The sequence below is a fragment of the Mesorhizobium tianshanense genome (assembly GCF_007830515.1).
GTDB classification, from domain to species: domain Bacteria; phylum Pseudomonadota; class Alphaproteobacteria; order Rhizobiales; family Rhizobiaceae; genus Mesorhizobium; species Mesorhizobium tianshanense.
The window spans coordinates 56543-111131 of sequence record NZ_VLKT01000017.1 but is presented as its reverse complement, the minus strand read 5'-3'; the positions used below and the strand labels follow the sequence as shown (position 1 = coordinate 111131).

At 63.8% G+C, this 54589-nt stretch carries 58 protein-coding genes and 2 pseudogenes (2 of these 60 cut by a window edge); 37 read left to right on the top strand and 23 right to left on the bottom strand.

The features are described from left to right. A protein-coding gene (locus IQ26_RS15530) for a GGDEF domain-containing protein (RefSeq protein ID WP_145718676.1) crosses the window boundary here: on the top strand, positions 1–1166 show its 3' portion. The gene continues 31 nt to the left of window position 1, outside the view; 1166 of the gene's 1197 nt are visible here — the last part of the coding sequence; the start codon falls outside the window, past its left edge; it ends in the stop codon at positions 1164–1166. A gap of 76 nt (positions 1167–1242) precedes the next feature. Beyond that, positions 1243–2448, top strand: coding sequence for a GGDEF domain-containing protein (locus tag IQ26_RS15525; RefSeq protein ID WP_145718674.1), 1206 nt, complete (start codon positions 1243–1245; stop codon positions 2446–2448). Here IQ26_RS15525 and IQ26_RS15520 read toward each other — a convergent pair. Continuing rightward, positions 2432–2785: a hypothetical protein gene (locus IQ26_RS15520; protein ID WP_145718672.1), complete on the bottom strand. Its 354-nt coding sequence runs from the start codon at positions 2783–2785 to the stop codon at positions 2432–2434. The genes IQ26_RS15525 and IQ26_RS15520 overlap by 17 nt on opposite strands. Positions 2786–3004: 219 nt before the next feature. On the opposite strand from IQ26_RS15520, the gene IQ26_RS15515 reads away from it, so the two are divergent. From IQ26_RS15515 to IQ26_RS15485, 7 genes and pseudogenes are all read left to right on the top strand, one after another. Continuing rightward, complete coding sequence (locus IQ26_RS15515; RefSeq protein WP_145718670.1) at positions 3005–3358, top strand: hypothetical protein; 354 nt, start codon at positions 3005–3007, stop codon at positions 3356–3358. 230 nt (positions 3359–3588) lie between these two features. Continuing rightward, the gene (gene sdhC, locus IQ26_RS15510) at positions 3589–4008 is read left to right on the top strand and encodes a succinate dehydrogenase, cytochrome b556 subunit (protein WP_145718668.1); all 420 of its coding nucleotides are present in this window, start codon (positions 3589–3591) and stop codon (positions 4006–4008) included. Position 4009: 1 nt separating this feature from the next. After that, a complete protein-coding gene (sdhD, locus tag IQ26_RS15505; RefSeq protein WP_145718666.1) occupies positions 4010–4405 on the top strand; it encodes a succinate dehydrogenase, hydrophobic membrane anchor protein in 396 nt (131 codons plus the stop codon). A 4-nt stretch (positions 4406–4409) separates the two neighbouring features. Beyond that, positions 4410–6248, top strand: a complete 1839-nt coding sequence (gene sdhA, locus IQ26_RS15500) for a succinate dehydrogenase flavoprotein subunit (protein ID WP_145718664.1) — start codon at positions 4410–4412, stop codon at positions 6246–6248. An 11-nt stretch (positions 6249–6259) separates the two neighbouring features. After that, positions 6260–6367: pseudogene (locus IQ26_RS15495) on the top strand (DUF3052 domain-containing protein); the annotation flags it as partial. Continuing rightward, the gene (locus tag IQ26_RS15490) at positions 6367–7146 is read left to right on the top strand and encodes a succinate dehydrogenase iron-sulfur subunit (protein ID WP_145718662.1); all 780 of its coding nucleotides are present in this window, start codon (positions 6367–6369) and stop codon (positions 7144–7146) included. The pseudogene IQ26_RS15495 and the gene IQ26_RS15490, both read left to right, overlap by 1 nt. Before the next feature lie 71 nt (positions 7147–7217). Next, on the top strand, positions 7218–7853 hold the full coding sequence (locus IQ26_RS15485) for a YceH family protein (RefSeq protein WP_145718660.1): 636 nt from the start codon (positions 7218–7220) through the stop codon (positions 7851–7853). Positions 7854–7869: 16 nt separating this feature from the next. Here IQ26_RS15485 and IQ26_RS15480 read toward each other — a convergent pair whose 3' ends face one another. Together IQ26_RS15480 and IQ26_RS15475 are read right to left on the bottom strand one after the other, a co-directional pair. Next, positions 7870–8241: a nuclear transport factor 2 family protein gene (locus tag IQ26_RS15480; protein ID WP_145718658.1), complete on the bottom strand. Its 372-nt coding sequence runs from the start codon at positions 8239–8241 to the stop codon at positions 7870–7872. Between the two features lie 140 nt (positions 8242–8381). After that, positions 8382–8807, bottom strand: a complete 426-nt coding sequence (locus IQ26_RS15475) for an OsmC family protein (protein ID WP_145718657.1) — start codon at positions 8805–8807, stop codon at positions 8382–8384. Between the two features lie 191 nt (positions 8808–8998). Here IQ26_RS15475 and IQ26_RS15470 point away from each other — a divergent pair, with 191 nt between their 5' ends. From IQ26_RS15470 to IQ26_RS15460, 3 genes are all read left to right on the top strand, one after another. Continuing rightward, positions 8999–9217, top strand: coding sequence for a hypothetical protein (locus tag IQ26_RS15470; RefSeq protein WP_145718655.1), 219 nt, complete (start codon positions 8999–9001; stop codon positions 9215–9217). Between the two features lie 2 nt (positions 9218–9219). Next, positions 9220–9576 (top strand): YciI family protein, encoded by a 357-nt coding sequence (locus tag IQ26_RS15465; protein WP_145718654.1) that lies wholly within the window; start codon positions 9220–9222, stop codon positions 9574–9576. A 219-nt stretch (positions 9577–9795) separates the two neighbouring features. After that, a complete protein-coding gene (locus IQ26_RS15460; protein WP_145718652.1) occupies positions 9796–10323 on the top strand; it encodes a hypothetical protein in 528 nt (175 codons plus the stop codon). Between the two features lie 161 nt (positions 10324–10484). Here the strand turns inward: IQ26_RS15460 and IQ26_RS15455 are convergent, their stop codons facing one another. After that, positions 10485–11747 (bottom strand): ubiquinone biosynthesis hydroxylase, encoded by a 1263-nt coding sequence (locus IQ26_RS15455; RefSeq protein WP_145718650.1) that lies wholly within the window; start codon positions 11745–11747, stop codon positions 10485–10487. Between the two features lie 80 nt (positions 11748–11827). Between IQ26_RS15455 and tesB the strand changes: the two genes are divergently transcribed. The 6 genes from tesB (at position 11828) to IQ26_RS15425 (ending at position 19826) form a co-directional block, all read left to right on the top strand. Next, positions 11828–12703 carry an acyl-CoA thioesterase II gene (gene tesB, locus IQ26_RS15450; protein ID WP_145718648.1) on the top strand — a complete coding sequence of 292 codons (876 nt, stop codon included), beginning with the start codon at positions 11828–11830 and terminating at the stop codon, positions 12701–12703. A gap of 220 nt (positions 12704–12923) precedes the next feature. Further along, positions 12924–13262, top strand: coding sequence for a P-II family nitrogen regulator (locus tag IQ26_RS15445; RefSeq protein WP_023800571.1), 339 nt, complete (start codon positions 12924–12926; stop codon positions 13260–13262). A 31-nt stretch (positions 13263–13293) separates the two neighbouring features. After that, positions 13294–14724, top strand: coding sequence for an ammonium transporter (locus tag IQ26_RS15440; protein WP_145718646.1), 1431 nt, complete (start codon positions 13294–13296; stop codon positions 14722–14724). A gap of 462 nt (positions 14725–15186) precedes the next feature. Then, positions 15187–17811, top strand: a complete 2625-nt coding sequence (locus IQ26_RS15435) for an FtsK/SpoIIIE family DNA translocase (protein ID WP_145718644.1) — start codon at positions 15187–15189, stop codon at positions 17809–17811. Positions 17812–17981: 170 nt separating this feature from the next. Further along, positions 17982–18665 carry an outer membrane lipoprotein carrier protein LolA gene (locus IQ26_RS15430; RefSeq protein ID WP_145718642.1) on the top strand — a complete coding sequence of 228 codons (684 nt, stop codon included), beginning with the start codon at positions 17982–17984 and terminating at the stop codon, positions 18663–18665. 354 nt (positions 18666–19019) lie between these two features. After that, positions 19020–19826 carry an exodeoxyribonuclease III gene (locus tag IQ26_RS15425; RefSeq protein WP_145718640.1) on the top strand — a complete coding sequence of 269 codons (807 nt, stop codon included), beginning with the start codon at positions 19020–19022 and terminating at the stop codon, positions 19824–19826. Positions 19827–20000: 174 nt separating this feature from the next. On the opposite strand, the gene IQ26_RS15420 is transcribed toward IQ26_RS15425, so the two are convergent. Both IQ26_RS15420 and IQ26_RS15415 read right to left on the bottom strand, forming a co-directional pair. Further along, complete coding sequence (locus tag IQ26_RS15420; RefSeq protein ID WP_145718638.1) at positions 20001–20456, bottom strand: cyclic nucleotide-binding domain-containing protein; 456 nt, start codon at positions 20454–20456, stop codon at positions 20001–20003. 221 nt (positions 20457–20677) lie between these two features. Continuing rightward, positions 20678–21361 (bottom strand): response regulator transcription factor, encoded by a 684-nt coding sequence (locus IQ26_RS15415; RefSeq protein ID WP_126035911.1) that lies wholly within the window; start codon positions 21359–21361, stop codon positions 20678–20680. Positions 21362–21508: 147 nt separating this feature from the next. Here IQ26_RS15415 and IQ26_RS15410 point away from each other — a divergent pair, with 147 nt between their 5' ends. After that, the gene (locus IQ26_RS15410; RefSeq protein ID WP_407660308.1) at positions 21509–22042 is read left to right on the top strand and encodes a L,D-transpeptidase family protein; all 534 of its coding nucleotides are present in this window, start codon (positions 21509–21511) and stop codon (positions 22040–22042) included. Between the two features lie 96 nt (positions 22043–22138). Here IQ26_RS15410 and IQ26_RS15405 read toward each other — a convergent pair whose 3' ends face one another. After that, complete coding sequence (locus IQ26_RS15405) at positions 22139–22384, bottom strand: hypothetical protein (RefSeq protein ID WP_145718634.1); 246 nt, start codon at positions 22382–22384, stop codon at positions 22139–22141. 164 nt (positions 22385–22548) lie between these two features. On the opposite strand from IQ26_RS15405, the gene gcvA reads away from it, so the two are divergent. Then, on the top strand, positions 22549–23469 hold the full coding sequence (gene gcvA / locus IQ26_RS15400) for a transcriptional regulator GcvA (RefSeq protein ID WP_145718632.1): 921 nt from the start codon (positions 22549–22551) through the stop codon (positions 23467–23469). Positions 23470–23527: 58 nt separating this feature from the next. Here the strand turns inward: gcvA and IQ26_RS15395 are convergent, their stop codons facing one another. The 6 genes from IQ26_RS15395 to tsaD all read right to left on the bottom strand — a co-directional run bounded on the left by IQ26_RS15395 (position 23528) and on the right by tsaD (position 27577). Beyond that, the gene (locus IQ26_RS15395) at positions 23528–23944 is read right to left on the bottom strand and encodes a DUF1761 domain-containing protein (protein WP_145718630.1); all 417 of its coding nucleotides are present in this window, start codon (positions 23942–23944) and stop codon (positions 23528–23530) included. Between the two features lie 110 nt (positions 23945–24054). After that, a complete protein-coding gene (locus tag IQ26_RS15390) occupies positions 24055–24753 on the bottom strand; it encodes a class I SAM-dependent methyltransferase (protein ID WP_208760164.1) in 699 nt (232 codons plus the stop codon). Beyond that, the gene (locus IQ26_RS15385; RefSeq protein ID WP_145718628.1) at positions 24708–25133 is read right to left on the bottom strand and encodes an EVE domain-containing protein; all 426 of its coding nucleotides are present in this window, start codon (positions 25131–25133) and stop codon (positions 24708–24710) included. Before IQ26_RS15385 ends, IQ26_RS15390 begins: the two co-directional genes overlap by 46 nt. A 26-nt stretch (positions 25134–25159) precedes the next feature. Continuing rightward, positions 25160–25456, bottom strand: a complete 297-nt coding sequence (locus IQ26_RS15380) for a YciI-like protein (protein WP_145718626.1) — start codon at positions 25454–25456, stop codon at positions 25160–25162. Positions 25457–25481: 25 nt separating this feature from the next. After that, the gene (locus tag IQ26_RS15375) at positions 25482–26495 is read right to left on the bottom strand and encodes an NAD(P)H-dependent glycerol-3-phosphate dehydrogenase (protein WP_145718624.1); all 1014 of its coding nucleotides are present in this window, start codon (positions 26493–26495) and stop codon (positions 25482–25484) included. Continuing rightward, complete coding sequence (gene tsaD, locus IQ26_RS15370; RefSeq protein ID WP_208760165.1) at positions 26492–27577, bottom strand: tRNA (adenosine(37)-N6)-threonylcarbamoyltransferase complex transferase subunit TsaD; 1086 nt, start codon at positions 27575–27577, stop codon at positions 26492–26494. The genes IQ26_RS15375 and tsaD overlap by 4 nt, the downstream gene beginning before the upstream one ends. Positions 27578–27682: 105 nt before the next feature. Between tsaD and hemC the strand changes: the two genes are divergently transcribed. The 6 genes from hemC to IQ26_RS15340 all read left to right on the top strand — a co-directional run bounded on the left by hemC (position 27683) and on the right by IQ26_RS15340 (position 34000). Next, positions 27683–28609 carry a hydroxymethylbilane synthase gene (gene hemC, locus IQ26_RS15365; RefSeq protein WP_145718619.1) on the top strand — a complete coding sequence of 309 codons (927 nt, stop codon included), beginning with the start codon at positions 27683–27685 and terminating at the stop codon, positions 28607–28609. A 1-nt stretch (position 28610) separates the two neighbouring features. After that, entirely contained in the window at positions 28611–29327 is a 717-nt protein-coding gene (locus IQ26_RS15360; protein WP_145718618.1) for a uroporphyrinogen-III synthase, read from the top strand. A gap of 295 nt (positions 29328–29622) precedes the next feature. Next, complete coding sequence (locus tag IQ26_RS15355; protein ID WP_145718615.1) at positions 29623–31140, top strand: COG4223 family protein; 1518 nt, start codon at positions 29623–29625, stop codon at positions 31138–31140. Between the two features lie 13 nt (positions 31141–31153). Further along, positions 31154–32749, top strand: coding sequence for a heme biosynthesis protein HemY (locus tag IQ26_RS15350; protein WP_145718613.1), 1596 nt, complete (start codon positions 31154–31156; stop codon positions 32747–32749). 43 nt (positions 32750–32792) lie between these two features. Continuing rightward, positions 32793–33272, top strand: coding sequence for a tellurite resistance TerB family protein (locus IQ26_RS15345; protein ID WP_145718611.1), 480 nt, complete (start codon positions 32793–32795; stop codon positions 33270–33272). An 11-nt stretch (positions 33273–33283) separates the two neighbouring features. Further along, positions 33284–34000: a glutamine amidotransferase gene (locus IQ26_RS15340; RefSeq protein WP_145718609.1), complete on the top strand. Its 717-nt coding sequence runs from the start codon at positions 33284–33286 to the stop codon at positions 33998–34000. On the opposite strand, the gene IQ26_RS15335 is transcribed toward IQ26_RS15340, so the two are convergent. After that, entirely contained in the window at positions 33997–34632 is a 636-nt protein-coding gene (locus IQ26_RS15335) for a TetR/AcrR family transcriptional regulator (RefSeq protein ID WP_145718606.1), read from the bottom strand. The genes IQ26_RS15340 and IQ26_RS15335 overlap by 4 nt on opposite strands. Before the next feature lie 79 nt (positions 34633–34711). Between IQ26_RS15335 and IQ26_RS15330 the strand changes: the two genes are divergently transcribed. After that, positions 34712–35326, top strand: a complete 615-nt coding sequence (locus tag IQ26_RS15330) for an NAD(P)H-dependent oxidoreductase (RefSeq protein WP_145718603.1) — start codon at positions 34712–34714, stop codon at positions 35324–35326. Positions 35327–35425: 99 nt separating this feature from the next. On the opposite strand, the gene IQ26_RS15325 is transcribed toward IQ26_RS15330, so the two are convergent. The 5 genes and pseudogenes from IQ26_RS15325 to gnd form a co-directional block, all read right to left on the bottom strand. Continuing rightward, positions 35426–36667, bottom strand: coding sequence for an MFS transporter (locus tag IQ26_RS15325; protein WP_145718601.1), 1242 nt, complete (start codon positions 36665–36667; stop codon positions 35426–35428). A gap of 184 nt (positions 36668–36851) precedes the next feature. Further along, entirely contained in the window at positions 36852–37313 is a 462-nt protein-coding gene (locus IQ26_RS15320; RefSeq protein ID WP_145718599.1) for a Ros/MucR family transcriptional regulator, read from the bottom strand. Between the two features lie 137 nt (positions 37314–37450). Then, positions 37451–37564: pseudogene (locus tag IQ26_RS15315) on the bottom strand (ROK family protein); the annotation flags it as partial. A gap of 11 nt (positions 37565–37575) precedes the next feature. Next, positions 37576–38952 carry a glucose-6-phosphate dehydrogenase gene (zwf, locus tag IQ26_RS15310; protein ID WP_145718597.1) on the bottom strand — a complete coding sequence of 459 codons (1377 nt, stop codon included), beginning with the start codon at positions 38950–38952 and terminating at the stop codon, positions 37576–37578. Between the two features lie 16 nt (positions 38953–38968). Beyond that, positions 38969–39985: a phosphogluconate dehydrogenase (NAD(+)-dependent, decarboxylating) gene (gene gnd / locus IQ26_RS15305; RefSeq protein ID WP_145718595.1), complete on the bottom strand. Its 1017-nt coding sequence runs from the start codon at positions 39983–39985 to the stop codon at positions 38969–38971. A gap of 263 nt (positions 39986–40248) precedes the next feature. Between gnd and IQ26_RS15300 the strand changes: the two genes are divergently transcribed. The 5 genes from IQ26_RS15300 to IQ26_RS15280 all read left to right on the top strand — a co-directional run bounded on the left by IQ26_RS15300 (position 40249) and on the right by IQ26_RS15280 (position 46914). Further along, positions 40249–41262 (top strand): substrate-binding domain-containing protein, encoded by a 1014-nt coding sequence (locus IQ26_RS15300; protein ID WP_145718593.1) that lies wholly within the window; start codon positions 40249–40251, stop codon positions 41260–41262. 62 nt (positions 41263–41324) lie between these two features. Continuing rightward, positions 41325–42794 (top strand): sugar ABC transporter ATP-binding protein, encoded by a 1470-nt coding sequence (locus IQ26_RS15295; protein WP_145718591.1) that lies wholly within the window; start codon positions 41325–41327, stop codon positions 42792–42794. A 1-nt stretch (position 42795) separates the two neighbouring features. Next, complete coding sequence (locus tag IQ26_RS15290; RefSeq protein ID WP_145718589.1) at positions 42796–43776, top strand: ABC transporter permease; 981 nt, start codon at positions 42796–42798, stop codon at positions 43774–43776. 3 nt (positions 43777–43779) lie between these two features. Continuing rightward, entirely contained in the window at positions 43780–44727 is a 948-nt protein-coding gene (locus IQ26_RS15285; protein ID WP_145718587.1) for an ABC transporter permease, read from the top strand. A gap of 117 nt (positions 44728–44844) precedes the next feature. Beyond that, complete coding sequence (locus IQ26_RS15280) at positions 44845–46914, top strand: 3-hydroxyacyl-CoA dehydrogenase NAD-binding domain-containing protein (RefSeq protein ID WP_145718585.1); 2070 nt, start codon at positions 44845–44847, stop codon at positions 46912–46914. Positions 46915–46946: 32 nt separating this feature from the next. Here IQ26_RS15280 and IQ26_RS15275 read toward each other — a convergent pair whose 3' ends face one another. After that, the gene (locus IQ26_RS15275) at positions 46947–47759 is read right to left on the bottom strand and encodes a response regulator transcription factor (protein WP_145718583.1); all 813 of its coding nucleotides are present in this window, start codon (positions 47757–47759) and stop codon (positions 46947–46949) included. 114 nt (positions 47760–47873) lie between these two features. Between IQ26_RS15275 and IQ26_RS15270 the strand changes: the two genes are divergently transcribed. From IQ26_RS15270 to IQ26_RS15250, 5 genes are all read left to right on the top strand, one after another. After that, positions 47874–49010, top strand: coding sequence for an ABC transporter ATP-binding protein (locus IQ26_RS15270; protein WP_145718581.1), 1137 nt, complete (start codon positions 47874–47876; stop codon positions 49008–49010). Beyond that, positions 48991–50154 (top strand): ABC transporter substrate-binding protein, encoded by a 1164-nt coding sequence (locus IQ26_RS15265; RefSeq protein ID WP_145718579.1) that lies wholly within the window; start codon positions 48991–48993, stop codon positions 50152–50154. The genes IQ26_RS15270 and IQ26_RS15265 overlap by 20 nt, the downstream gene beginning before the upstream one ends. A 73-nt stretch (positions 50155–50227) precedes the next feature. Further along, positions 50228–51091, top strand: a complete 864-nt coding sequence (locus tag IQ26_RS15260; protein WP_145718577.1) for an ABC transporter permease — start codon at positions 50228–50230, stop codon at positions 51089–51091. Beyond that, positions 51091–51903, top strand: coding sequence for an ABC transporter permease (locus IQ26_RS15255; RefSeq protein ID WP_145718575.1), 813 nt, complete (start codon positions 51091–51093; stop codon positions 51901–51903). The genes IQ26_RS15260 and IQ26_RS15255 overlap by 1 nt, the downstream gene beginning before the upstream one ends. Before the next feature lie 10 nt (positions 51904–51913). Continuing rightward, positions 51914–52675, top strand: a complete 762-nt coding sequence (locus IQ26_RS15250; RefSeq protein WP_145718573.1) for an SDR family NAD(P)-dependent oxidoreductase — start codon at positions 51914–51916, stop codon at positions 52673–52675. Positions 52676–52680: 5 nt separating this feature from the next. On the opposite strand, the gene IQ26_RS15245 is transcribed toward IQ26_RS15250, so the two are convergent. The 3 genes in view from IQ26_RS15245 to IQ26_RS15235 are tightly spaced (at most 22 nt apart) and all read right to left on the bottom strand, a layout consistent with a single transcriptional unit that may run on beyond the window. Then, positions 52681–54189, bottom strand: coding sequence for an aldehyde dehydrogenase family protein (locus IQ26_RS15245; protein ID WP_145718571.1), 1509 nt, complete (start codon positions 54187–54189; stop codon positions 52681–52683). A gap of 19 nt (positions 54190–54208) precedes the next feature. Then, positions 54209–54553, bottom strand: a complete 345-nt coding sequence (locus IQ26_RS15240; RefSeq protein ID WP_145718569.1) for a cupin domain-containing protein — start codon at positions 54551–54553, stop codon at positions 54209–54211. A 22-nt stretch (positions 54554–54575) separates the two neighbouring features. Beyond that, a protein-coding gene (locus IQ26_RS15235; RefSeq protein WP_145718567.1) for a cupin domain-containing protein crosses the window boundary here: on the bottom strand, positions 54576–54589 show its 3' portion. 337 nt of this gene lie beyond the right edge of the window; only the last 14 of its 351 coding nucleotides appear in the window; the start codon falls outside the window, past its right edge; its stop codon occupies positions 54576–54578.

The window sequence follows — 54589 nt, the reverse complement described above, 5'->3', positions numbered from 1 at the left end:
ATCCGACGATCGCACTTGCGCTCGGCGCGGTGTTTCTCGTGCTATGGTTCTATCAACGTCACCGCCCCTATCTGGCCGTGCTGGCCGCCAGCTACTGGCTTTCGGCGGCCGGTTTCCTGTTGCAGCATTTCACCCTGCCCATCGGCATGGCGCCGACCAAGCTGATCTCCAACATATGCTTTACCATCGCCGCCTGTGGTCTCGCCGGCGCGATCGTGACGCGTTATGGACGGCGCGTGCCCTTTGTCGCGATCGGTATTCTGGCGGCCGGCGGCCTGGCCGCTTTCTGCTGGTTCATGTTCATCCAGCCCGATCTCACCTGGCGTGTCCTGGCGATGAATTTCGCTTTCGGCGGCCTCAGCCTGGTTGTCGCCGCCGAACTGCGCGTGGTGCGCGACAGAGGCCCGACGGAAATGATCCTGTTCGTGCTGTCGCTGCTTTCCGGACTGAACTTCTTCGTGCGCACGCTCGCCGTCGTCATCGCGCACGGACCTTATCAAAGCTATGACGGGTTCTATGCCTCTTCCTACTGGACGACGGCGCTGCTGTCGCATGCGCTGCTGTCACTGCTCATCGCGCTTTGCCTGTTCTGCGCGGCTGCGCTCGACGTGATGAAAGCGCTGAAGGCGGAAGCGTATACCGATCCGCTGTCGGGCCTGCTGAACCGCCGCGGCTTCGAGGAGCGCGCGACACTTCTCCTGCAGCACTGCGCCACGGCCAAGCTGCCGGTCGCGCTGGTGCTAGCAGACCTTGATCATTTCAAGGCGCTCAACGATCTGCACGGGCATGCGGCGGGCGATCGCGTGATCGCCGACTTTGCCGCCAAGCTTCGATCGGCTGTCGGCACCAGCGGCGTCGCAGGGCGCATCGGTGGCGAGGAGTTCGCCGTGTTTTTGCCGCTGAGCGACCTTGGGGCGGCAAGGCTGTTCGCCGAAACCATCCGCATGCTCTATTCGGCGGGCAGCGTCGACGGGCTTCCACACGGTACAAGGGTGACGGCGAGCTTCGGCGTGGCGGCCCGCACAGGCGAGGAGGGGCTGGAGCCGCTGATGCGCCGCGCCGACGAGGCGCTTTACAAGGCCAAAAGGAACGGTCGCGACAGCGTGCACTTGTCCTACGAACGGTCGGAAACGGTGTTCGTTCTGGAACCGCTCAAAGCCGGCTGATCTTCCGTGCCTGGGCTCACGTTAACGTCTTTTTCGCCCGTCCGTGATTTGTTGTCGCAAGGAGTGCGAAAACCACATGGGCGGCGCAGAATTTATCCTGGCAATCAACCTGCTCGTCGCCGGCTTACTGGCGGCAGCCTTCATGACTGTTTCGTTCTACGATGTGGGGCGCGCGTCGGCTCGCTGGCTGGTCTTCGGTTATCTGCTCGGGATGGTCTATTTCGCCGTCGAGTTCGCCATTCCGGTCTTCGACAATGCGCGGCCCGCGGTCGTCGCGGGTTTTGCCGTTTTCCTTGGCGCCACTATCGCCTTCAATGGCGGGCTTGCCCATAAATACGGTGTGGCACCGCCCTGGGTGCCAATGCTCGTCTTCCTGTTTGCGGCCATCGCGGCCGTGTATTTCGCAGAGGATCTGCCGCGCCAGTCGCTTGCCCGCATGATGGCCTACCAGCTTCCCTATGCCGCCATGCAGTTCGTCGGCGTTGGCATCGTCTGGTCGTCCAGGCAAAGACGCGACCGGCTCGACCATCTGCTGATGGCCGTTCTGGCGGCCAGCGCCCTGCAATTCGTGAGCAAGCCGTTCATCGCCCATGCGTTGGGTGGCTGGGGTGCCAATCCACAGGCCTACCTGCAGAGCAACTACGCTCTGGTGTCGCAGTCGCTCGGCACTGTCTTCGGTATGGCAATCGCGCTTCTCATACTGGTCATTCTGGTCCGTGACGTGCTCGCCGAGGTGACGTTGAAGTCGGAGACGGACACGCTTTCAAGGCTGCTCAACCGAGGCGGCTTCGAACGTCACGCCGAGATCGCGATGCGTGACGCCGTGCGCAAGGGTATTCCGGTCGCCCTGGTCATCGCCGACCTCGATCATTTCAAGAGCATCAACGACAGTTTCGGTCACGCATCCGGCGACCGGGTCATCGAGGCCTTTGCCGGCTTCCTGCGTGATGCGGCCGCCGACCATCACGTCGCCGGCCGCATCGGTGGTGAGGAATTCGCCATCATCCTGCCGGGCACCAACCTCGCCGCCGCGCGGCTCTTCGCCGAAGGCGCGCGCAGCGCTTTCGGGGCCTTGCCGATAGACTGTCTGCCGGCGGACCATCGCTGCACCGCCAGCTTCGGCGTTGCCGAGCTTCGCCTAGCGGAAGGTTTCATCGATCTGATGCGGCGTGCGGACGAGGCGCTCTACCAGGCCAAGGGCAGCGGACGCGATCGCGTGCGCATCTCCATGGGGTCGAAGGCGGGGGTGGCAACGCCGGATCGAATCAGCGGCAGGGGCTGAGTTCGGGCATCTCGCCGTCGGAAAGACCGTACATATAGCTGCGGCCCTTTACGAAAACCGGCGGCCTGTAGCAGTCGCGACCGCTGACATCGTCCGCTTCGTTTTCATAGATGACTTTGGGTTGGTCGGCGCCGACGTAGTTGGACAATTCCTTGGCCAATTTGCCCTCCCCGACGAGGATGCGCTTGTAGCCGGCGGCGCTTTCTATGACGAGATTGCCGAAGGAATCGGCGTAGACGCGGTCGCGTGTCCCGGCGCGTGCCGGTGCCGCCAAGCCGATGACCGCAGCCGCCAGGACGAGCGCCGGGAGGCGCGATCTGCCTGAATTCGAACGCATGGCGTCCTCCATTGTCAGAGGCGAACCTCCTCTGACTCAGAAATTAACCTTTTCTTAACCTTTGTTAAGAGGCTAACTTTGCAGGCTGCCAGGTCTTGGCAAACATGGTTAACGGACGGCCGCGGCCATCTTTCGGCCATGCTTGCCCGCACCATCGCGGCCGGCGCGGGGGATCTTGGCATAGCATCGCGGTTGGATCGATGCGTGAGGAGACAGCATATGGCGTTACGCCGGACGTTTCGGGTGACGCTCGCCCTTTTGCCATTGCTGACCGCGGCTGCCTGCGTGTCGCAGACTAAGGCCGGGAATCAGGCTGCTGCCAGCGCGACCGATTTGACGGCACCGCAGCCGCGCACCGCGACCTACAAGTGTGCCGATGGCGGCACGATGACCATCGAAAATCTCGGCACGTCGGTGCGCGTGCTTGGTCCCGACGGCGTCAGCCAGGATCTGCCGGCTTCGCCCGCCAATCAGAACAGCCGCTTCGGCGAGGCGCATGACGCAATCGTGATCGACGGCCGCGACGCGCTGGTGATGAAGGGTGGGAAGACGCCGCTGACCTGCACCCGCTGATTCGGTCAGCGGACCCGCCCGTATACCGCACTGCAGCGACGATGCGCCTGGCTAATCGATTGAAGCCGAAATCCCCTTCTTTCTTCAGACTAAATTACGTTTCCAAAACGATTTTCCGGCTTTGACGCGGTGCAAAAAGAGCATTAGAAACCGGCTGTCCGAAGTCGCATCCGGAAGCGGTCACGCCGCATTTCCACCTGGGGCTCCAGAGACGCCGAACTGGGGGAGCCATGAGCAAATCACCAGCCACCCGCGAATTTGCCAGACGTGAACGGCCGCTTTCGCCGCATCTGACCGTCTATCGACCGCCGATCACGATGACGATGTCGATCATCCATCGCATCACCGGCGGGGCGCTCTATTTCGGCACGCTGCTGGTCGCCCTGTGGCTGATGGCGGCGGCAAGCTCGCAATCCACCTTCGATGCCGTCAACTGGGGCTTCGGCTCGTGGCTGGGGCGGCTGGTGCTGTTCGGCTACACCTGGGCGCTGATGCACCATATGCTGGGCGGTGTGCGCCATCTGATCTGGGACACCGGGGCAGGTCTTGAAAAGGACACGGCCTCGAGGATCGCCTGGGCGACGCTGGCCGGCTCGATTGTGCTGACGCTGCTGATCTGGATCGCCGGCTACATGGCGCGGGGAGCCTGACATGAGCGCCAACAATACCGACATGCGCACGCCGCTGGCGAAGGTTCGCGGCCTCGGCTCGGCCCGCGAGGGCACTGAGCATTTCTGGCGCCAGCGCCTGACGGCGATCGCCAACATCCCGCTGATCCTGTTCTTCGTCGGCTTTCTGATTGCGCTCAACGGCGCCGGCTATGCGGAGGTGCGCGCCGCACTTGCCAATCCGTTCGTGGCTGTGGTGCTGGCCCTGGTGCTCTTGTCCGGGCTTTATCACATGCGGCTCGGCATGCAGGCGATCATCGAGGACTATGTGCATGGCGAGGGCATGAGGCTGGCGTTGCTCGCCCTCAACACATTCTTTCCCGTAGTAATCGGCGTCGCCTCGATCTTCGCCCTGCTCAAACTGGCATTTGGAGGCTGACGTTTTGGCCAAGGACGCGAAAAACGCCAACACGGCTTCCGCCTACACCTATGTCGATCACAAATTCGACGTGGTGGTCGTCGGCGCCGGCGGAGCCGGCCTGCGCGCCACGCTCGGCATGGCCGAACAGGGCCTGCGCACAGCCTGCATCACCAAGGTTTTCCCGACGCGGTCGCACACGGTGGCGGCGCAGGGCGGCATCGCCGCCTCGCTCGCCAATATGGGTCCCGACAACTGGCAGTGGCATCTCTTCGACACGGTCAAGGGTTCGGATTGGCTCGGTGACACCGACGCACAAGAATACATGGTGCGCGAGGCGCCGGCGGCGGTCTACGAGCTTGAGCATTACGGCGTTCCCTTCAGCCGTACCGAGGACGGGAAAATCTATCAGCGGCCGTTCGGCGGCATGATGATGAATTTCGGCGAGGGGCCGCCGGTGCAGCGCACGTGTGCCGCCGCCGACCGCACCGGCCACGCCATGCTGCACACGCTCTACGGCCAGTCGCTGAAGCACAATGCGCAGTTCTTCATCGAGTATTTCGCGCTCGACCTGATTATGGAGCCGGACGGCACCTGCACTGGCGTCGTCGCTTGGAACCTCGACGACGGCACCATCCATCGTTTTTCGGCAAAGATGGTGGTGCTGGCGACCGGCGGCTATGGCCGCGCCTATTTCTCGGCCACCTCGGCGCACACCTGCACCGGCGACGGCGGCGGCATGGCGGCACGTGCCGGGCTGGCGCTGCAGGACATGGAGTTCGTGCAGTTCCACCCGACCGGCATCTACGGCGCCGGCTGCCTGATCACCGAGGGCGCGCGCGGCGAGGGCGGCTATCTCGTCAATTCCGAGGGCGAGCGCTTCATGGAGCGCTACGCGCCATCGGCCAAGGACCTTGCCTCGCGCGACGTGGTCTCGCGCTGCATGACGCTGGAGATCCGCGAAGGGCGGGGCGTCGGACCGAAGAAGGACCATATTTTTCTCCACCTCGACCACCTTGATCCGGCCGTTTTGCACGAAAGGCTGCCGGGTATTTCAGAATCGGCAAAAATCTTTGCCGGCGTCGACCTGACCAAGGAGCCGATCCCGGTGCTGCCGACGGTCCACTACAATATGGGCGGCGTGCCGACGAATTACTGGGGCGAGGTGCTCAACCCGACCGCCTTGAACCCGGACCAGGTGTCGCCTGGGCTGATGGCGGTCGGCGAAGCCGGCTGCGCCTCCGTCCATGGCGCCAACCGGCTCGGCTCGAACTCGCTGATCGATCTGGTGGTGTTCGGCCGCGCGGCGGCGATCAGGGCCGGCCAGGTGATCGACCGCAACGCCGCGATCCCGCCGCCCAACGAGGCGTCGATCGAGAAGATCATGGATCGCTTCGACCGGCTGCGCCATGCCAACGGCTCGACGCCGACCGCTGTGCTGCGTGAGAAGATGCAGAAGGCGATGCAGGAGGATGCGGCGGTGTTCCGCACCCAGGAATCGCTGGAAAGCGGCTGCAAGCGCGTTTCGCAGATCTGGGGCGAGCTCAAGGACGTAAAAGTGTTCGACCGCTCGATGATCTGGAACTCCGATCTGGTCGAGACGCTGGAGCTGGAAAACCTGATGGCCAACGCCATCACCACCGTCCATGGCGCCGAGGCGCGCAAGGAGAGCCGTGGCGCGCACGCGCGGGAAGATTTTTCGGCGCGCGACGACGCGAACTGGCGCAAGCATACGCTGGCCCGGCTCAGCGAGGCCGGCGAGGTGACGCTGACCTACCGGCCGGTGCACACCGAGACGTTGCTCAGGGAAGCAGACGGCGGCATCAACCCGGCCAAGATCGCGCCGAAGGCCAGGGTGTACTAGCGATGGCGGCTATCATCCGCGCGCAAGCGCTGAAGCTCGACCTCGTCGACGTCGAGGTCGCCGCCGTGAATGGGATCTGGTCCGGGCTGAAGCTCGTCATCCGAAAGGACCTGAGGTAATGGTCGAACTCACGCTTCCGAAAAAGTCGAAGATCAAGCAGGGCAAAACCTGGCCGAAGCCGGAGGGTGCGACGAATCTGCGGGAATATCGCATCTACCGCTGGTCGCCGGATGATGACGAGAACCCGCGCATGGACACCTATTTCGTCGACATGGATGATTGCGGGCCGATGGTGCTCGACGCGCTGCTCTGGATCAAGAACAAGATCGACCCGACGCTGACGCTGCGCCGCTCCTGCCGCGAGGGCATTTGCGGCTCCTGCGCCATGAACATCGACGGGTCCAACACGCTGGCCTGCACCAAGGGCTGCGACGACATTTCCGGTGCGATCAAGGTCTATCCGCTGCCGCACATGCCGGTGGTCAAGGATCTGGTGCCCGATCTCACCAATTTCTACGCCCAGCACGCCTCGATCGAGCCGTGGCTGAAGACGGTGTCGCCCGAGCCGGCCAAGGAATGGCTGCAGAGCCATGAGGACCGCGAAAAACTCGACGGCCTCTATGAATGCATCTTGTGCGCCTGCTGCTCGACCTCCTGCCCGAGTTACTGGTGGAACGGCGACCGCTACCTCGGCCCGGCGACGCTGCTGCAGGCCTATCGCTGGCTGATCGATTCCAGGGACGAGGCCAAGGGCGAACGGCTCGACAATCTCGAAGACCCTTTCCGGCTCTATCGCTGCCACACCATCATGAACTGCGCCCAAACCTGCCCCAAGGGGCTCAACCCGGCCAAGGCGATCGCCGAGATCAAGAAGATGATGGTGGAGAGAAGGGTATAGCTTCGGACGGGTTGCCGCCGGGATCGTCCGCAGCGATCCTTCGCGCCGACTTCAAAAGGATAGCCGATCCTATGACTGACACCGAACTGCCGATCCTATCCCCCATCGAAGCGCGCGTGCTCGGTTGCCTGATCGAAAAGAAGGAACTGACACCCGATGTCTACCCGCTGACGCTCAATGCGGCACTTGCCGCCGCGAACCAGAAGACGGCGCGCGAGCCGGTGATGTCGGTCGAGCTTGCCGAGGTAAGACGAGCGCTTGGCCAGCTTGAGCACAAGGGCCTGGTCAGGCAGGTCTTTGCCTCGCGCGTCGAACGCTATGAGCATATCGTCGCGCAGCGCTTTTCCCTGACCTCGGCGCAATTCGTGCTGCTTGGCCTGCTGTTGCTGCGCGGCCCGCAGACGGCTCATGAATTGCTGGCGCGAAGCGAACGCATGGCGCGCTTCCCGTCCATCGACGAGCTTCGCGGCAATCTCGACCTGTTGATCGGCCGCAAGCCGCCGCTCGTTCAGCAGATCGATCGCGGTCCCGGCCAGCGCGAGGAACGCTATGTGCATCTCCTGTGCGGGCATGTGCAGGCGCCAGTGGCTGCAACGCCCCTGCAATCGCCTTCGCCGGCTTCGGATATCGAAGCGCGCGTGCAAGCTCTCGAGCAAGAGGTTGCCGCGCTGCGCGCCCGCCTCGACGCGCTGGCCGGCGAAGGCTAGCCAGAGCGGTGGACGCCTACTCCACGATTTTCCAGTATGAGTCCTTGCGGATCACCTTGCCGTCGCGAAACGTGTAGAAGTCACAGCCTTGGACCTCCTTTCTCGTCCCGTCGCGGGTGGTGCCTGTGAGGGTCCATTTTGAGATGCCGGTATCGGCAGTCGAATCCACGAAATGTTCACCGTTGCCGTAGTGGACGTCAGGCAGGCCTTCAAAGCGTGTTGCCAGCGCTTCACGCACGTTCCGTTTGCCCTCGAAACGGGAACCCCAAGGCTTGCTCCCCCTCGGCATCTCCAGGACACAATCGTCGGAAAAGAATGCCATGATGCGATCAAGGTCGTGCGCGTTGAAGGCCTCACATAGCTCCATCAGCGTCGATCGAATGTCCATCGCCCGTTTCCTGCAGTCGGAATCACGATTTTTTGTTCGTGCGCGTTCGACGTCCGAACAGGTCATTGGCGACGGCGCCCCAAGAGTCCGCGTCACCTTCGGCGGAATCAAACCGGCTATGGCTACGCAATCAGGGATTCTCAGCCGAGCCTGGCGTCGAGCGATACATTTATGGCGCCGAGTGCCTTCGACACCGGGCAGCCGGCCTTGGCCATTTCGGCCAATTCCTTGAACTTGGCGGCATCGATGCCGGGCACCTTGCCGACCACCGTGAGAGCGCTGCCGGTGATCCCCGTGCCGGGAACCAGCGTCACCACCGCCTTGGCGTCGAGTTCGTCGGCAGGCGTGCCGTTCTCGGCCAGGAAGTGAGAGAACTGCATGGCAAAGCAGCCGGCATGCGCCGCCGCGATCAGCTCTTCCGGATTGGTGCCGGACTTGCCGCTCTCATCCTCGAAGCGCGCCTTGAACGAATAGGGCGTGCCGTTCAGGGTCCCGCTCTGCGTGTCGAGCGTGCCCTTGCCCCCCTTCAGATCGCCTTTCCAGACGGCGTTTGCTGTGCGGTCCATGAATTCCTCCTTGATTGTCGAGCCGTGATCGGCGTCCGGTTGACTATAGCGCGCGCGAGTCCGAAGGCCACCCGTGCCTTCGCATGGCCAGCGCCGCATCCAAAAAAAATCCGCGTGCAAAAATGTCGACTTCCACCCGCCTCGACCGTCCTGCGGGCGGCCCTGGAATTCGTGGCCGGATGGAGGATCATATGAACAATCTGTTTTCTGCTCACTGGGGATACACTGGCAAGAAGGCCGGCGAACAAGAAGCCGACTGGTGGCATCGGCCATCCTCTGGTTTTGGCCGACTGCTTGCGGCCGTCGCCATCATCGGGGTGACGGTGTGCCTTCTCGATCTTGCGGTGGGCAGAGGACCGGCTGATGCCACCGTCGCCTCGTCTTACGATTCAATCCAGGAATGGAGATAAAGATGAAATATGTTTGCCTGGTCTATGGTGAAGAAAAAGACCTTTACGCAATGACTCCCGAAAGGCTGGCCAAGCTCGACGCGGATTCATTGGCCTATGACAGGTCGGTGGAGCAAAGCGGGCGGCTGATCATCGCGCAGGCGCTGCAATCGGTGAAGACGTCGAAGGCCGTGCGGCGGCGCAAGGGCAAGCGGCTGATCACCGATGGCCCTTTCGCCGAGACCAAGGAACAGTTGCTCGGCTTCGTCATGATCGAGGCCGGGGATCTCGACGAGGCGCTGGAGATTGCCGGCGGCATTCCGCTGGCCGAGATCGGCACGATCGAGGTCAGGGCGATCTACAACGTGCCGGGGTCTTAAAGCACGTCGTGTCTGAGTGGATTCATGCGACGCGCTTTAAGTTCTTGTTCTATGCCTGTCGTTATCCCAAAACCGCTGCGCACTTTTGGGCGACATGCACTTAGGGATTGTTCCGTTCTGCGTCCGGCGGAATCAAATTTTCTTCGGCGGGCGCAACTTTTGCGTGTTGAAGCAAGGCAATTCTTCTCCTATCGTCGCTGCGGTTTGGGGATTTCGGGCATGCATATACTGATTGCTGCGATTGGCCTGCTGGGAGTGGCGGCGTTCTGGTGGTACCGGCTGAAGATCATGAACGACGCAGCGCGTGAGGTTGCGGATGTCTTCGGTCGCGTCCAGGGCAATGTGCGCCGCAAGAAACTGCGCAAGCAGGCGGCGCTTTCACCGCTGACGGCGATCGACGATCCGGTCGTGGCGGCCGCGACGCTGATCGTTGCCATTGTTTCCGAGAACGGCCCTGTCCTGCCGCAGCGCGAAGCCGCGATTCGGCTGGTGATCTCCGAGATTGCGGACGAAAAGAAGACCGATGAGGCGGTGGTCTATGCCAAATGGGCGGCGTCGCAGATCGACGATGCCGCGATCGTCGTCGACAAGCTGGCGCCGTTCCTGCGCGAACGTCTTGACGTGGCCGAAAGAAATGATCTGCTGCAGATGGTGAACCGCGCAGCGCAGGCTGGTGAGCAACCCCTGAAGATATCCGACCAGCGAATGCTGCGGCTGCGGCAGAAGCTTGGCTTCGAGGTCAACTAGGGTGTGCTGACATTCAGGTGATGCCGGCCGCGAACGGCGACTTCCTGCGCTTCCGGTGCTCACGTGCCAAAAAGTACGCTCCGCTCCGGTTCTCGGAACTCACCGTTCTCGGCTTGGCCTGACCTGAATCTCAACACACCTTGGCATGTCCGTGAGACGGATCAGATCGCCTCGCCCTTCAGCAGTTTCGGTGTGTCGCCGGACAGGCCGGATGCCTGGCGGATGAAGAAATCCTTCAGCCGAGGCATGCGTTCGACAAGGCCGAGGCCAACGTCGCGGACGGCGCGCAGCGGGCCGATGTCGTTGGAAAACAGCCGGTTCAGGACATCGGTGGTGATGCCCATCTGCAGCGTGTCGAAGCGCCGCCATTGCTGGTAGCGTTCGAGCACGTCGAGCGCGCCGATATCCTGACCGAGCCGGTCGGCCTCGACCACCACTTCGGCCAATGCCGCCACATCCCTGAAGCCGAGATTGAGGCCCTGGCCGGCGATCGGATGGATGCCGTGGGCGGCGTCGCCGGCGAGCGCAATGCGCGGCGCGACGAAGGCGCGGGCAAGCGTCAGGCCGAGTGGCCATGCGCGCGGCCTGTCGGCGACGCGAATCTCGCCGAGCTTCAGCCCAAAACGCAGTTCGAGCTCATGCTCGAAGACGAGGTCGTCGCCGCCAACCAGTTTCTCGGCATCGGCCGTCCGCTCGGTCCAGACGATCGACGAGCGGTTGGTCCCATCCTTGTCCGGCTTGAGCGGCAGCGTGGCGAACGGGCCGGCAGGGAGGAAATGCTCTTCGGCGCGGCCATTGTGCGGCCGTTCATGCGCCACGGTGCAGACGATGCCGGACTGGCCATACTCCCATTTCACCGTCTTGATGCCGGCCATGTCGCGCAGCTTCGAGTTGACGCCGTCGGCGGCGATCAGCAGTCGTGCCTTCAGCGTCGCGCCGTCGGCAAGATGCACGGTGATGCCGGCGCCGTTCACGTCGAAGGCGTTGACCGCGACGCCTTCGATGATGTCGATGCCGAGTTCTTCGGCGCCCCGGCGCAAGGCGCCGTTCAAATCCTTGTTGGCGACCATATGCGCAAAGGCTTCGCCGGGCGCGACCTCGCCATCGAAGGTGAGAAACACCGGGCGCATTGGATCGGACGTGCGCGAATCGGTGACGATCATTTCGGTGATCGCCTGCGCCTCCGGCGCGATTTCGGCCCAGACGCCGAGCTGGTCGAGCATGCGGCAAGCGGCAGCGGCGATGGCCGAGGCGCGGCCGTCCTTTTGCCAGACGCCGGCGGGCGCGGCGTCGACGACAGCGACCGCCAGGCTTGGCCGCGCTTGTTTCAGCGATACCGCGGCGGCAAGCCCGACATAGCCGGCGCCGGCGACCAGAACATCGAGCGAGGTTCGGTTTTTTGCATCCGCCTCACGGTCCACCATAGCAAATTCCTTTCCGGCCTTGACTGCCCGTCATTCCTGTCGGAAACCGCCATAACATTTCTTCGGTGAGGGCGCGAAACATGACGGCGGCCATGGACGAGCTTCTCGGCATTCTCGACCTCGAGCAGCTGGAACACAACCTGTACCGTGGTCGCAGCCCCAAGCTCGACTGGCAACGTATCTTCGGCGGCCAGACCATTGCCCAGGCGCTGGTCGCGGCCCAGCGTACGGTCGAGCCCGAACGCCACGTGCATTCGCTGCATGGCTATTTCATGCGGCCCGGCGACACCAAGGTGCCGATCATCTACGAGGTCGACCGCATCCGCGACGGCGGCTCCTTCACCACGCGCCGCGTCGTGGCGATCCAGCACGGCCATGCGATCTTTTCGCTGGAAGCCTCGTTCCAGCAAGATGAAGTCGGTCTCGAACATCAGGTGCCGATGCCGCAGGACGTGCCGGCGCCCGACACGTTGCTGTCGCAGCGCGAATTGATAGGCAAGTTCGGGGAGGCCGTGCCCGCCGGCATCAGGCGCTACTGGGAGCGTGACCGGCCGATCGAGATGAAACCGGTGATGCTGGAGCATTACACCAGCCGCGAAAAGCTGGAGCCGAAGCAGAACATCTGGATTCGCACGACCGGCCCGGTTCCGGCCGATCGCGCCACGCAGGCGGCCGTGCTTGCCTATCTTTCCGACATGACGCTGCTCGATACGTCGACCTTTGCGCATGGCCGCGCCATTTTCGATAGCGACATCCAGGCGGCGAGCCTCGATCACGCCATGTGGTTCCACCGCAGTCATCGGCTCGACGACTGGATGCTCTACACGCAAGACAGCCCGTCGACGCAAGGGTCGCGGGGGTTCACCCGCGGGTCGCTGTTTGCCCGCGACGGCACGTTGATCGCCTCGGTTGCCCAGGAAGGGCTGATTCGCCTGAAGCGACCGCCCGCCGAATAGGCATTTTTCAAAAATTGCCTATTTTTTAATCAGGTGCATTGCCGCGACAATAAACAGCCGGCAGCTGAACACCTCTCAATCACTTTGTTTACAATAGGTTAATGGCCTGCTTCGGCAATTGGCACGGAGCTTGAATCCTAGCTGGCACTCTCCGGCTCTCATGGGGATCGGCGAAGTCGTGCAAACGCGGGGGACCCGCAACAGCAAAGGGTGAAACCTTATGAAAATCGTGATGGCAATCATCAAGCCGTTCAAGCTCGACGAGGTGCGCGAAGCGCTCACCGCAGTCGGCATCCAGGGCCTGACCGTCACCGAAGTCAAAGGCTACGGGCGTCAGAAGGGACACACGGAAATCTATCGCGGGGCGGAATACGCGGTCAGCTTCCTGCCGAAGATCAAGATCGAAGTCGCGGTCGGCCTGGACATGGTCGACAAGGCCGTCGAAGCCATCACCGCGGCGGCCAAGACAGGTCAGATCGGCGATGGCAAGATCTTCGTTTTCGGCATCGACCAGGCGGTGCGCATCCGCACCGGCGAAACAGACACCGACGCGCTTTGAGCTGCGGACACGTATTCCAATGGAGAGTTCAATGAATATTCCTTCTACTTTGAAGTCGGCGGCGCGCACTGCGCTGCTGGGCGCGTTTACGCTTGGAGCCTTGGGCACGATTGCCGCTTTCGCACAGGAAGCGGCGCCGGCCGCCGAAGCGGCAGCGCCAGCGGCGCCGACCTTTACCGTCGACAAGGGCGACACGACGTGGATGATGCTTTCCACCATTCTGGTGCTGTTGATGACCATTCCCGGCCTTGCTCTTTTTTACGGCGGCCTGGTTCGCGCCAAGAATATGCTGTCGGTGCTGATGCAGGTCTTCACCATCACCAGCGTGGTCATGATCGTCTGGGTTTTCTACGGCTACAGCCTTGCCTTCACCCCCGGCAATGCCTTCATCGGCGGCCTTTCCAAGATGTTTCTCGCCGGCGTCGACGTGACGACGCTGTCGGAAACCTTCACCAAGGGCGTCGCCATTCCTGAACTGGTGTTCGTCATCTTCCAGATGACCTTCGCCTGCATCACGCCTGCCCTGATCGTCGGCGCCTTCGCCGAACGCATCAAGTTCTCCGCCGTGATCCTTTTCACCATCCTCTGGGTGACGTTCGTCTACTTCCCGATCGCGCACATGGTCTGGTTCTGGGGCGGCCCGAGCGCTTATGGCGACCCGTCCGGGCTCATCTTCGGCTTCGGTGCCGTCGACTTCGCCGGCGGCACGGTCGTTCACATCAATGCGGGCATCGCCGGCATCGTCGGTGCGCTCATGATCGGCAAGCGCATCGGCTACAACAAGGACATCATGGCGCCGCACTCGATGACGCTGACCATGGTCGGCGCTTCGCTGCTGTGGGTCGGCTGGTTCGGCTTCAACGCCGGTTCGAACCTCGAAGCCAACGCCTATGCGGTGCTGGCGATGATCAACACCTTCGTCGCCACAGCGGCGGCGGCAGTGACCTGGATCGTGCTTGAAACGCTGCTGCGCGGCAAAGCGTCCATGCTTGGCGCGGTTTCGGGCGCTGTTACCGGCCTTGTCGCCGTCACGCCCGCTGCCGGCTTTGCCGGACCGATGGGCGCCATCGTGCTCGGCATCGTCGCCACCTGTGGCTGCTACTTCTTCGTCTCGGTCGTGAAGAACAAGTTCGGCTATGACGACAGCCTCGATGTCTTCGGCATCCACTGCATCGGCGGCATCATCGGCGCGCTCGGCACCGGCATCCTGGTCAATCCCGCGCTCGGCGGCGCCGGCATCGTCGATTATTCGACGGCCGACTTCGCCGCCGGCTATGCCGGAACGGCCACCCAGCTGTGGTCGCAGTTCAAGGGTGTCCTGGTAACCGTCCTGTGGTCGGGTATCGGCAGCGCCATCCTCTACAAGATCGTCGATATGATCGTAGGCCTGCGTCCGACAGCCGATGCAGAGCGTGAAGGGCTCGACCTCACCTCGCATGGCGAAGCGGCCTATCATCCGTAAGTCCTGTGCGGGGCGGGCCTTGGCTGCCCCGCATCCTCCCATCCCGTCGCGACGCTCCCGAAAGGGGCTCGCGCCCTGAGGCCCGGACATGCACCGGGCCTCTTTTTTGTTGTGCGCCGCCGCGCCGCCGGAAAGCCGTATGCCGAGTTCTGCGCGAACGTGCAGGCGCTCGGCAGCGCCAACTAGTGCGAAAATGCGTCAATTAAAGTGTTGGGCGGCCTTTGGGCGTCCAACAGGACGCGCGCTCTAAGGTCTGGCGATCAGGCTGAGGCTTGATCGACCTGGCGACCCAAATGATGGCGGGCCAGCGTGCCCGCCATTTTTGTGACCGCTTTTCCACCCGGAGATGCCGGCACGCACCCATGGTTAATGCGGCCTTAACCTTCCCGCCGATAGTCTGGTGCCCGAATCCGCCGCGTTGCGCGCACGCGTCCGGCCGGGCAACGACAGACGGGGAAGAGCATGCGTTCAGGGGCTTCAGCACCGCTCGCGCTGGCCGATACGGGGCACGGCATCCGGGCGTTCGCGCGGCGTCAGGTGGGCCGACTGGTCGGCGCCGGGCTGTTTGCGCTGGTCGCCTTCGGTGTCGCCAGCCTCGCCACCTGGAACGTCGCCGATCCAAGCTTCTCCCACGCCACCGGCAACATCGTCACCAACGCCATGGGCTATGCGGGCGCTGTCTTTTCCGACCTTGCCATGCAGTTCTTCGGCCTCGCCGCCGTCGCGGCGCTGGTGCCGGCGGTGATCTGGGGATTTCTGCTGTTTTCGGCGCGCGGCGTCGACAGGTTGCCGAAGCGCGGGCTCGCCTGGTTCGGCTACGCGGTGCTTGCCGCGGCCATCGCCGGCTGCGTGGTGCCGCCCCAGACCTGGCCGCTGCCGACCGGCCTCGGCGGCGTGTTCGGCGACATGGTGCTCAAGATTCCCGGTCTCGTCGTCGGCGGCTATCCGACCGGTCTCATCGCCAGCGTGCTTGCCGTGCTTCTGGCTGCGCCGGCACTGTGGCTGTTTGCCTATGGCTCGGCGCTGATCGCACGTAAGAACGGTTTCGCCGTCCTGGAGCAGCCGGCCGAACCCGATACCCGAGACCAGGACGACCTGCTTTTCGACAATGACGAGGACGAAGGCGACGAGGGCATTCTGGCGCTTGGCGCGATCACGCATTGGTGGCTGTCGTTGCGCGCCTATTTGCGCCGCCGTGCCGCGCGCCGCCAGGAGCGCGACGATTTCGAACCGGAGATGGAACCGCGCGCCAGCGCCTGGCGGCGCGCTGCCGAGAGGGTCGAATCGGCCGAATTCGCCGAAGCGCGGATGAGTGCCGATGGGCGCGCCCGCGTCGAGCCGGAATTCTTCGCCGCCATGGTCAATGACCGCAGCGTCTCGCTCGATCCCGACGACGCCGATGTCTTCGACGATGACGACATGGATTTTGCGCCGGAGCCTACCGGTCAGCGTCGCGCCACGCCCAATGCCGCGACGCGCGTCGCGGCGCCGGCGCCCCGGCCCGTGCCGGGCGCCCGCGTCCAGCGCGAGGCGCAGACCTCGCTGATCGGCTCCGAAAAATTCGAAATGCCGTCGCTGCATTTCCTGTCCGAACCGAAGAACGTCGTGCGCGACGCCAGCTTGTCCAAGGATGCGCTGGAGCAGAATGCCCGCCTGCTCGAGGGCGTGCTGGAGGATTTCGGCGTCAAAGGCGAGATCATCCATGTCCGCCCCGGTCCGGTCGTCACGCTCTATGAGCTGGAACCAGCGCCTGGCATCAAATCGTCGCGGGTCATAGGCCTGTCCGACGACATCGCGCGCTCGATGAGCGCGATCGCCTGCCGCGTCGCCGTGGTACCTGGCCGCAACGCCATCGGCATCGAGCTGCCGAACGCCAAGCGCGAGACCGTCTATCTCAGGGAGATCATGGCCAGCCGCGATTTCGAGACCACCAAGGCCAAGCTGGCGCTGGCGCTGGGCAAGACCATCAATGGCGAGGCGGTTATCGTCGACATCGCCAAGATGCCGCACGTGCTGGTCGCCGGCACCACCGGCTCTGGCAAATCGGTCGCCATCAACACCATGATCCTGTCGCTGCTCTACCGGCTGACACCGCAGGACTGCCGGCTGATCATGATCGACCCGAAGATGCTGGAGCTCTCGGTCTATGACGGCATCCCGCATCTGCTGACGCCTGTCGTCACCGATCCGAAGAAGGCAGTGGTGGCGCTGAAATGGACCGTGCGCGAGATGGAGGATCGCTATCGCAAGATGTCGAAGGTCGGCGTCCGCAACATCGACGGCTTCAACGCGCGCGTGCAACAGGCGGAGAAGAAAGGCGAGAAAATCTCGCGCACCGTGCAGACCGGCTTCGACCGCCAGACCGGCGAGGCGATCTACGAGACGGAAAACCTCGATCTCGAGCCGATGCCCTACATCGTCGTCATCATCGACGAGATGGCCGACCTGATGATGGTCGCCGGCAAGGATATCGAAGGCGCGGTGCAGCGCCTGGCGCAGATGGCGCGCGCCGCCGGCATCCACGTCATCATGGCGACGCAGCGGCCGTCGGTCGATGTCATCACCGGCACGATCAAAGCCAATTTCCCGACCCGCATCTCCTTCCAGGTGACGTCGAAGATCGACAGCCGCACCATCCTGGGCGAGCAGGGCGCCGAGCAGCTGCTCGGCATGGGCGACATGCTCTACATGGCCGGCGGCGGCCGCATCCAGCGCGTACACGGTCCCTTCGTTTCCGACGACGAGGTCGAGAGGATCGTCGCGCATCTGAAGCTGCAGGGCGTGCCGGAATATCTCGACGCCATCACCGAGGATGAAGGCGAGGATGACGACGAGCCGTCGGGCAGGGGCGGTTCAGGCGGTGGCGGCGGCAATTTCGAGGATTCCGACGATCCCTACGACCAGGCGGTTGCCGTGGTGCTGCGCGACGGCAAGGCCTCGACCAGCTACATCCAGCGCCGGCTCGGCATCGGCTACAACCGCGCCGCTTCGATCATCGAGAAGATGGAGAAGGAAGGCATTGTCGGCCCGGCCAACCACGCCGGAAAACGCGAGATCCTGGTGCCGACGGAGGAGGACAAGTTCTGATCCGATCCGGGAAGATCCACCAGGGTCTGCCCGGGGTGCAACGTCGGTGACGGCAACTTTGAACCTTTTGGCGCGTTGCTGCGACTGAGCGCTGTCCGGGCCGCCAAACTTAAGCCCAACTGGGGGCCAAGGGACTGCGACACTATATGAACCAGATGAGAGTGACCGGTATGAAAAACTCTTCCTTTGACCCGATCAGTGATTTTGCCCCGACCCGCCGCCAGGTGCTTGGCCTCGGCGTGGTCCTTGCCGGCGCGGCAGCCATCAATGTCGTGCCCGGCGTCCAGTTGCTGGCGTCGGCGCAAGCAGCGGTGCCGCCGGCGGCGCAGAAGATCGCCGACCATTTCTCCTCGGTCAAATCGATGACCGGCGAGTTCGTGCAGTTTGGACCCAAGGGCGAGCAGACCGGCGGCAAGTTCTTTCTGGAACGGCCGGGCAAGATCCGCTTCAACTATGACGGGGCCTCGAATTTCAGGGTGATTTCCGACGGCAAGTCGGTGGTCATCCTCAACAAGAGGCTGAAAACGTCCGATCTGTATCCGTTGTCGAAGACGCCGCTGAAGCTGCTGCTCGACACCAGGATCGACCTCTCCGGCGGCCGCGTCAGAAGCGTCAAGGAGGAGAACGACCTCACCACCATCCAGCTTGCCGACAAGTCGGTGTTCGGCAATTCGAGGATCACGATGATGTTCGATCCCAAATCCTACGAATTGCGCCAGTGGACCATCACCGACGCGCAAGGCAAGGACACCACGGTGATGATCTTCAACGTTAGGGAAGGTGTGCGTTTCTCCCCCGACACCTTTGCCATCGACTATACGGCAAATCGCGAGCTGAACACCAAGTCGCGCTAGGGTCCGCTGTTATTCAGGCGAGGCCGGCCTGCGAATGGAGTTTTCCTGCGCTTCCGGCCTTCGCCGGCCCAAGCACTCATGAGCGGTCGTGGCAGTTAAGGCTACGGCCGGCGTAGGCCGGTGCTCACGTACTTTAAGTACGCTCCGCTCCGGTTCTCGAAATCCGCCATTCTCGGCTTGGCCTGACCTGAATCTCGGCGAACCCTGGTGCCAGCCTGGGCAGCGCTTCGAGCGTGGGCTGGCTTGTTTTTGCGGTGCGCGGCTGGCAGTAGTTTCCGGGATCGATTTTTCAAAAGGCGTCATTCCCGTCGGAACCACCTGGCGGGTCATGTGCGCTGCTCCCGGATTCTGTGCATGCCCTTTTCCATCGCCACCTGGAACATCAATTCCGTCCGCTTGCGCATGCCCATCGTCGAGCGCCTGCTTGTCGAACAGGCACCCGACGTGCTCTGCCTGCAGGAAACCAAAGTCCCGGACGAGCTGTTTCCGGAAAAAGCCTTCCGCAAGCTCGGCTACGAGCACATCGCCTTCCATGGCCAGAAGGGCTATCACGGCGTGGCGACGGTGGCACGCCGGCCGATCGAGATCGTCGAAAAGCGCCGCTTCTGCGAGATCGAGGACTGCCGGCATCTGTCGGTCACCATCCGCGCCGGCGGCAAGGCGATCCTGCTGCATAATTTCTACGTTCCGGCCGGCGGCGACGAGCCCGACCCCCTCATCAACCGCAAGTTCAGGCACAAGCTGGATTTCGTCGCCGAGATGAACGCCATTCGCGCCGAGCACGACGACGTGTCCGGCTCGATCCTGGTCGGCGACCTCAACATCGCGCCGCTCGAACATGATGTCTGGTCGCACAAGCAGCTCTTGAAGGTGGTCAGCCATACGCCGGTCGAGACGGAGAGTTTCGAGGCGATGCGGCTCGCCGGCGACTGGGTCGACCTGATGCGGCTAAACGTGCCTTATGAGCAGAAGCTCTATACTTGGTGGAGCTACCGCGCGCAGGATTGGCAAGCATCGGATCGCGGCCGGCGGCTCGACCATGTCTGGTCGTCGCCAAACCTAGTGCCGAGCTTTGCCGGCTACGAAATCCTGCGGCCGGCGCGCGGCTGGGAACGGCCGTCGGACCATGTGCCGGTGATTGCGCGCTTCGACCTGGCGTAGGCCTCCACGGCTTCGTCGTCCTCGGGCGGAGCGGGAGCGAAGCGAACCGCGTAGACCCGAGGATCCATGCCGTTCCTTTTGAGCGCCGCAACGGTGCAATCTTGCGAGATGCCAGCGGGACAGAGGGGGCGCTGTCCGGCGCTGTCCCTCCGGCGTACGGAAGATACCGCCCACTCAGGTCTCGAAACGCGGCGCCAGCTTCTCGATGCGGCGGATCATCGCCTGAAAATCCTCGGAGATGCGCTGGTGCAGATGGACAGCGATATCGGGATATTCCTCCAGGATGCGGCGGAACATCTTGCGGCTGAGCCGCAGCACTTCCGAATCGATCGCGGCGGATGCGCTGGTCAGCCGGTTGGTGTCGGCGATCAGCGCCAGTTCGCTCAACATGGTACCGGGGCCGGCCGTGCCTATCGGGATGCGGTCGCCATCCTGCTCGCGATAGAGGACGATGCGCCCGCTGACCACGATATAGGCGCAATCGGCCTCGTCGTCCTCGCGGTAAAGCTTGTGGTCGGCCTGCAGCTCGGTGGTTTCCGCGCCGAAGGCGAGCAAACGCAACTGTTCCTGCGTGAAGCCCTCGAAGAGCCTCACGGTGGACAGGATGCGGATGTCGTCATCCAGCGCCATCTAGCTATGTCCCCGAACGGTCAGTCCAATCCCTCCCTTAGAGCGCCGCGCGGCTTGGACGCGCAAAGGACACTCTAACACTTTGAATCGACGCATCGTGCTTTCCAAAAATCGATTCCGATCTTTGGGCCGATGCGTCAGTTCGGTCCAGAACCACCTCCAGTCTCAGGACCGCACCCGAAAGCGGTCCCGCCCCGACCGCTCATTGGATAATGAAATGTTTAAGGAACCAGCTTGTAGCCGCCGCTTTCTGTCACAAGAATTTCCGCATTGGAAGGATCGCGCTCGATCTTCTGGCGCAGCCGGTAGACGTGAGTTTCCAGCGTGTGCGTGGTGACGCCGGAATTGTAGCCCCACACTTCTTCGAGCAGCACGTCGCGCGTCACTACCTTCTGGTCGGCGCGGTAGAGATATTTGATGATCGAGGCCTCCTTCTCGGTCAGCCGCACCTTGGCGCCGCGCTGGTCGATCAGAAGCTTCTGGCTGGGCTTGAAAGTGTAGGGGCCGACCGAAAAGGTGGCGTCTTCGCTCTGCTCATGCTGGCGAAGCTGCGCACGGATGCGGGCCAAAAGAACCGCGAAACGGAACGGCTTGGTCACATAGTCGTTGGCGCCGGCTTCGAGGCCGAGAATCGTGTCCGAATCGGTGTCGTGTCCGGTCAGCATGATGATGGGCGACTTGTAGCCGCCCTTGCGCAGGATCTTCACCGCCTCCCGGCCGTCCATGTCAGGCAGACCGACATCCATAATGAGCAGGTCGACGAGGCCGCCGCGTGCCGCGGCGACGCCTTTGGCGGCGTTTGATTCCTGCAGGACGTCAAATTCCTCGTAGAGAGACAATTGCTCGACGAGTGTGCCGCGCAGGTCGTCATCGTCATCGACGATCAGAATGGTGCGTGAAGTCATGGATCAATCCGTTGTTTTGAAAAGAAAATTCAGTTGACCGCTACCTGTTTATGCGGAAGCTGACCGGCACAACAGCCGATCACAGTGATTTGTTCCGTGGCACGATCATACAAGAAAAAACGCGCGCGCAATGAGGCGAGCGCATTTTTGCGAAAAGGGCTTCGTGTGCTCACGGTGCGCGCCAGGCCCGGCCAGGCCAGCCAAGGGCTCCTGCAGGCCGGCGGACTGGTGTTTTCATGTGCGCTGGGACGCGGCGGCATATCGGCCGGCAAACGCGAAGGCGACGGTGCCACGCCGCTTGGTTCGATGCGGATCCTGTCGGGGTATTTCCGTAGCGATCATTTTTCCGGCGGCCGCAAAACCCGGCTGGAGATGGCGCCGATCGGCCCCGATCTCGGCTGGTGCGAAGTGCCTGATGATCGCAACTACAATCGTCCGGTCAGGATTCCCTATGGCGCCAGCCACGAGCGGATGCTGCGCGCCGACCGGCTCTATGATGCCTGCCTGGTGCTCGACTGGAACATTTCGCCGCGTCGCCGCGGGCGCGGCAGCGCCATCTTCTTTCATCTCGCGCGCCCCGGCTTCACGCCAACGCAAGGTTGTGTGGCGGTGACGGCACGCACGATGGCCCGGCTGTTGCCGCTGCTGTCGGATCGGACGGTGGTGAGGGTGGTGAGGTAGGGAGTAAGGGAATAGGGGAATAGGGGAATAGGGAATAGGGGAATAGCAAGTGTCGGTAAGATTGCGCGAACGCGCCGCTTAGCTTCCCCTACTCCCCTACCTCGGCCGCTGCCAGCCGATGTCGAGCAGACCCAGCCGGCCGAGTTCCCGGTCCGTCGCACGCGCGACATCCTTTCGTTCGGCGCCGATGTCGCGCAATTGGCGATCCGAAAGATCCTCGACGTTTTCATGCGGAAGCTCATGCGGGAGATGGAGCGCGATTTTCGCGTGGTGGAACCACTCAATTGCCGCCCGCAGCCAGATTGGCCCGGTGGCCGGAGACTTCAAGACGATGTGGGACATGACGTGACTCCTTCTATCCGAACATCAAGTCCGGTTTGATGGTTTATCGATGATCCCATTATGCCGGATTGAAATTTAAGGGGGAAACGAGTAGTTTTTTCTCAATCATCAAGTTTTATTTGTGGATCGAGAGCAATGATCCTGCCAAAAGTCATTCCGCGCTGATGGCCCGCCTGCTGCCCGGAACCCGTGCCTTGAGGACGCTGGAAGCAGCCGCCCGGCACCTCAATTTCACCCGCGCCGCCGACGAGCTCGGCCTGACGCCGGCCGCGGTCAGCCACCGGATCAAGGAAATCGAGGATCAACTCGGCATCGTGCTCTTCACGCGCACCAGCCGCACCATCCGGCTGACCGAAGCGGGCGCGGTGCTGTTCGAGGCCGCGACCGACGCGCTCGACCTGCTCGGCCGTGCCGTTTCACGGGCGCACAAGACAGCGCGCGGAACGTCGCTGCTGAAAGTGACCCTCGATGCCCAGTTCGCGACAAAATGGCTGATGCGGCGCGTCGACGACTTTCGCAAGCATCAACCCGGTGTCGAGCTCCGCTTCGACATAGCCTCCGAATTGCGCGATTTCGACCTGGACGACGTCGATGTCGGCATCCGTTTCGGCGCCGGAAAATATCCGGGCCTTTGCGCCCACCGGCTGTTCGACAACGTCATCGTTCCTGTCTGCAGTCCGGCGTTACTGCGGGCGGGGCCGCCGCTGAAGGAGCCGCGCGACCTGTTCCATCACACGCTCGCCCATATCGAGTGGGCGCGACAGGGCGTGACGTGGCCGAACTGGCGCATGTGGATGGCGGCGGCCGGCGTCGACGATTTCGACGACAGCCGAACGCTCGTCTTCGGCACGTCCTCGGATGTCGTTCAGGCTGCACTCGACGGCAATGCCGTCGCGCTCGCCGATTTCGCCATGGTGGCAAACGACCTTTCCGAGGGCAGGCTGGTGCGTCCCTTTGAACTGGGCATGAAGGTGGCGCCCGAATTCGCCTATTTCCTGGTCTACCCCAAGAGCGTCGCCGATGAGCCTCGCATCGTCGCCTTTCGCGAATGGCTTCTCAACGAAGTCACGAAGACGCCGACGTGATTTGGCGAACACTTACACGGGGTGTTCGAAGGCGTGCTTTTGGGTGACATGCACTGACTCAGACTGCCGCTGCTCCGAACCAGCCGATCACCGCGCCGATGATAAGCAGCACGCCAAGCCAGTGGCCGCAGTCTATGACGGTCAGGTCCCAGCCGAAACCTTCGTAGCGATGATTGACGGATAGCGTCGTGGCGACGAATCCGAGCCAGAGAACGAAGCCGAAGACCAGTCCGGCAAGGAGGCTCGGTTCGCCACCGGTCATGGCGCCGATGACCAGCGACATGACCAACGCCATGACAAGTTCCGCGATGAAGCTGATGACGAAGGGCAGCGGCGATTTATTCATGGTCGCAGGATCAAGCTTGGCGGCCTTGAGCCACAGCTTGCTCAAGGCCATGTACCAGGCGGCGCCGAACAACCACGCCACCACGACGGCGACGACAACCGCCAGCCAGTTCACCGCTGAAAAATCCATGCATTTTCCTCCCCGGAAGCATGTCGCCCAAAAGTGCCAAGCGGGTTTGGGACTACGACATGCGTATTCTCAAAATCGAAGCGCGATGGAACGCCGGTTCGGCGGTGCCGTCAAGCAAAGCGCCAGACGGTGGTGCGCTTGACCAGGGAATCTTCCAGCTCCCTGGTTACCGCCACCTCGTAGACGGCAAGCGGCTGCAGCCCTGCTTTCGGCATGTAGGAGCGGCCGGGATCGCCGACTAGGATGTCGGCGCCGCGCGCCTTCAGCATTGCGAACCACGGCATCAGCCTGTCGGCGAAGGACCTGTCGTAGAAGACGTCGCCGGCCAGAACCACATCCCAGCCGGCATCGGTTCCGATGCAGTCGGTACTCAGAAACTCTATCCCGACACCATTGGCCTCGGCATTGAGGCGGATCGCTGTCGCGCAGAACGGGTCGATGTCGGCGGCGATCACCTCTGCCGCGCCGGCCTTCACTGCTGCAATGGCGACAAGGCCGGAACCGGAGGCGAAGTCGAGCACGCGCTTGCCGTGCACGTCAGACGGATTGTCGAGGATGTAGCGGGAAAGACCCTGGCCGCCGGCCCAGGCGAAGGCCCAGAAGGGCGGCGGCAGGCCGATTTCGGCCAGCTCGTCCTCGGTCCGCTGCCACAATTCATGCGCCTCGTCGGCCAGATGCAGCAGGATCTCCGGCACATGCGGCGGCGCCATCAGCACCGTGTTGTCGAGGATGAAGTTTTTCGCGCTGTTTGGCGTCAGCGCCGTCACGGAGCCGGCGTCAGGCCGCCCATGCGGCAGACCTCTTTCCATTCGGCCGGCGTCACCGGCTGCACGGAAAGCCGTCCGAGCCGGACCAGCGCCATGTCGGCAAGCTTGGGATTGGCCTTGACCTGTTCCAGCGTCACCGGCTTCGGCACATCCTTGACGGCGCGGATATCGACGCATTCCCAGCGTGGATCGTCAGTGGTGGTGTCCTGATGGGCCAGCGCGCAGACCTCGGCGATGCCGACCACGTCGAGCCCGTCGTTGGAATGGTAGAAGAAGCCGAGATCGCCGATCTGCATCGCCTTCATGTTGTTGCGCGCCGCATAGTTGCGCACACCGTCCCATTGCGTGCCGGCCTTGCCCTTCGCCTTCAGCGCCTCGAAGGAGAAGACCGAGGGTTCCGATTTGAACAGCCAGTAGTTCATTGTTTTGCTCCTCCTGGCAGCCGGAATTAGCTAGCAGCCGGCTTGTTGAAGGTCCAGTTCCATTGCCGGATTTCGACGCTTTCGAACAGCCCGGCCTTGGCGTAGGGGTCCGCCGCCGACAGGGCTTTTGCCGCGGCCGGATCGGGCGCCTCGACCACGACGAGGCTGCCGTTCGGCTTGCCGCCGGCATCGAGGAACGGGCCGGCGAAAGCCAGTTTCTTCTCGCCGTTCAATCCTTCCAGGAAGGCAACATGCTCGGGCCGCGTATCGAGCCGCACCTGCAGGCTTCCAGGCTTATCCTTGCAAATCAGTGCAAACAGCATCTTTCCATCTCCGGATTGGTCGAGGTTACACGTCGGTTTCGGTCTTCAGCGGCCTAGTCATCAATGCCGACACAGCCTGGCGGATGGTGATCGTGCCGTCCAGTATGGCAGCAACGGCGGTGATGATCGGCGCGTCGATCCGGCGTTCGGTGACGATGCGGGCGGCGATCGCCGCCGTCGGCACGCCTTCGGCCAGCGGCAGGCCGGCAAGCGGCTTGCCTTGCCCCAGCGCCAGCCCATAGGCGAAATTGCGCGACTGGGCGGACGAGCAGGTGAGCAGCAGGTCGCCGAGACCGGAAAGCCCCATCAATGTCTCCGGCTTTGCGCCAAATGCAGCGCCGACGCGGCGCAATTCGACGAAGCCGCGCGTCACCATCGCGGCTTGGGCACTGGCGCCGAGTCCAGCGCCGGTGATGGCGCCGCCGGCGATGGCGAAGACGTTCTTCAGCGCGCCGCCGATCTCGACGCCGATGAGATCATCGCTCGAATAGCAGCGCAGGTTCTCGGCCGAAAAGCGGGCGGCAAGGTCCGCCGCCAGGCCCTCGCCGCGGGCGGCGACCACCACGGCCGTCGGCAGACCCCTTGCGACGTCGGTGGCGAAGCTCGGGCCGGACAGGGCGGCGACCGGATTTTTGGGCAGGATCTCCCTAGCGATCGCCGACAGCAATGCGCCGGTGTCACGCTCGATGCCCTTGGCGCAGAGAACCAGCGGGACGCCCTTCGGCATATGGGTTTTTGCCGCCGTCAGCATGGCGCGCAGCGACTGTGCCGGAACCACCGCCAGCACGCAGTCCGCATCGGCAAGAGCCACTTTGATATCGCTTGTCGCGTCGATGCCGGGCTCGAGCGCGATGCCGGGCAGATAGCGCGGATTTTCGCCGCGACCGATCGCTTCAACAGTCTCCTGGTCGCGCGCGAACAGCCGGACCGAATGGCCGGCGCGCAGCATGGCCAGCGCCAGCGCCGTGCCCCAGGCGCCACCGCCAAGAACCGCGACGCGCCAGCCGCTCGTGGCCTTGCTCACATCGCCGCCGGTCATGCCTTGGCCCCACGCCGGCCCGAACCGACCATCGGGGCGGAGATGCTGTCCAGCGGCCAGCGCGAGCGCGGCACGAAATCGGCGGTGTTCTCACCTGATATGCCGGCGCGCAGCCTTTCGATGCCGGCCCAGGCGATCATCGCCGCATTGTCGGTGCAGAGTTTGAGCGGCGGCGCGACAAAGGCAAAACCGGCTTTCTCGCACAGGGCTTCCAGTGTCGCCTTGATCGTCCGGTTGGCGGCGACGCCGCCAGCGACAACGAGCGCAGGTTCCACCTCGCCCGGAAACTCCTGACGGAATCGGTTCAGCGCTCTCGAGACACGGTCATCCAGTGCATCCGCCACCGCCGCCTGGAACGAGGCGCAGATGTCGGCGACGTCCTGGTCGCTCAACGGGGCAATGGCCGTCGCTGCCTGGCGCACGGCGGTCTTCAGCCCGGAAAAGGAGAAATCCGGCTGCGCCGAGCCTTTCATCGGGCGCGGGAAGGCGAAGCGCGTGGCATCGCCGTCTGCCGCTGCCTTCTCGACATTCGGCCCACCGGGATAGGGCAGGCCGAGCATCTTGGCCGTCTTGTCGAAGGCTTCGCCGAGCGCATCGTCGATGGTCGTCGCCCAGCGCTGGTAGTCGCCGACGCCGCGCACCGCCACGATCTGCGTGTGGCCGCCGGAAACCAGCAGCAGGAGGTAGGGAAAATCGAGCCCGTCGGTCAGCCGCGCGGTCAGCGCATGGCCTTCGAGGTGGTTGATGGCGATCAGCGGCTTGTTCGCGGCCGCGGCAATGGCTTTCGCCGTCATCAGCCCGACGATCAGCCCGCCGACCAGGCCGGGGCCGGCTGTTGCGGCAATCGCGTCGATGTCGGCGAGATCGACGCCCGAATCGGCAAGCGCTGCCTCGATGATGCCATCCAGTGCCTCGACATGGGCGCGCGCGGCGATCTCCGGCACGACGCCGCCGAAGGCGGCATGCTCCTCGATCTGGCTGAGCACGATATCGGACAAGATCCTGGGCGTTGAATCACCGTCCAGCGCCACCACGCTGGCGGCTGTCTCGTCGCAACTCGTCTCAATGCCCAGAACGCGGATCAATTCGTCGCTGCCTCTAGAGATTGTACAAACCGATCTTTCCCCGCTAGGAGAAAGCTCGGAAAACGGCCTCAATCTGCCGGGGGTTATCACGGACTGCGCGCCATGCAAACAACCTTGAAAATCGGAACACGCGGCAGCCCGCTGGCACTGGCGCAGGCGCATGAAACGCAGGCGCGGCTGATGGCCGCGCACGGCATGCCGGAACAGGCATTCGAAGTGGTCGTCATCTCGACCAGCGGCGACCGTATCCAGGACCGGCCGCTGTCGGAAGCCGGCGGCAAGGGACTGTTCACCAAGGAGATCGAGGAAGCGCTGCTGGCGCGCCGTATCGACATCGCCGTGCATTCCTCGAAGGACATGCCGACGGTGTTGCCCGACGGACTGGAACTGTCCGCCTTCCTGCCGCGCGAGGACGCGCGCGACGCTTTCGTCGGCAAGGCGGCGAAAGCAATCGCCGAACTGCCGCAGGGCGCGAAGGTCGGCTCGTCGTCGCTCAGGCGTCAGGCGCTGATCCGGCGCATGCGGCCGGACCTCGATGTGGTGATGTTCCGCGGCAATGTGCAGACGCGGCTGCGCAAGCTGGACGAGGGCGTCGCCGACGGCACCATCCTCGCTTATGCCGGGCTGAAGCGGCTCGGGCTCGAAGATATCATTACCGACCTGATGCCGCTCGACATCTTTCCGCCGGCGCCGGGGCAAGGCGCCATCTGCATCGAAAGCCGCATCGGCGATCGCGACGTGGGAAGGATGCTGACGGCGATCCACGACGTACCGACCGGGCAGGCGCTGGCCTGCGAACGCGCCTTCCTGGCGGCGCTCGACGGGTCGTGCCGCACGCCGATCGCCGGGCATGCGACGATATCGGGCGGAACGGTCTTCTTCGCCGGGCTGATCATCTCGCCGGACGGCACGCAATCCCATGAGGTCAAGGCGCAAGGCCCGGCACAGGAGGCCGCCCGCATCGGCGAGGATGCCGCCAGGACCGTGCGAGCCAAGGCCGGCGAAAAATTCTTCGACGGCTGGGCCTGACATGGTTCGCATCCTGGTGACGAGGCCGGAACCGGGCGCCTCGCGCACGGCACAGCGGCTGGAGAACCAAGGTTTTCGGCCGGTCCTGTTGCCGTTGACAGAAACGGTGGCCCTGCCGGTCGATGCCGATGCAGCCGCCGACAATGCCGTGGCCGTCGCGGTCACCAGTGCCAATGCCGTGCGCCATGCGCCGAAGGAGATCATCGCGACGCTCGCCGCCTTGCCCTGTCACGCCGTCGGCAAAAGGACGGCGGAAGCAGCCCGCGCGGCGGGATTCCCGTCCGTCAGCGAAGGCCCGGGCGATGCCGAGGCGCTGGCCGATGCGCTTGCCGGCAACTTCGCGGCTGGTACGGTCGTCTATCTGTGCGGACGCGTGCGGTTTCCGGCGTTCGAGGCGCGGCTGAGGGCCGCTTGTATCAACGTCCGCACCATCGAGACCTACGATACCGTTACGTCTGGCTATTCGGACGCCGCAATCCTTGCGCGCCTGTCCGGCCAGCCAGTTGAAGCGGTGCTGCTCTATTCGGCCAAGGCTGCGGCAGCGATGCAGGCCTTGACCGGGCGGCCGGCGCTGCATGCGCTTTTTGAAAACACATGTTTCTTCGCCCTGTCCGGACGTATCGCCGCGGCCCTGGGCGACGCCATCGGCAAAAAAATCCACATTGCGCCGGAACCCAGCGAAGACGCGCTGCTGGGACTTTTGCGGGCATGGCGCTGACCAGCATCCGCCGCTGCCCTATCCGGGCAGAAGGTGCCGGCAGGGCGATGAGGGGCTGGGCGATTGCCCTGAGGTATAGCGTATTTGTTCTTACTTTGTGCCGGCAGTTATGCTAGTAAGTTCTGTGTGGTGCTGATTGCGCCAACGACCCGCCCGCCGAGGCGGTTTTTTTATTTCCGGTGTCGACGCCAATCCTTCGAAGCCCCCGTGTCATCACGCCGCCCCTTTTCACCGCTTGGTGATGTGCTAGACCCTTTCTGAACCATCCCGAAGCGAATTTTTGCGGAGCCAAAGCATGGTCAAGACGCCGAAGATGCGGCATTCGAAAAGCCGTCGCGAGCCGGTGACCATCGAGCTCGAACCCGGCGCCGTCTCGCGCGTTGCCGACGAGGATGCCGTCAAGGCACGGACTGAGGGGGCACGGACCGAGGGAGACCAGGCCGAGGGAGCCCAGACCGAGGAGGCGAAGGTGGAGGAAGCAGCCTCGCAGCCGGAGGCTCCTGACGAACCGGTGCATGCCGACCAGACCGATCTCGAGCCGTGGGAACATGCCGACGCGGTTCCGCCGGCAGAGGGTAACGTCGGGGGTCCTGAAGGGCCCAAATCGACTTATCCGGCCGGCTCGGAGGCATCGGCGAATCGGGCCTTCGACTACAGTTTCGACGACGCATCGGCCAAAGCCAGTGTGACGGGGGCCAGCGGGACGGGGGCCAGCGGAAGCGAGGAAGCGCCGAAAGAAGCCCAAACGAGGAATGACGATATGGCAGCGCAGCCGAAGCGTGGCGGCATCAACGGCATCGCTGCCGGCATCGTCGGCGGCGTCATCGCGCTCGCCGCAGCAGGAGGGCTGCAGTTCGCCGGCCTGCTGGGCGCGCCAGGCTCGGGCGGTGTGTCGCTCGACGGCGTCAATGGTGAAATCGCCGCGCTGAAGACCGAGATCGCCGGGCTCAAGGACACGGCCGGCAACAGCGATGGGTCGGCCGAGGTGGACGGGCTGTCGTCGGCGCTGGATCAGGTCAAGGCGGATGTCGCGGCGCTGAAATCGGCGGTAGAGCAGGGTGGGGCTGGCGACACCGCCGGGTTTGAGGCGCTTGGCGACAAGGTCAGGCAGATCGAGACGGCGGTCGCGGCCCTCGGCGAGGCCGGCAACACAGCGCCGGCCGATCTCGGGCCGCTCAACGAAAAGCTGGCCGGGCTCGACGCGGCGGTGAAATCCGCCGGCGAGGCGACGACGGCGCAGGAAAGCCGGCTTGCCGCGCTGGAACAGTCGGTGTCGCAGCTTTCCGGCAAGGTCGAGGCACAGGCGGGGCAGCCGAAGATCGCGCTCGCCATCGCCGCGTCGGCGCTGAAGGCGGCACTCGACCGCGGTGCGCCATTCGCGGCCGAACTCGAAACCTTCGCGGCGATTTCGCCGGACGCGCCGGAGATCGCGATCTTGCGTCCCCACGCCGAAAAGGGCGTTCCGACACGCGCGGACATCGCCGCCGAGGTGGCCGCCGCGGCCAATGCCATGGTTGCTGCCTCGGCGCCCGTCGACCAGAATGCCGGCTTCCTGCAAAACCTGTTGTCGAGCGCCGAATCGCTGGTCAAGGTCAGGCCGATCGGTGCCGTCGAAGGCGCCGGGGCGCCGGAAACCGTCGCGCGCATGGAGGTGGCGGTCAACCAGGGCGACTACGCCAAGGCGCTCAGCGAATACGATACGCTGCCCGAGGCGGCCAAGGCCGCAGGAGCCGAGTTTGCCGGCAAATTGAAGGCACGGATCGAGGTCGAGACACAGGTCGACGCACTGATCGCCGGGGCGATGAAGGCGTGATGAGGAAAACCCGATGATTCGCATTCTCCTCTTCCTCGCCGTCGTTTTCGCGCTCGGGCTGGGTTTCGCCTGGCTGGCCGACCGGCCGGGCGAGATGGTCGTCACCTTCAGCGGCTATCAATATCAGGTCAGCCTGATGGTGGCGGCGGTGGCGGTCGTCGCCGTCGTTGCCGCGGTGATGATCGTCTGGTGGCTGATCAAGTCGCTGTGGAACAGCCCTTACACCATCTCGCGCTATTTCCGAGTGCGCCGCCGCGATCGTGGCTATCAGGCGCTGTCGACCGGCATGATCGCCGCCGGCGCCGGTGACGGGGCACTTGCCCGCAAGAAGACCAAGGAAGCGGCAAAGCTGATCCGCTCCGACCAGGAGCCGCTGATCCAGCTGCTCGAGGCGCAGGCCTCGCTGCTCGAAGGCGACCACGAGGGCGCGCGCGAGAAGTTCGAGACCATGCTCGACGATCCGGAAATGCGGCTGCTCGGCCTGCGCGGACTTTATCTCGAGGCCGAGCGCCTCGGCGACCGCAACGCGGCGCGGCACTATGCCGGGCGCGCCGCGGCTATGGCGCCGCAACTGGCCTGGGCCGCCGAATCGACGCTGGAAGACCTGACCGGGCGCGGCGACTGGGACGGGGCGCTGAAACTGGTCGAGGCGCAGAAATCGACGCGGCAGATCGAGCGCGACGCCGCCAACCGGCGCCGCGCCGTGCTACTCACCGCCAAGGCGCAGGCGCTGATCGACAGCGACCCCAACGCCGCCAGGACTGCCGCCCTCGAGGCCAACCGGCTGCGGCCGGATTTCACGGCGGCGGCCGTCGCCGCCGCCAGAATGCTGTTTCGGGAGAACGATGTCCGCAAGGGCTCGAAGATCCTGGAAGCGGCGTGGAAGGCCGAGCCGCATCCGGAGATCGCCGAGCTTTACACCCACGCCCGACCCGGCGATGCCGTGCTTGACCGGCTGAACCGGGCGAGGAAGCTGCAGGAGATGAAGAAGAACCACGCCGAATCCTCGCTGACGGTGGCGCGCGCCGCGCTCGACGCGCATGATTTTTCAACCGCCCGCCGGGAGGCCGAGGCTGCCATTCGCATGGACCGCCGCGAGGGCGCCTATTTGCTGCTGGCCGACATCGAGGAAGCCGAGACCGGCGACCAGGGCAAGGTGCGGCAGCTTTTGTCCAAGGCAGTGCGTGCACCGCGCGATCCGGCCTGGGTTGCCGACGGCGTCGTCTCCGAACGCTGGGCGCCGGTATCGCCGATCACCGGCAAGCTCGACGCCTTCGAATGGCGGGCGCCGATGGAGCGGCTCGGCCAGCTCATCGACAGTGATGAGGACGCGCCGGACGCCCCGGTCCCGACCATTGCGGCGCCAACCAAGCCGGCAAAGGAAAATGTGATCGAGCTGAACCCCGCTGTTTCAGCCGAGACCACGGCTGCGGCATCGGAAGGTGGCGAAGACCATGTCACTCCGGTTACCGCCTCGGCCTTTGCCGCTGCGCCACCGGATGCCGAAGCTGTCGAACCGGCGGAGGAACTGGCCCGGCTGCCCGACGACCCCGGCGTCGACCCGGACGACGAGAACGAAAAATCAACACGCAGGTTTCGCTTGTTCTGATTTGGCTGAGCTTGGTAGTTTTGGCTCCATGGGAAGTAATCGCATGTTCGAACGCGTTCTGTCATTTCTGAAGGAGCTGCCGGCAGGTGGCGGCGCCAGCAATGACGCCGATGATCCGCGCGTTGCCGCATCCGCCCTTCTCTACCATGTGATGAACGCCGACGGCGTGCGTCAGGATGCCGAATGGGAGCGGTTCAAGGCGGTGCTGGCGGAAAGCTATTCGATCAGCGGCGATGAGCTCGACGCGCTGGCCGCCGCCGGCGAGCGGGCCGACAATGAGGCGGTCGACCTCTATGCCTTCACCAGCGTGTTGAAGCGCCAGCTCGACGCGCACGCGCGAAAAGCCTTCATCGGCCTGATGTGGGAGATCGTCTATGCCGATGGCGAGTTGCACGAACTTGAGGATAATATCGTCTGGCGAGTCGCCGAACTGATCGGCGTCGAACGCCGCGACCGGGTCGAGGCGCGTCGCAAGGCGGCGGCCGAAGCGCCGGGCGCCACCGGAACGTCGAGCGACGAATAGACAGGATCCCGATGCCATCCACGCCGAGGCCGAGACCAAAAATCCTGATCGTGCTGCATCAGGAAAGTTCGAGCCCCGGACGCGTCGGCCACATGCTCATCGAAGAAGGCTTCGACCTCGATCTCCGCTGCCCGCCGCTCGGTGACGCCTTGCCGGAAACGCTGGACGGTCACGCCGGAACCGTGGTGTTCGGCGGTCCGATGAGCGCCAATGACGAGGACGACTTCGTCCGCCGCGAGACCGACTGGCTGAAGGTTCCGCTCAGGGAGAACCGGCCGTTGCTCGGCATCTGCCTCGGCGCGCAGATGCTGGTCAACCATCTTGGCGGCAAGGTCGAGGGTCATGGCGAGGGGCTGGTCGAGATCGGCTGGTATCCGCTGAAGGCGACCGAGGATGGCCGGAAGCTGATGCACTGGCCGGAGATGGTCTACCAGTTTCACCGCGAAGGCTTTTCGCTGCCGAGGGACGCGACGCTGCTGGCGACGGCCGAAACCTATCCCAACCAGGCCTTTCGTTACGGCGACAACGCCTGGGGCATCCAGTTCCACGGCGAATTGACCCGGGCGATGATGCAGCGCTGGGTCGTTCGCGGCGCGCACCGCTTTGAGTTGCCCGGCGCGCAGCCAGGCCGCGATCATCTCGGCGGCCGGCTGGTCTGGGACATGCATCTGAAGCGCTGGCTCGGCGAGTTCCTGCAGATGATCTTCGGCAACCCCGCACTGTTCTAATCTAGCGCATGCGGACGCGCGTTTCTGGCAACCATTGCAACGATTGTTTGGAAGAGCTCGTCCCGCGCCTGCGCAGCCGTGATTTCTCCAATCGCGGCGGCATAGGACAGGGCCTCGGCTGCACCGAGCATCGCCCAGAGGCCCGCTGGAGCGACAGCACCAATTCCGGCGAATGGGGAAAGCGCAATCCGGCACTTCTCGATGAACGCCGCCTCGTAGTCGCGCTTGATCCTTTCAAGCGCAGGCGAACCGGCCAGCGCCGCGATGACACCGGGTATCTCGCGGCCTTGGAGAAGCACGCAGTCGACATAGGAGGACGCGATGACCGCGGCTCTGCCCGCCAAGGTCGATTCGCTCGCCTGAAGGGCGGCGTCCATGAGCGTATTCTGGCGTTCGTCGAATTCCCGGTAGAGCGCTGCCAGCAGTCCGGACCGCGTGCCGAAATGATCATAAACGACGGGTTTTGTAACAGCCGATTGCTCGGCCAGCCGTCCGAGCGTCAAGGCTTCCGTTCCTTCTTCCCGGATCAACCGCCATGCAACGTCCAGAAGCTGGCGATGCCGTTCCTCCCGCGACAGCCGGCGACGCGGTCGCGAATGGGAAACCTGTTCTCTCAGTCCGGCGCTTGACATGCTTATGTACCAAAAGTAACTTACCAAAAGTATATAAGTTTGACCCATTGGCCGCAACCCAATCAGCAGGAGTCTCGATATGCACGCGCTGATCGTTATCGCGCATCCCAATCCCGGATCGCTCAGCCATGGCGTCGCCAGGCACGTCGCCGAGGGTTTATCGCGGTCAGATCCCGGCAATTCCTTCGAAATTGCCGACCTTGCAGCGGAAGCCTTCGATCCGAAATTCTCCACGACTGATCTCGCCGTCCATCGCAGGGAGGTGCCGCCTTCAGCCGATGTTGCCGCCGAGCAGGCGAGGATCGATCGCGCCGACGCCCTTGTGCTGGTCTATCCCGTCTATTGGTGGTCTATGCCGGGGCTTCTCAAGGGATGGATCGATCGCGTATTCGCAAATGGTTGGGCTTACGATGAAGGCCCGGACGCCAAACTGGTGAAGAAACTTCGCCATCTCCGGGTTCATCTGGTGGCCATCGGAGGCGCCGATCTGCGAACCTATGCGCGGCACGGCTATTTCGGAGCCATGAAGACGCAGATCGACCATGGCATCTTCGACTATTGTGGCGCATCCGTTGTGACGTCTGAGCTTCTGCTCGGCTCGGAGACGCAGGATCCGACCTCCCATTTCGACGCCGCGCGCGCCATCGGCGGCAACCTCTTCAAGGCACCTCCTCGATGCGCGGAGGCAGCATGAGCGTGTAACGGCACCGGGCCGCACAAAGGCACGTCGTCTCGTAACTTCCGGCCATTCGGAGTTCGCTGACCCTGCGGCTTGGATCAGTGCGCCCTGGGATCAGTTTCGCCCGTCGAGGTGACGCACCTTGCGCAGTTGCGGGAACAGCACTGCCCACAGCCCGGCGACAATGACTGCGCCGACGCCGCCGATCACCACCGCCGGCACGGTGCCGATCAACGCCGCCATGGTGCCCGCGCGGAATTCGCCGAGCTCATTGGAGGCGCCGACGAAAACCTGATTGACGGCGTTGACGCGGCCGCGCACCTGATCCGGCGTCCACAACTGGATCAGCGTCTCTCTGATATAGACGCTGAACATGTCGGTGGCGCCGAGCAAGGCGAGTGCCGCGATCGACAGCCAGGTGATGGTCGAGAGGCCGAACAGCACGGTGAAGGCGCCGAACAGCGCGACGAAGCCGAGCATGACCACGCCGGCATGGTTGCGGATCGGATGTCCGGCCAGCCAGATGGCAACGCAGATGGCGCCGATGCCGGGAGCCGATCGCAACAGTCCGAGACCCCATGGGCCGAGTTCGAGGATGTCGCGCGCGTAGACCGGCAGCAGTGCCGTGGCGCCGGACAAAAGCACGGCGAACAAATCGAGCGAAATGGCGCCGAGCACGATCTTCTCGCCCCAGATATAGCCGAAGCCGGCAAACAGGGTCTGCATGGTCGGCTTGTCGGTCTCGTTGCGCTGGGCAGGTTTGGGGATGGTAAAGACCAGCACTGCGGCGACAAACATCAAAACGGCGGCGGTGCCGTATGCCGCTTCCGCCGAAAGCCCGTAGAGCAGGCCGCCGGCGACCGGCCCGATGATGGTCGCGGTTTGCCAGGCAGACGAATTCCAGGCGATCGCGTTGCCGAAATCCTCTGGTGGCACGAGGTTGGCGAACAGCGACGCCGCGGCCGGCCCGAAGAAGGCGCGCGCGATGCCGAACATGGCAAGCACGACGAAGATCAACCCCGGTCCGCCAAGGCCGCGCAGCGTCAGCAGCAAAAGCGCCAACGCGCAGATCGCCTCCAGCAGCACCGTCAGCGCCATGATCAGCCGGCGTCCGAAACGGTCGGCGACCACCCCGGTGACCAGCACCAGCAGCAGCGAAGGCAGGAACTGGACAATGCCGACAAGGCCGAGATCGAACGGATCGCGGGTCAGGTCGTACACCTGCCAGCCGACGGCGACGGATACGATCTGGGTGGCGAATGTGGAAAGGAAGCGCGCCGCCCAATAACTCAGGAAGGGTTTGTGCCGGAAGGCGGCATAGCGCTGGTCGGGCGATGAATCGGATTCGGATGTCATGAATTTAGGCCCCGTTGCAATGGCGGGCCGGTGGGGCACTTCCACATGGGCGCTGGTCCGACCACGAAGCCTTTAGCGCAGTTCGGTGCGGGGCGCGTGCAAAAACCTGTCCTGGATCAAGCAATTTTCGCGCCCCGCCGTGGCGCTACCACTGGGCGGGGCGACCAGACCTGATCTCGTCTTGCTAGGCCGAGGCCTTGGGCTTCCTCGCCTTCTTGACGGGCGCCGGCGGGGCGGCCTTGCGGCCAAGGCCTATCGCCTTCGCCAGTTGCGAGCGCGAAGCCGCATAATTGGGAGCAACCATCGGATAGTCGGCCGGCAAGCCCCATTTGGCGCGATAGGCGTCCGGCGTCAGCCCAAAATGAACGCCGATATGGCGCTTCAGGGATTTGAACTTCTTGCCGTCTTCGAGGCAGATGATGAAATCCGGCGTCACCGATTTCTTTGGGTTGACCGCGGGGACCAACGGCGCTGCTGCCGGGACGGCGGGTTGTCCGAGCCCGCTTATCGAAGCGCTGACGCTTGCGATGAGATCGCCGAGGCCGGAAGCCGGCAGGCGGTTCTTCTCGACGTAGGCGGACACGATGTGAGCGGTCAGCTCGAGCAGATCGATGTCCTTGCGAGCGTTGTTGCTATCGTCGGTCAATCTATTTTCTCCATCCAGGGGGGTAGCAGAATTCCTAGTCGGCAAATCTGCGTAACGCAATGACGCCGCACATTATTTTGGACACAATACTAACAGCAGCACTCAGATCAACAGGTCTGACCCCAACCATCAGAATATCAGACGATCAGTGATTTGTCGCGCCACAGTCGAAATCCGCCTTCGAAGGCGCGGGTGTTGTCGCCGCGCCTGCAATCGGCAGGCAGTTCGTCGAGTTTGTCGACATTGCCGCCGGCTCTCGAGATCATTTCGCCGGATTGATCCAGCCGTTCGGCGGTCCGAACCCGGCCATCGCGTCGGCAGGGCCCCATGTCCCTGGCTCGTAAAGCGGAGGCGGCGTGGTATCGCCAAGCACCGGGCCGACGATCCGCCAGGCAAGCTCGCTGGCATCCTGGCGGGTGAACAGCTGGCGGTTGCCGTTCATGGCATCGCCGATCAACCGCTCATAGGGCGGCATGTCGCCCTTCGACTCGTCCAGGGCCGTCAGTTCGACCTGCTCGCCGATCATGTCGTCGCCGGGGGCTTTGCGCTGGGCGCCGATCGAGATCGCCACCTGCGGATTGATGCGGAAGCGCACATGGTTGGCGTCATCGGGCTTGATCGGATCGAAGACGTCGAGTGGCGGCCGCTTCAGCCGGACAATGACCTCGGTGGCATGCACGGGCAGGGATTTGCCGGCGCGGATGAAGAAGGGCACATCCTGCCAGCGCCAGGTGTCGATGAAAAACCGCACCGCCGCGAAGGTCTCGACCGGCGAGTTCGGCGCCACGCCGGGCTCGGCGAGATAGCCGTTGAATTGGCCGCGCACGACATCGTCCTTGTTCAGCGTCCGGATCGCCCTCAGCACCTGCACCTTCTCGTCGATCAGATCGTCGGCCGAGCGGCCGACGGGCGGTTCCATTGCGAGCAGCAGCAGGATGTTGAGCAGGTGGTTTTCGATGACGTCGCGGATGCAGCCGACCTCGTCGTAGAAGTGGCCGCGGCCCTCGACGCCGAAATCCTCGGCCATGGTGATCTGCACGCTCTCAACGAAATTGCGGTTCCAGATCGGCTCGAGAAAGGAATTGGCGAAGCGGAAATAGAGCAGGTTCTGGATCGCTTCCTTGCCGAGATAATGGTCGATGCGAAAGATCGACTGCTCGTCGAACACCAGGTGCAGAACCCGGTTCAACCAGCGCGCCGATTGCAGATCGTGACCGAAGGGCTTTTCCACCATCAGGCGCGCGCCCTGGGCCGCGCCCGACTGCTCCAGCCCCTGGATGACCGTTTCGAACATGGTCGGCGGTACCGCCAGATAGTGCAGCGGGTGCTGCGCGGTTCCCAGCACGTTTTTCAGCTTCTCAAATGTCGCGGCGCTCCGGTAATCGCCGCTGACATAGCGAAGCAGCGCGGCAAGTTTCGCGAAGATCTTTTCGTCGACCTTGCCGATGGTCTTGCCAATGCCGTCGCGGGCGCGCGCCTGCAACTGCTTCAGGTCCCAGGCGTCGAAAGCGACGCCGATCACCGGCTCGGTCAGGGTCCCCTTGGCGACCATGGTATAAAGCGCCGGGAAGATCTTCTGGTGGGCGAGATCGCCGGTTGCCCCGAAAAGCACCAGCGTGTCGGACCGTTCCTGGCTCATAAGTGTCTCTCCCCAGTCACGAGCCGGCCTTCGGCTTTTCGACATGGCCACCGAAAGCATAGCGCATGGCGGACAGGAGCTTGTCGGCGAATTCGGATTCGCCTTGCGAGGAGAACCGGTCGAACAGGGCCGAGGACAGAACCGGCGCCGGCACGCCGGTGTCGATCGCCGCCTTCAGCGTCCAGCGGCCTTCGCCGGAGTCCGAAACCCGTCCGCCGAACTGGGTCAGCGCCGAGTCGGCCTTCAACACGCCCGCCGTCAGATCGAGCAGCCAGGAACCGATGACGCTGCCATGCCGCCAGACTTCGGCCACCTCGCCGACGTCGATGTCGAACTGGTAGTATTGCGGGTTCTCCAGCGGGCTGGTTTCGGCATCCGCCATCCGCTGCTTCTTGCCCGCATTCGCCGACTTCAGGATGTTCATGCCCTCGGCATAGGCGGCCATGACGCCGTATTCGATGCCGTTGTGGACCATCTTGACGAAATGGCCGGCGCCGCTCGGTCCGCAATGGAGATAGCCGAAGGGGGCTGTTCCTGCATCCTTGCCTGGGGCAGGCGTGCCGGCATCGGCGCCCGGCGCCAGGGTCGCGAAGACCGGATCGAGATGCCGGACCGCGCCGTCGGGGCCGCCAATCATCAGGCAATAACCGCGCTCGAGGCCCCAGACACCGCCGCTGGTGCCGACATCGACATAGTTCAGGCCCTTGGAGGCAAGGCGCGCCGCCTGGTTGACTGCGTCGTGGTAGTAGGAATTGCCGCCGTCGATGATGATGTCGCCCGGCTCCATCAGTGCGGCCACTTGCTCGACGATCTTGCCGGTGATCGCCGCCGGCAGCATCAGCCAGGCGCTGCGCGGCTTGGTCAGCCTGCCGACGAACTCCTCCATCGACGCCGCTCCGATCGCGCCGTCCTTGATCAGCGCGGCGACGCTGGCTGGGTTGATGTCGTAGACGACACATTCGTGGCCATCGCGCAGCAGGCGCCGCACCATGTTGGCGCCCATCCTGCCCAGTCCCATCATTCCAATCTGCATGTTCTCGTCCTGGTTCTTGAGGGATAGAAGCCGCGCCGACCGACACTCGGCGTCACTGCCATATAATCTCGGTCTCCTGGTTCAGAGGTAGACCAGGAGCCGAACCCTTTTCAATCGTTGCACCGCAAGTTGATCGTCAAACCGTCACTGATCGCTGTTGACAAGTGCGCCCATCTAAATTTGTCTGACAATATTGAAACGAAGGTCATCATAGCAGCCATTAGCAGCCAACAAAGACCAGCAATCCATGGGAGGATTATGACATGAAGAAGCTACTCGTCCTGAGCGCCCTTGCGGCGATGCTCGCCTCAGGCACCGCGCTTGCCGACACCAGCGACAAGAAGATCGCCTTTTCCAACAATTATGCCGGCAATTCGTGGCGGCAGGCGATGCTCGACAGCTACGCCATCGTCACCAAGAAGGCGGTCGCCGACGGGGTGGTCGCGGCCGCCGACATCTTCACGACGGCCGACAAGGAGGTGCCGACCCAGGCGGCCCAGGTGCAGAACCTGATCCTGCAAGGCTATGACGCGATCGTCATCAACGCCGCCTCGCCTGACGCGCTCAACGGCGCCATCAAGCAGGCTTGCGACGCCGGCATCGTCGTCGTCTCCTTCGACGGCATCGTCACCGAACCCTGCGCCTATCGCGTGGTCGTCGACTTCAAGGATATGGGCAAGCAGGAAGTCGAGCAGATGGCCAAGTTCCAGCCCAAGGGCGGCAATCTGCTGGAAATCCGCGGCCTCGCCGGCACCTCGATCGACGACGCCATCCATGCCGGCATCCTGGAGGGCGTCGCCGCCCATCCCGAATTCAAGATCGTCGGTTCGGTCACCGGCGACTGGGATCAGACGACGGCACAGAAGGCGGTCGCGACGATCCTGCCGTCGCTGCCGGAAATTGTCGGCGTCGTCGATCAGGGCGGCGACGGCTATGGCGCGGCACAGGCCTTCGCCGCCGCCGGCAAGCCGCGTCCGACCATCATCATGGGCAACCGCCAGGACGAATTGCAGTGGTGGAAGGAGCAGAAGGAAAAGGACGGCTACCAGACCTGGTCGGCGTCGATCGCGCCGGGCGTATCGTCGCTGGCCTTCTGGGTGGCGCAGCAGGTGCTCGACGGCCGCACCGACATCCCGCATGATCTGCTGGTGCCATACCTCGCCTTCACCCAGGACGATTTCGAGGCCGCGCTGCCGAAAATCCCCAAAGGTGGCGTGGCCAGCCACGAGTACACGCAGGAAGATGCCATCGCGGCCATCAAAGCCAACATCAAGTGAGCGTGACACAATCGTTGCTTCCGGCATTGCTTCCGGCGTCGCCGAACGGATATTGCTGAGGAATGCCGGAAGCTAGCGCAGACATCGTCAGGCTGGACGGCGCCGAAAAACACTTCGGCGCCGTCCGTGCGCTCGCCGGCGTCGATTTCCACGTCCGCGCCGGCGAATGCGTCGGCCTCGTCGGCCACAATGGCGCGGGCAAGTCGACGCTCATGCATATGGTGGCGGGCACGCTTGTGCCCGACAGCGGGCAGATCGCGGTGCGTGGCGTCATCGAGGACAATTATTCGGTGCCGCGCGCCCAGCAGCTCGGCATACGCTGCGTGTTCCAGGAACTGTCGCTGTGCCCGAACCTCAGCGTTGCCGAGAACACGCGCATCAACCATCCGGCGCTCAGCGGCTTCGGCTGGCGGCGCAAGGCGGCCGATCTCATCGCCGCCAAGCTCGACGAGATCTTCCCGGGCCACAGCATCTCCGCCTCAGATATCGCCAGCGACCTTTCGATCGGCAGGCGGCAGATGGTCGAGGTGGCGCGTGCCTTCACGGTGACGCAGGATCCGCTCGAACTGGTCATCCTCGACGAGCCGACATCCTCGCTCGATGCGCATACGGCCGGACAGTTACTGGCCTTCGTCCGGCGCTTTGTCGCCGCTGGCCGGAGCTGCATCCTGATCTCGCATCTTCTGGGCGAGGTGCTCGGGAATGCCGACCGCATCGTGGTGATGCGCGACGGCAAGGTCGTCGCGTCGGATGCGGCGAAGGCTTTCGATCGCGACAGGCTGGTGACGACCATGGGCGGTGCGGAAGCGCGTGAGAAGATCGCGGCCGAAATCGCGACCCAAAAGCCGGAGGCCGGCCCGTTGCGGGTCCGGGCCCGCCCGGCCCGGCAAGAGGACGGCAACGAACTCGTGGCGCATGCCGGCGAGATCATCGGGCTTGCCGGGTTGGCCGGCCATGGACAGACCGATCTGCTGCTGGCGATCTTCGCTGCTGCTGCGCGCTCCAAAGCCGGCATCGAGGTCACCGCGCCGGTGGCATTGGTGGCCGGCGACCGCCAGTCGGACGGGATTTTTCCGCAATGGTCGATTGCGCAAAATATCGGCATCCGCTCGCTGGCGCGATTGCGCAGCGGCCTCTTGATCTCGCCGCAACGCGAAGCCGAACTCGCCACCTTCTGGCAAAAGAAAATCGGCATCCGCACCCCCGACATGAACAACAACATCTTCTCGCTGTCCGGCGGCAACCAGCAGAAGGCCCTGTTTGCCCGGGCGCTCGGCTCCGACGCGAAGATCGTGCTGATGGACGACCCGATGCGCGGCGTCGATATCGGGACCAAGCTCGAGGTTTACGATCTCGTGCGCGAAGAGGCCGGCCGCGGCCGCACCTTCCTCTGGTACACCACCGAAACCGAAGAGCTCGACAATTGCCACCAGATCTATGTCTTCAAGAACGGCCGGATCGTCGCCAACCTTCGTCGCGACGAGCTGACGGAGAAAAAGATCATCCAGTCCTCGTTCGGCGACGCGGCCTGAGATGACGGCAGCACCTGTCGAGACCGGCCCCAGGGGTTCCTCCGAGCGCGGCAAGCTGGCGCGGGCGCGCCTGTTGCGCAGCTTGCTGCCGGCGCTGTCGCTGGTGCTGGTGTTGCTGGCGATCGCCTGGCTCAACCCGCGCGCCATCAGCTATTTCGGCTTCAGCCTGATGCTGAACCTTGCGATCCCGATCGCGCTGGCGACGATCGCGCAGATGTTCGTCATCGCCGGCAACGAGCTGGACCTGTCGATCGGCACCTTCGTCGGGTTCGTCGGCTGCGTCACGGCGACATGGCTGAAGGATGCGCCGCTGGTTGGTGTCGTGATCCTGCTCGCATCGATCGGCGTCTACGCGCTGCTCGGCGCGCTGATCCATCTGCGCAATTTGCCTTCGATCGTGGTGACGCTCGGCATGAGTTTCGTCTGGCAGGGCCTTGCCATCCTCACCCTGCCGAAGCCCGGCGGCAAGGCGCCCGACTGGCTGCTGTCGCTCATGGCCTTCAAGCCGCCTCTCGTCCCGTTCCCGATCATTGCGGCGCTGCTGATCGCGGCGGTCGTCTATTTCGGGCTGATGCGCACCTCCTATGGCGTGATCCTGCGCGGATCGGGCGGCAATGCCGCCGCGCTCGAACGCGCCGGCTGGTCGCTGCTCAAGACCAAGATCGTGCTGTTTGCACTGGCCGGCCTGTTCGGCGTGCTGTCCGGCATGGCCTTGATCGGCATCACCACCTCGGCCGACGCCAATATCGGCAATGGCTACACGCTGCTGTCGATCGCCGGCGTCATCCTCGGCGGCGGCGAATTCGTCGGCGGCCGGGTGTCGCCGATCGGCGCGGTCATCGGCGCGCTGACGCTGGCGCTCGCCGCGTCGCCGCTGCTGACCTTCATGCACATCCCGCCCGACTGGCAGGTCGCCGCCAATGGCGCCATCCTCATCATCGTGCTGGCGGCCCGGGTGCTGATCAGCCGCAGGGAGAGATGAGCGATGGCCTCGTTGCGTTTGCTGCTCGCCAAACCCTGGATCTGGTCCTTCATCGGCGCGGCTCTGGTGTGGCTGGCGACGGTCACCTTCACCGGCGGGTATGGCGGAGGCGGCATGATCACCGCGGCTTTGTCGCTCGCGGTCTTCACCGTCATCGTCGGTGTCGGCCAGATGTTCGTGATCACGCTCGGGCCGGGCAACGTCGACCTGTCGCTGCCGGCGAATATCGGCCTTGCCAGCGCCGTCGCCATGAAAGTGATGGACGGCAATGACCAGATGATCGCCGTCGGGCTGCTGGCGGCGCTGGCCTGCGGCATGGCGATCGGCGCCGCCAACTATCTCTTGATCTGGGCGCTGCGCATTCCGCCGATCATCGCGACGTTGTCGGCGAGCTTCATCATCCAGTCGATCGACATCAGCTATGGGCGCGGCTTGCAGATCAAGCCGCCGCCGGGCTTCGCCGATTTCGCCAACCGGCAGATTCTGGGCATTCCGGTACTGGCGATCCTCACCGTGCTGTTCACCATCGGAGCTGCCATCGCGCTGCAGCGCATGATCTATGGCCGCTCTGTGCTGGCGATCGGCCAGAACATCCGTGCGGCGTGGCTGGCCGGCGTCAATGTCGGCCGCATCCGCTTCCTCACCTACACGCTGTCGGGTGCGCTCGGCGGCCTCGACGGGGCGCTGCTCGCCGGCTACTTCCGCGGCGCCAATGTCGATATCGGCAATGAGTACCTGCTGGCCTCGATCGCCGTGGTCGTCATCGGCGGCACGTCGGTGGCCGGCGGCAAGGCCAATGTGCCGGGGGTCTGGGGAGCGGCACTGTTCCTGGTGCTACTCTTGACCATGCTCAACACATTCGGTGTCAGTGCCGGCGTCCGTCTGCTGCTGACCGGACTGATCATCGTCGGTGTGATCACAGCGGCCGGCGGCCAGAAGGCGCTGCGTTGACTACACCCTCGCTGCTGCGGCGAGGTCTTCCGCAAAAACATCCGGTTCCCATCCCCGGGTGCTCGCCCTGTAAATCCCGTCGGCGTTGTCGGCCGTCATCATTGCGAGAGGTTTTGCTTGTCCAATTTCGTTAGCGTTACAAGGGAGGGCGGCGTCGCGGTCGTCACCATCGACAATCCGCCGGTCAACGCGCTGAGCTTCCATGTCCGCGAGCCACTGATGCAGGCGCTGGTTTTGTTGCGGGACGAGCCTGATGTCGCGGCCATCGTCATCGCTTGCGCCGGGCGGACCTTCGTCGCCGGAGCCGACATCACCGAGTTTGGCAAGCCGGTGCAGCAGCCGGATCTGCGCGCCATCATTGCCGTACTGGAAACCATCGCCAAACCGACGGTTGCCGCGATCCACGGCACCGCGCTCGGCGGGGGCCTGGAACTGGCGCTTGGTTGTCATTTTCGCGTTGCGGACACAGGGGCCAGGCTCGGCCTGCCGGAGGTCAAACTCGGCCTGCTGCCCGGCGGCGGCGGCACGGTTCGGCTGCCACGCCTTGTCGGGCCGCTGAAGGCGCTCAACATGATCGTTTCGGGCACGCCGATCGATGCCGCCGAGGCGCTCGCCGCCGGCCTCGTCGACGCCGTCTTCGACGGCGATCTCGTCGCGCAGGCAGTTCGTTTCGCCAGCGAAATGGTCACTGGCGGCGAACCATTCACGCCCGTGTGCGACCGCAACGATCGTCTTGCCGGAGCCGATCTCGCCGCCTTCGACAAGCAAGCGGCGGAACTTGCCAAAAAGGCGCGCGGCCTCGAGGCGCCGATCGCTTGTGCGCAATCGGTCCGCAATGCCATCACGCTGCCCTTTGACGAGGCGCTGGCGGTGGAGCGCGAACTGTTCGTGAAACTGGTCGGAGGCGACCAATCGCGCGCGCAGCGTCATCTGTTCTTCGCCGAACGTGAGGCGGCAAAGATTCCTGGCAAGGATATCGTCCGGCGCAGGATCGCGCGGGTCGGTGTCATCGGCGCCGGCACCATGGGCGGCGGCATTGCCATGGCGTTCGCCAATGGCGGCTACCCGGTGACCCTGCTGGAAACCAGCCGTGAGGCGCTGGAACGCGGGCTGGCGACGATCGAGAAGAACTATGCCGTCTCCGTCGCGCGCGGTTCCCTGAGCGAAGACGCCAAGCGTCAGCGGCTCGACCTGTTCAAGGGCTCCACCGACTATGGCGATCTCGCCGATTGCGACCTGATAATCGAGGCGGTGTTCGAGGAGATGGCGGTCAAGCGGGAGGTGTTCGGCCGGCTCGATGCAGTGGCCAAATCAAGAGCGATCCTCGCCACCAACACCTCCTATCTCGATGTCAACGAAATCGCCGCCTCGACGTCGCGTCCGCAGGATGTCGTGGGCATGCATTTCTTTTCTCCGGCCAATGTCATGAAGCTGCTGGAGATCGTCCGCGCCGAAAGGACCGCGCCGGATGCGCTGGCGACCGCGGTCGAGCTGGCGCGGCGGATCGGCAAGGTGCCGGTCGTCGTCGGCGTGTGCCACGGCTTCGTCGGCAACCGCATGCTGGCGGCGCGGGGTTCGGAATCAGAGGCCCTTTTGCTGGAAGGGGCAACGCCACAGCAGATCGACCAGGTGTTCACCGATTTCGGCTGGCCGATGGGGCCGTTTCAGATGGGCGATCTCGCCGGCCTCGACATAGGCTGGCGCAACCGCAAGGCGCGGGGCCAGACGGCGGCGATTGCCGACACGCTGTGCGAACAGGGGCATTTCGGCCAGAAAACCGGCAGCGGTTTCTACCGCTATGAAAACGGCTCACGCACACCGGCTCCCAATCCCGAGGTCGAAGCGCTGATCCGCGACAAGGCTGCCGAGAAGGGCATCGCGCCGCGGGCGATCGGCACCGAGGAGATCATCGAGCGTACGCTTTATCCGATGATCAATGAGGGGGCGAAGATTCTCGAGGAGAAGATCGCCGCCCGCGCGTCCGACATCGATGTCGTCTGGGTCAACGGCTATGGCTTTCCGGTGGGCAAGGGCGGGCCGATGTTCTGGGCCGGTCTCGAAGGGGGCGACAAGATCATCGGACGGCTCGACCACTGGCACGAGCGGACCGGCAAGGACATCTTTCGGGTGGCGCCCCTGCTCAGGCAGATGGCAGCATCCGGCTCCTGGGAGGACGTCGCCAGCTAACCGCCCGAGCGAGGTCATTCCGAAATCGTGGGCTACCGAATCCGCGCGTCGATGATCTCGACGAAACGTGCGAAGAGACCAGCCTGGGACTTGATCTTGAGCTTGCGGTAGATGTTGCGGCGATGAACCTTCACGGTTCCCGGTACGATGCGCATGGCCCTGGCGATCGATTCCGTGGAATGCCCCTGAAGCACCAGATCGACGACCTGCTTTTCGCGCGGCGTCAGCGAAAGGCTCTTCCAGATATGAGCACGTTCGAACTCGCTGGCCGCGGCAATCGCCTCGTCCTGCTTCGTCTCGGCCGGTTCGTCAGCCGGAAGGACTGGCCAGCGCAGCCTGACGAAGCCGATCACCGCCGGCGCCATGTCGCGCAGCAGCCTGGCATCGGCGGTTCCGAAGGGTCCCGAAGCGTGCAGCCGCATCAGCGAGACCACCAGCGCGTCCTTACCCGGCAGCGGCACGAAGAAACCGACCTCCTCGGCCAGCCTGGTCTGGCTATAGTAGGAGCGGTAATATTCGCTGGCGTAGAAGCGGTCCGGCGCCAGTTCGCGCATGCGCCAAAAACCTTCCTTGCGCTCGACCGCCGCATGGTGGAACGGGTCGAGCAGATAAGGGCCTTCCTGATAGAGCGCGACGAAGACGTGACTCTCCGACGGCGAGAACGTCTCGAACAGCAGCGGCGGGCGCGAGGCGCCGCGATAGCCGAAGATCACACAGTGGTCGAAACTGACATGCTGCCGAAGCCAGCCGACCATCGCCTTGCCGAAAAGTTCGCCGCTCGTCTCCCGTGTCGAGGCGATGAGCGTGGCGAGCTGATTGTATTCGTCGCTGCGCGATACGCTCAATCCCTACCCCCTTAAACGAGAAAATACATCAGATATACCACCTGCGAGGTATATACTAGCTGCCATTGGCTCTGATAGCGTCTCAGAATTGTCCTGTCGCTGGAGCCCGCAGCTTTGACCGCAGTGCCCGACATCGAGTTTCGTGGGGTCACCAAACGCTACGGCAGCGTGACCGCGGTCAGCGGCATCGATCTTGCCGTCCCGCCGTCGGCCTTTGTCGCCCTGCTCGGACCGTCCGGCTGCGGCAAGACGACCTGCCTGCGCATGATCGGGGGCTTCGAACAGCCGAGCGAAGGTGCGGTCTTCATCCGTGGCCGCGACATGGCCGGCACGCCGCCCTATCGGCGGCCGGTCAACATGGTGTTCCAGCAATACGCGCTGTTTCCGCATCTGGATGTCGAGGACAACATCGCCTACGGGCTGCGCCAGACGCGGCCGCGGCTGTCGTCGCGGGAGATCAGCCTGAGGGCAGGCGAGGCGCTCGCCATGGTGCGGCTTGCCGGCTACGGCCGCCGCAAGATCCACGAGCTTTCCGGCGGCCAGCAGCAGCGTGTCGCCCTGGCGCGCGCGCTGGTCAACAAGCCGGCGGTGCTGCTGCTCGACGAGCCGCTGGCGGCGCTCGACAAGAAGCTGCGCACCGACATGCAGATAGAGTTGCAGAACCTGCAGCGCGAGATCGGCATCACCTTCGTCCTTGTCACGCACGACCAGGAAGAAGCGCTGTCGATGAGCGATTTCGTCTGTGTCATGAATGGCGGGCGCATCGTCCAGCTCGGGCAGCCGAGCGAAATCTACGACGAGCCCGCCGATCTCTTCGTCGCGGACTTCGTCGGCAAGACCAATCTCTTGAGCGGCAAGGTCGCCGGGCACTCGGCCAACCTCGTCGAGGTGGCGCTTGCCGACGGTACCGTCATTGCCGCGCGCGAGCGGACTTCGCTGCAAAAGGGCGAGGCCGTTTCGGTCAGCCTGCGCCCTGAATCGCTAAGTCTCGGTGCACCGGGAAGCGGCCGGCTGAACGGCATTGTCCGCAACCGGATCTTTCTGGGCTCGACCGCGGAATATGCGATCGAGGTCGGCGGTATCGGAACGCTGCTCGCCAAGGCCGATCACCTGATCGGCAGTGGAAATCTCTTCAAGCCGGGTGAATCCGTCGCCATCGGCTTTACCGCCGGAACGCCGCTCGCGTTTCCGGACCCCAAGAACAACGGGACCAACCAGAGGGAAAACAAACATGTCGAAACCATATCGTGACGGACTGCCGATAAACCCGGAAAAGTTTGTTGATCAATTGATGCGGCTCAAGCGCGGTTCCATCGGCCGCCGCGAGTTTCTAGGCCTCACCGGTCTTGGCATCGCAACGGCGGTGATGGCCCGCGAGCTCGGCATCATGCCGTCGCCGGCCTTCGCCCAGGAGGGTCTTGGCGATCGCATGTCGATCGCCACCTGGCCCAATTATCACGACCCGGCGACATTCGAGAATTTCAAGGCCGAGACGGGCGTCGCCGTCGAGGTCAATGTGTTCGGGTCAAACGAGGAGATGCTGGCCAAGCTGCAGGCCGGCGCCTCGGGCTGGAGCCTTTTCGTGCCGACCAACTACACGATCTCCACCTACAAGAAGCTCGATATCATCGAAGCGCTCGATATGGCCAAGCTTGCCAATTTCGACGGCTCGCAACAAGACCCGCGCTTCACCTCGGAAGGCACGATCGACGGCGTGACCTACGCGGTGCCGAAGAATTGGGGCACCACCGGATTTGCCGTCAACACCAAGAAGCTCACCAAGCCGATGACGAGCTGGAAGGAATTCTGGGACACGGCCATGGCCGAGGGCGACGGCCGGACCATGGTTCATGACTACCAGCTCACCACGATCGGCAATGCGCTGAAATATTTCGGCTTCTCGTTCAACTCGCTGAAGCCGGACGAACTCGCCAAAGCGGAGGAATTGCTGCTGAAGGTCAAGCCGCATCTGTTCGCGGTTTCCAGCGACTATCAGCCGTCGATGCGTGCCGGCGACGCCTGGATGACGATGTGCTGGACCAATGATGGGGCGCAGCTCCACCGCGACATCCCCGAGATCGCCTATGTACTTGGCAAGGAAGGCGGCGAGATCTGGACCGACTTCTACGCCATCCCGAAGGATGCGCCCAACAAGTCCGCCGGCTATGCCCTGCTCAACTACCTGATGGACCCCAAAGTCGCGGTCAAGGAGCACCTGGCGAACGGTGCGCCTTCCACCGATGCGCGGGTCAATGCGCTGCTGCCCAAGGAGGTGATGGACAATCCGATCCTCTATCCGGCGGCGGATCTGTTGACTCCGCTGGAATTCGGTGCGGCCGCGACGCTGACCGATCCCGGACGCGCCGAACTGATGGCACGCTTCAAGTCGGCTTGAACCGGCCGGGCCGCAGGTCCGATGCAGGCAACTACCGGCGGGCAGATGTCCGCCGGCACCGGGGCGGTTTTCAATGCGCAGCAATGTTCTTCGTCATAATCTCCTGACCGCCTTGCTGCTCGGTCCAGCAACCGCGTGGCTGGTGGTCTTTCTGGTGTTGCCGTTCGTCGCGATCGGCGTCTTCAGCGTCGGCGAGCGGGCGCCGGAAGGCGGCTACCAGGCCGCTTTCACCTTGGCGCAATATGCCAATCTTCCGGCGCGGGCGACCGCCTTCTGGAACACGATGGTGCTGGCGCCGGCGGGCGCCTTGGCCTGTCTCTTCGTCGCCTATCCGGTTGCCTATTACCTTGCCTTGCGCGCGCCGGAGCGGTGGCGGTTGATCCTGCTCGCACTCGTCGTCATCCCGTTCTGGACCAGCCTTCTGATGCGAACCTACGCCTGGATGTACGTCCTTGGCGGGCGCGGCATCCCGGCATTACTGGCCACTATCGGGTTCGAGGATGTCAGGCTGATCAACACGCCGGGCGCGGTCCTGCTCGGCATCGTCTATGGCTATCTGCCGCTGATGATCCTGCCGATTTATGTCAGCCTCGAGCGGCTCGATCGCCGGTTGCTGGAAGCCTCCGCCGATCTCGGTGCGACGCCGATCTCGACATTCCTGGGGGTGACGCTGCGGCTGTCGCTGCCGGGTGTGATGACCGGCTTCTCGCTGGTCATGATCCTGCTGCTCGGCGAATATCTGATCCCGACGCTGCTCGGTGGCGGCAAGGTCTTCTTCATCGGGAACGCGCTGGTCGATCTGTTCCTGCAATCGCGCAACTGGCCGTTCGGATCGGCAATCGCGATCACGCTGGTTCTGGTTTCGGTGGTGGTGCTGATAGTCGCCAACCGCATTTCGACCCGGCTTTCGGGCGCCCGCCGGGTGGATCTGATCTGATGCGCGCCTTCGTCGTAGCGGTATTTGCCTTCCTGTACCTGCCGATCGCGCTGGTGGTGCTGTTTTCCTTCAATGCGGGTCGCCACGCCAGCGAGTTCACCGGCTTCTCGGTTCAGTGGTACGGCAAGGCGCTGTCGAACCCATTCCTGGTCGAGGCGCTGAAGAACAGCCTGTTCATCGCCACCACCAGCGCCTTGCTCGCGGCGCTGTGCGGCACGGCGGCGGCGCTTGGCCTGGCGCGCGTCGGCGTGCGCACGCGAGCCGTTTTCGATGTGCTTCTCGGTGCTGCGATCGTCGTTCCGGGCGTCGTCATCGGTATCTCGACGCTGGTCGCGCTCGTCCAGTTGTTCGCGGCCGTCAATCCGTTTCTCGCCTCACTGTGGCCGAACAACCAGCCGCCACGCCTGACGCTCGGCTACGGGTCGATCATCGCCGCGCACGGGCTGTTCTCGATGGCGCTGGTGGCGATGATCGTCGGCACACGCCTCGGCAGCCTCGACCGCAATCTGGTCGAGGCCTCCAGCGATCTTTACGCCACCCCGCTGACGACGTTCCGTTCGATCGTGCTGCCGCAGATCATGCCGGCGGTGATCGCCGGCTTCCTGCTCGCCTTCACCTTCTCCTTCGACGATTTCATCGTGGCCTTCTTCGTCGCCGGCGCACAGACGACATTGCCGATCTATGTCTTTGCCTCGATTCGGCGCGGCGTCACGCCGGAAATCAACGCCATCGCGACGATCGTCCTCGTCGCCTCGGTGCTGCTCGTCGTGCTTGCCCAATGGCAGCTGCGTCAACGCAAACCATCAAGCTGAAAGTCGAATCATGATCCTGAGAGACCGCATCGCCGTGGTGACAGGCGCTGGTTCCGGCATCGGGCGCGCCGGTGCCATGATCATGTCGAGGGAAGGGGCCGTGGTGGTGATCGCCGACAGGGATCAGGCTGCCGGCGAAGCGGCGGCATCCGACATCCGTGCGGCAGGCGGCCGCGCGGAGACGATCGCCACCGATGTCGGCGACGACGCGGCGGTCGAGCACCTCATTGCGGACACGCTGGGCAAACATGGGCGGATCGACATCCTGCACAACCATGCCGGCGTTCAGGTCGGCGGCACGCTGACCGAAGTCGGCGTCGACGGCATGGATGCCTCCTGGCGGATCAATGTGCGGGCACAGTTCCTCGCGGCCAGGCTCGTCATGCCGTCGATGATCGAACAGGGCGGCGGTGTCATCCTGAACACCGCCTCGAATTCAGGTGTGTTCTACGACCGCGAGATGATCGCCTATGCAACCTCAAAACATGCCGTGGTGGCGATGACCCGGCAGATGTCGCTCGACTATGCCAAGCACAATGTCCGCGTCAACGCGCTCTGCCCGGGCTGGGTCGACACGCCGTTCAACGAGCCGTTCATCGCCCAGATGGGCGGGCGGGACGCGATCGAAAACTACGTCCGCACCAAGATTCCCATGCAGCGCTGGGCCAGCGCGGAAGAGATCGCCGAAGCAATCCTGTTTCTCGTCTCCGATCGCTCGTCCTTCATGACCGGCCAGGCGCTGGTGATCGACGGCGGTGAAAGCATCGGCTGAGCAGCCTATACGTGCTTTCGGCCGCCGGCCTCACGGAACCAGCTGTCGGGATAGGGATACCACCAGTCCTGGATTGCCGGCTTGTGGTCGATGATCACCATCTTCGAGCGGCGGAAGGCATCCAGTCCCTGGCGTCCGAGTTCGCGGCCAAGGCCCGACGCCTTCCAACCACCGAACGGCAGCGCGTCATTGTCGATCAGCGGGTTGTTGACCCAGACCATGCCGGCCTCGAGCCGCTCGGCCGCCTCATGCGCCTCGGCAAGATCGGTGGTGAAGACCGAGGCGCCGAGCCCGAACGGGCTGTCATTGGCGAGCCCGATTGCCTCGTCGAAATTCTCCACCCGGCAGATCGCGGCGACCGGTCCGAAACACTCTTCGCGCACGATCGCCATGTCTGATGTGACGCCGGTCAGGATCGTCGGCTCGTAGAACCAGCCAACATTATGCGCTGGCGGAATGCGCCCGCCGGTGACCGCCTTGGCGCCGCTGCGCACCGCATCGTCGACCAGCCGCATGACCTTCGCCCGTGCCGCCTCGCTGACCAACGGCCCGATCTCGGTCTTGTCGAGGCCGTTGCCGATGCGCAACGCGCGGGTCTTCTCGGCAAACAGCTCGACGAAGCGGTCGTGAACGGCATCGACCACAAAAAACCGCTCGGCCGAGGTGCAGACCTGGCCGGTGAGGTGGAACGCGGCGGTGACGCTGCCGGCGGCCGCTACGTCCAGCGGGGCGTGTTGGCTGATGATTAGTGGGTCGCTGCCGCCGGCCTCGATGATGCAGGGCTTCATGCGCTCGGCGCAGGCTACGGCGACGGCCTTGCCGGCGGCGACCGAGCCGGTGAAGGCGACCGCGTGGGTGCGCTCCGAAGTGATCAACGCCTGTGCGGTGGCCGCCCCGCCCGGCAGGCAGGAAACCAGGCCCTGCGGCAGAGAGCGGAACACCTTGATATAGTCGAGCGTCGACAGTGTCGTGGCCTCGGCGGGCTTGATCACGCAGGCATTGCCGGCGGCGAGCGAGGCGGCAACGGTCCAGCACATCAACAGGATCGGGAAATTGTAGGGCATGATGTGCACCGACGTGCCGTACGGCTCGTAGCGCGCATATTGGAACGAACCGGCCTGCGTCGTGCCGGCGATCTTGCCGGCCTCGTCGCGCGCCATCTCGGCATAGTAGCGGAAGATCGGCGCACAGTTGGCGATCTCGCCGATCGCTTCCGGATAGGGCTTGCCCATCTCGCGCACCATCAGCTCGGCGCAGCGCGTAAAGTCGGCCGCCTCGATGGCGTTGGCAACGGCGTGCAGATGCCTGGCGCGGCTCTTGGCGTCGAGTTTTTTCCAACCCGCCTGCGCCTTTGCCGCCGCGGTCAGCACGGCGTCGATCTCGCCATCGGCTGCGGCAGCGATGGCGCCGACGGTTTCGAGCGTCGCCGGATCGATCACCGGCTTTGCCGCGCCGGTCATTGGCCGATAATCCGGATTAATGAAGAAGGTCGGCCGGTCAGTGGAGAAATCCATGGTCGTCCTTTCATGCCGCTCAGCGGATCATGTAGACCTTCTTGATCGTCTCGTGGACGGTGCAGACGCCTTTCCAGTCCTGCGGAAAGAAGGCCGCAGTGTCCGGTTCGATCTCGATCACTTCGCCGGATTCGTGGACATAGGTGCAGCGGCCCTCGAGGAAATGGCAGAACTCGTCGCGAGTGACGTGGCAATGCCACTTGCCCGGCGTGCAGACCCACAGCCCGCATTCGGAACGCCCCCCCGGCCCCTTGTGCAGCAGCTTGCCCGAGGTGCAGGATTCTCCCTCGATCATGGTGGGAATGACGCCCCAGTCGACTAGGTCGGTGATGGCGAGCGGCGATTTCATGATGGGTGTCGGCATATCGTGAGCTCCAGGGCTGGCTTCAAGCCAGCATGT

Coding starts and splice junctions, on each gene's coding strand:
- IQ26_RS15525 (WP_145718674.1), top strand. CDS start 1,243: ATGGGCGGCGCAGAATTTATCCTGGCAATCAACCTGCTCGTCGCCGGC.
- IQ26_RS15520 (WP_145718672.1), bottom strand. CDS start 2,785: ATGCGTTCGAATTCAGGCAGATCGCGCCTCCCGGCGCTCGTCCTGGCG.
- IQ26_RS15515 (WP_145718670.1), top strand. CDS start 3,005: ATGGCGTTACGCCGGACGTTTCGGGTGACGCTCGCCCTTTTGCCATTG.
- sdhC (WP_145718668.1), top strand. CDS start 3,589: ATGAGCAAATCACCAGCCACCCGCGAATTTGCCAGACGTGAACGGCCG.
- sdhD (WP_145718666.1), top strand. CDS start 4,010: ATGAGCGCCAACAATACCGACATGCGCACGCCGCTGGCGAAGGTTCGC.
- IQ26_RS15490 (WP_145718662.1), top strand. CDS start 6,367: ATGGTCGAACTCACGCTTCCGAAAAAGTCGAAGATCAAGCAGGGCAAA.
- IQ26_RS15485 (WP_145718660.1), top strand. CDS start 7,218: ATGACTGACACCGAACTGCCGATCCTATCCCCCATCGAAGCGCGCGTG.
- IQ26_RS15480 (WP_145718658.1), bottom strand. CDS start 8,241: ATGGACATTCGATCGACGCTGATGGAGCTATGTGAGGCCTTCAACGCG.
- IQ26_RS15475 (WP_145718657.1), bottom strand. CDS start 8,807: ATGGACCGCACAGCAAACGCCGTCTGGAAAGGCGATCTGAAGGGGGGC.
- IQ26_RS15470 (WP_145718655.1), top strand. CDS start 8,999: ATGAACAATCTGTTTTCTGCTCACTGGGGATACACTGGCAAGAAGGCC.
- IQ26_RS15465 (WP_145718654.1), top strand. CDS start 9,220: ATGAAATATGTTTGCCTGGTCTATGGTGAAGAAAAAGACCTTTACGCA.
- IQ26_RS15460 (WP_145718652.1), top strand. CDS start 9,796: ATGCATATACTGATTGCTGCGATTGGCCTGCTGGGAGTGGCGGCGTTC.
- IQ26_RS15455 (WP_145718650.1), bottom strand. CDS start 11,747: ATGGTGGACCGTGAGGCGGATGCAAAAAACCGAACCTCGCTCGATGTT.
- tesB (WP_145718648.1), top strand. CDS start 11,828: ATGACGGCGGCCATGGACGAGCTTCTCGGCATTCTCGACCTCGAGCAG.
- IQ26_RS15445 (WP_023800571.1), top strand. CDS start 12,924: ATGAAAATCGTGATGGCAATCATCAAGCCGTTCAAGCTCGACGAGGTG.
- IQ26_RS15440 (WP_145718646.1), top strand. CDS start 13,294: ATGAATATTCCTTCTACTTTGAAGTCGGCGGCGCGCACTGCGCTGCTG.
- IQ26_RS15435 (WP_145718644.1), top strand. CDS start 15,187: ATGCGTTCAGGGGCTTCAGCACCGCTCGCGCTGGCCGATACGGGGCAC.
- IQ26_RS15430 (WP_145718642.1), top strand. CDS start 17,982: ATGAAAAACTCTTCCTTTGACCCGATCAGTGATTTTGCCCCGACCCGC.
- IQ26_RS15425 (WP_145718640.1), top strand. CDS start 19,020: ATGCCCTTTTCCATCGCCACCTGGAACATCAATTCCGTCCGCTTGCGC.
- IQ26_RS15420 (WP_145718638.1), bottom strand. CDS start 20,456: ATGGCGCTGGATGACGACATCCGCATCCTGTCCACCGTGAGGCTCTTC.
- IQ26_RS15415 (WP_126035911.1), bottom strand. CDS start 21,361: ATGACTTCACGCACCATTCTGATCGTCGATGACGATGACGACCTGCGC.
- IQ26_RS15405 (WP_145718634.1), bottom strand. CDS start 22,384: ATGTCCCACATCGTCTTGAAGTCTCCGGCCACCGGGCCAATCTGGCTG.
- gcvA (WP_145718632.1), top strand. CDS start 22,549: ATGGCCCGCCTGCTGCCCGGAACCCGTGCCTTGAGGACGCTGGAAGCA.
- IQ26_RS15395 (WP_145718630.1), bottom strand. CDS start 23,944: ATGGATTTTTCAGCGGTGAACTGGCTGGCGGTTGTCGTCGCCGTCGTG.
- IQ26_RS15390 (WP_208760164.1), bottom strand. CDS start 24,753: ATGGAAAGAGGTCTGCCGCATGGGCGGCCTGACGCCGGCTCCGTGACG.
- IQ26_RS15385 (WP_145718628.1), bottom strand. CDS start 25,133: ATGAACTACTGGCTGTTCAAATCGGAACCCTCGGTCTTCTCCTTCGAG.
- IQ26_RS15380 (WP_145718626.1), bottom strand. CDS start 25,456: ATGCTGTTTGCACTGATTTGCAAGGATAAGCCTGGAAGCCTGCAGGTG.
- IQ26_RS15375 (WP_145718624.1), bottom strand. CDS start 26,495: ATGACCGGCGGCGATGTGAGCAAGGCCACGAGCGGCTGGCGCGTCGCG.
- hemC (WP_145718619.1), top strand. CDS start 27,683: ATGCAAACAACCTTGAAAATCGGAACACGCGGCAGCCCGCTGGCACTG.
- IQ26_RS15360 (WP_145718618.1), top strand. CDS start 28,611: ATGGTTCGCATCCTGGTGACGAGGCCGGAACCGGGCGCCTCGCGCACG.
- IQ26_RS15355 (WP_145718615.1), top strand. CDS start 29,623: ATGGTCAAGACGCCGAAGATGCGGCATTCGAAAAGCCGTCGCGAGCCG.
- IQ26_RS15350 (WP_145718613.1), top strand. CDS start 31,154: ATGATTCGCATTCTCCTCTTCCTCGCCGTCGTTTTCGCGCTCGGGCTG.
- IQ26_RS15345 (WP_145718611.1), top strand. CDS start 32,793: ATGTTCGAACGCGTTCTGTCATTTCTGAAGGAGCTGCCGGCAGGTGGC.
- IQ26_RS15340 (WP_145718609.1), top strand. CDS start 33,284: ATGCCATCCACGCCGAGGCCGAGACCAAAAATCCTGATCGTGCTGCAT.
- IQ26_RS15335 (WP_145718606.1), bottom strand. CDS start 34,632: ATGTCAAGCGCCGGACTGAGAGAACAGGTTTCCCATTCGCGACCGCGT.
- IQ26_RS15330 (WP_145718603.1), top strand. CDS start 34,712: ATGCACGCGCTGATCGTTATCGCGCATCCCAATCCCGGATCGCTCAGC.
- IQ26_RS15325 (WP_145718601.1), bottom strand. CDS start 36,667: ATGACATCCGAATCCGATTCATCGCCCGACCAGCGCTATGCCGCCTTC.
- zwf (WP_145718597.1), bottom strand. CDS start 38,952: ATGAGCCAGGAACGGTCCGACACGCTGGTGCTTTTCGGGGCAACCGGC.
- gnd (WP_145718595.1), bottom strand. CDS start 39,985: ATGCAGATTGGAATGATGGGACTGGGCAGGATGGGCGCCAACATGGTG.
- IQ26_RS15300 (WP_145718593.1), top strand. CDS start 40,249: ATGAAGAAGCTACTCGTCCTGAGCGCCCTTGCGGCGATGCTCGCCTCA.
- IQ26_RS15295 (WP_145718591.1), top strand. CDS start 41,325: ATGCCGGAAGCTAGCGCAGACATCGTCAGGCTGGACGGCGCCGAAAAA.
- IQ26_RS15290 (WP_145718589.1), top strand. CDS start 42,796: ATGACGGCAGCACCTGTCGAGACCGGCCCCAGGGGTTCCTCCGAGCGC.
- IQ26_RS15285 (WP_145718587.1), top strand. CDS start 43,780: ATGGCCTCGTTGCGTTTGCTGCTCGCCAAACCCTGGATCTGGTCCTTC.
- IQ26_RS15265 (WP_145718579.1), top strand. CDS start 48,991: ATGTCGAAACCATATCGTGACGGACTGCCGATAAACCCGGAAAAGTTT.
- IQ26_RS15260 (WP_145718577.1), top strand. CDS start 50,228: ATGCGCAGCAATGTTCTTCGTCATAATCTCCTGACCGCCTTGCTGCTC.
- IQ26_RS15255 (WP_145718575.1), top strand. CDS start 51,091: ATGCGCGCCTTCGTCGTAGCGGTATTTGCCTTCCTGTACCTGCCGATC.
- IQ26_RS15250 (WP_145718573.1), top strand. CDS start 51,914: ATGATCCTGAGAGACCGCATCGCCGTGGTGACAGGCGCTGGTTCCGGC.
- IQ26_RS15245 (WP_145718571.1), bottom strand. CDS start 54,189: ATGGATTTCTCCACTGACCGGCCGACCTTCTTCATTAATCCGGATTAT.
- IQ26_RS15240 (WP_145718569.1), bottom strand. CDS start 54,553: ATGCCGACACCCATCATGAAATCGCCGCTCGCCATCACCGACCTAGTC.